At 46.0% G+C, this 57,671-nt stretch carries 52 protein-coding genes (2 of these 52 cut by a window edge); 26 read left to right on the top strand and 26 right to left on the bottom strand.

Features of this window, described 5'->3' with window-relative positions:
* On the bottom strand, nt 1-519 hold the 5' portion of the coding sequence (locus tag GO620_RS16840) for an ROK family protein (RefSeq protein WP_157525109.1). 432 nt of this gene lie to the left of the window's left edge; only the first 519 of its 951 coding nucleotides appear in the window; the start codon lies at nt 517-519; the stop codon falls past the left edge of the window.
* Between the two features lie 151 nt (nt 520-670).
* Nucleotides 671-883 (bottom strand): YtxH domain-containing protein, encoded by a 213-nt coding sequence (locus GO620_RS16835; RefSeq protein WP_157525107.1) that lies wholly within the window; start codon nt 881-883, stop codon nt 671-673.
* A gap of 61 nt (nt 884-944) precedes the next feature.
* On the opposite strand from GO620_RS16835, the gene GO620_RS16830 reads away from it, so the two are divergent.
* Nucleotides 945-2,642, top strand: coding sequence for an ArnT family glycosyltransferase (locus GO620_RS16830; RefSeq protein ID WP_198173558.1), 1,698 nt, complete (start codon nt 945-947; stop codon nt 2,640-2,642).
* Between the two features lie 47 nt (nt 2,643-2,689).
* On the opposite strand, the gene GO620_RS16825 is transcribed toward GO620_RS16830, so the two are convergent.
* The gene (locus tag GO620_RS16825) at nt 2,690-3,769 is read right to left on the bottom strand and encodes an NAD(P)-dependent alcohol dehydrogenase (RefSeq protein ID WP_157525103.1); all 1,080 of its coding nucleotides are present in this window, start codon (nt 3,767-3,769) and stop codon (nt 2,690-2,692) included.
* A 137-nt stretch (nt 3,770-3,906) separates the two neighbouring features.
* Nucleotides 3,907-4,491, bottom strand: coding sequence for a fasciclin domain-containing protein (locus GO620_RS16820; RefSeq protein ID WP_157525101.1), 585 nt, complete (start codon nt 4,489-4,491; stop codon nt 3,907-3,909).
* A gap of 251 nt (nt 4,492-4,742) precedes the next feature.
* On the opposite strand from GO620_RS16820, the gene GO620_RS16815 reads away from it, so the two are divergent.
* The 6 genes from GO620_RS16815 to GO620_RS16790 all read left to right on the top strand — a co-directional run bounded on the left by GO620_RS16815 (nt 4,743) and on the right by GO620_RS16790 (nt 11,683).
* Nucleotides 4,743-5,519: a DUF1223 domain-containing protein gene (locus GO620_RS16815; RefSeq protein WP_157525100.1), complete on the top strand. Its 777-nt coding sequence runs from the start codon at nt 4,743-4,745 to the stop codon at nt 5,517-5,519.
* Nucleotides 5,520-5,524: 5 nt separating this feature from the next.
* A complete protein-coding gene (locus GO620_RS16810) occupies nt 5,525-6,223 on the top strand; it encodes a cytochrome b/b6 domain-containing protein (RefSeq protein WP_244139435.1) in 699 nt (232 codons plus the stop codon).
* Entirely contained in the window at nt 6,223-7,008 is a 786-nt protein-coding gene (locus GO620_RS16805; RefSeq protein WP_157525099.1) for a molybdopterin-dependent oxidoreductase, read from the top strand. The genes GO620_RS16810 and GO620_RS16805 overlap by 1 nt, the downstream gene beginning before the upstream one ends.
* An 88-nt stretch (nt 7,009-7,096) precedes the next feature.
* Nucleotides 7,097-8,359 (top strand): BamA/TamA family outer membrane protein, encoded by a 1,263-nt coding sequence (locus GO620_RS16800; protein WP_198173557.1) that lies wholly within the window; start codon nt 7,097-7,099, stop codon nt 8,357-8,359.
* 81 nt (nt 8,360-8,440) lie between these two features.
* On the top strand, nt 8,441-8,995 hold the full coding sequence (locus GO620_RS16795; RefSeq protein WP_157525095.1) for a hypothetical protein: 555 nt from the start codon (nt 8,441-8,443) through the stop codon (nt 8,993-8,995).
* A gap of 138 nt (nt 8,996-9,133) precedes the next feature.
* A complete protein-coding gene (locus GO620_RS16790; protein ID WP_198173556.1) occupies nt 9,134-11,683 on the top strand; it encodes a TonB-dependent receptor domain-containing protein in 2,550 nt (849 codons plus the stop codon).
* A gap of 124 nt (nt 11,684-11,807) precedes the next feature.
* Here the strand turns inward: GO620_RS16790 and GO620_RS16785 are convergent, their stop codons facing one another.
* From GO620_RS16785 to GO620_RS16750, 8 genes are all read right to left on the bottom strand, one after another.
* The gene (locus tag GO620_RS16785) at nt 11,808-12,599 is read right to left on the bottom strand and encodes a succinate dehydrogenase/fumarate reductase iron-sulfur subunit (RefSeq protein WP_157525091.1); all 792 of its coding nucleotides are present in this window, start codon (nt 12,597-12,599) and stop codon (nt 11,808-11,810) included.
* Between the two features lie 72 nt (nt 12,600-12,671).
* Nucleotides 12,672-14,606, bottom strand: a complete 1,935-nt coding sequence (locus GO620_RS16780) for a fumarate reductase/succinate dehydrogenase flavoprotein subunit (RefSeq protein ID WP_157525089.1) — start codon at nt 14,604-14,606, stop codon at nt 12,672-12,674.
* A gap of 72 nt (nt 14,607-14,678) precedes the next feature.
* The gene (locus GO620_RS16775; protein WP_157525087.1) at nt 14,679-15,464 is read right to left on the bottom strand and encodes a succinate dehydrogenase cytochrome b subunit; all 786 of its coding nucleotides are present in this window, start codon (nt 15,462-15,464) and stop codon (nt 14,679-14,681) included.
* A 430-nt stretch (nt 15,465-15,894) separates the two neighbouring features.
* Nucleotides 15,895-16,248, bottom strand: a complete 354-nt coding sequence (locus tag GO620_RS16770; protein WP_157525085.1) for a VOC family protein — start codon at nt 16,246-16,248, stop codon at nt 15,895-15,897.
* Nucleotides 16,249-16,257: 9 nt separating this feature from the next.
* Nucleotides 16,258-16,710: a GNAT family N-acetyltransferase gene (locus tag GO620_RS16765; protein ID WP_157525083.1), complete on the bottom strand. Its 453-nt coding sequence runs from the start codon at nt 16,708-16,710 to the stop codon at nt 16,258-16,260.
* 134 nt (nt 16,711-16,844) lie between these two features.
* Nucleotides 16,845-18,743, bottom strand: a complete 1,899-nt coding sequence (locus GO620_RS16760) for a beta-N-acetylhexosaminidase (protein WP_157525081.1) — start codon at nt 18,741-18,743, stop codon at nt 16,845-16,847.
* Nucleotides 18,744-18,888: 145 nt separating this feature from the next.
* Nucleotides 18,889-21,255 carry a glycoside hydrolase family 3 C-terminal domain-containing protein gene (locus GO620_RS16755; protein ID WP_157525079.1) on the bottom strand — a complete coding sequence of 789 codons (2,367 nt, stop codon included), beginning with the start codon at nt 21,253-21,255 and terminating at the stop codon, nt 18,889-18,891.
* Nucleotides 21,256-21,389: 134 nt separating this feature from the next.
* Nucleotides 21,390-23,273 carry a gamma-glutamyltransferase family protein gene (locus GO620_RS16750; protein ID WP_157525077.1) on the bottom strand — a complete coding sequence of 628 codons (1,884 nt, stop codon included), beginning with the start codon at nt 23,271-23,273 and terminating at the stop codon, nt 21,390-21,392.
* A 103-nt stretch (nt 23,274-23,376) separates the two neighbouring features.
* Between GO620_RS16750 and GO620_RS16745 the strand changes: the two genes are divergently transcribed.
* The 3 genes from GO620_RS16745 to GO620_RS16735 all read left to right on the top strand — a co-directional run bounded on the left by GO620_RS16745 (nt 23,377) and on the right by GO620_RS16735 (nt 24,824).
* Complete coding sequence (locus GO620_RS16745) at nt 23,377-23,568, top strand: hypothetical protein (RefSeq protein WP_198173555.1); 192 nt, start codon at nt 23,377-23,379, stop codon at nt 23,566-23,568.
* 9 nt (nt 23,569-23,577) lie between these two features.
* Nucleotides 23,578-23,832, top strand: a complete 255-nt coding sequence (locus tag GO620_RS16740) for a GNAT family N-acetyltransferase (RefSeq protein ID WP_198173554.1) — start codon at nt 23,578-23,580, stop codon at nt 23,830-23,832.
* Nucleotides 23,833-23,945: 113 nt separating this feature from the next.
* Nucleotides 23,946-24,824, top strand: a complete 879-nt coding sequence (locus GO620_RS16735) for an aldo/keto reductase (protein WP_198173553.1) — start codon at nt 23,946-23,948, stop codon at nt 24,822-24,824.
* A gap of 126 nt (nt 24,825-24,950) precedes the next feature.
* Here GO620_RS16735 and GO620_RS16730 read toward each other — a convergent pair whose 3' ends face one another.
* Nucleotides 24,951-25,736: an alpha/beta hydrolase gene (locus tag GO620_RS16730; protein WP_244139434.1), complete on the bottom strand. Its 786-nt coding sequence runs from the start codon at nt 25,734-25,736 to the stop codon at nt 24,951-24,953.
* Between the two features lie 213 nt (nt 25,737-25,949).
* Here GO620_RS16730 and GO620_RS16725 point away from each other — a divergent pair, with 213 nt between their 5' ends.
* The 7 genes from GO620_RS16725 to GO620_RS16695 all read left to right on the top strand — a co-directional run bounded on the left by GO620_RS16725 (nt 25,950) and on the right by GO620_RS16695 (nt 35,005).
* Nucleotides 25,950-26,657 carry an esterase family protein gene (locus GO620_RS16725; RefSeq protein ID WP_157525071.1) on the top strand — a complete coding sequence of 236 codons (708 nt, stop codon included), beginning with the start codon at nt 25,950-25,952 and terminating at the stop codon, nt 26,655-26,657.
* A 185-nt stretch (nt 26,658-26,842) separates the two neighbouring features.
* A complete protein-coding gene (locus GO620_RS16720) occupies nt 26,843-27,928 on the top strand; it encodes an ATP-grasp domain-containing protein (RefSeq protein WP_244139433.1) in 1,086 nt (361 codons plus the stop codon).
* A 115-nt stretch (nt 27,929-28,043) separates the two neighbouring features.
* Nucleotides 28,044-29,144: a carboxylate-amine ligase gene (locus tag GO620_RS16715; RefSeq protein ID WP_157525069.1), complete on the top strand. Its 1,101-nt coding sequence runs from the start codon at nt 28,044-28,046 to the stop codon at nt 29,142-29,144.
* Nucleotides 29,145-29,147: 3 nt separating this feature from the next.
* Nucleotides 29,148-29,975, top strand: coding sequence for a type 1 glutamine amidotransferase (locus tag GO620_RS16710; protein ID WP_157525067.1), 828 nt, complete (start codon nt 29,148-29,150; stop codon nt 29,973-29,975).
* A gap of 10 nt (nt 29,976-29,985) precedes the next feature.
* Nucleotides 29,986-30,876: an ACP S-malonyltransferase gene (gene fabD / locus GO620_RS16705; RefSeq protein ID WP_200230395.1), complete on the top strand. Its 891-nt coding sequence runs from the start codon at nt 29,986-29,988 to the stop codon at nt 30,874-30,876.
* 69 nt (nt 30,877-30,945) lie between these two features.
* Entirely contained in the window at nt 30,946-34,695 is a 3,750-nt protein-coding gene (locus GO620_RS16700; RefSeq protein WP_157525065.1) for an ATP-binding protein, read from the top strand.
* Between the two features lie 58 nt (nt 34,696-34,753).
* Entirely contained in the window at nt 34,754-35,005 is a 252-nt protein-coding gene (locus GO620_RS16695; protein WP_157525063.1) for a hypothetical protein, read from the top strand.
* Nucleotides 35,006-35,054: 49 nt separating this feature from the next.
* Here GO620_RS16695 and GO620_RS16690 read toward each other — a convergent pair whose 3' ends face one another.
* Nucleotides 35,055-35,972: a coiled-coil domain-containing protein gene (locus tag GO620_RS16690; protein ID WP_157525061.1), complete on the bottom strand. Its 918-nt coding sequence runs from the start codon at nt 35,970-35,972 to the stop codon at nt 35,055-35,057.
* A 252-nt stretch (nt 35,973-36,224) separates the two neighbouring features.
* On the opposite strand from GO620_RS16690, the gene GO620_RS16685 reads away from it, so the two are divergent.
* Nucleotides 36,225-37,775 carry a glycoside hydrolase family 10 protein gene (locus GO620_RS16685; RefSeq protein ID WP_157525059.1) on the top strand — a complete coding sequence of 517 codons (1,551 nt, stop codon included), beginning with the start codon at nt 36,225-36,227 and terminating at the stop codon, nt 37,773-37,775.
* Nucleotides 37,776-38,002: 227 nt separating this feature from the next.
* Here GO620_RS16685 and GO620_RS16680 read toward each other — a convergent pair whose 3' ends face one another.
* Complete coding sequence (locus GO620_RS16680; RefSeq protein ID WP_157525057.1) at nt 38,003-39,277, bottom strand: phenylacetate--CoA ligase family protein; 1,275 nt, start codon at nt 39,275-39,277, stop codon at nt 38,003-38,005.
* A 123-nt stretch (nt 39,278-39,400) separates the two neighbouring features.
* Between GO620_RS16680 and GO620_RS16675 the strand changes: the two genes are divergently transcribed.
* From GO620_RS16675 to GO620_RS16655, 5 genes are all read left to right on the top strand, one after another.
* Nucleotides 39,401-40,327, top strand: coding sequence for an alpha/beta hydrolase (locus GO620_RS16675; protein WP_198173552.1), 927 nt, complete (start codon nt 39,401-39,403; stop codon nt 40,325-40,327).
* Nucleotides 40,328-40,384: 57 nt separating this feature from the next.
* Complete coding sequence (locus GO620_RS16670) at nt 40,385-40,642, top strand: hypothetical protein (RefSeq protein WP_157525053.1); 258 nt, start codon at nt 40,385-40,387, stop codon at nt 40,640-40,642.
* 342 nt (nt 40,643-40,984) lie between these two features.
* Nucleotides 40,985-41,200 (top strand): FeoA family protein, encoded by a 216-nt coding sequence (locus tag GO620_RS16665; RefSeq protein WP_157525051.1) that lies wholly within the window; start codon nt 40,985-40,987, stop codon nt 41,198-41,200.
* A 9-nt stretch (nt 41,201-41,209) separates the two neighbouring features.
* On the top strand, nt 41,210-43,324 hold the full coding sequence (gene feoB / locus GO620_RS16660; protein ID WP_157525049.1) for a ferrous iron transport protein B: 2,115 nt from the start codon (nt 41,210-41,212) through the stop codon (nt 43,322-43,324).
* A gap of 42 nt (nt 43,325-43,366) precedes the next feature.
* Nucleotides 43,367-43,978: a SprT-like domain-containing protein gene (locus GO620_RS16655; protein ID WP_244139432.1), complete on the top strand. Its 612-nt coding sequence runs from the start codon at nt 43,367-43,369 to the stop codon at nt 43,976-43,978.
* A gap of 120 nt (nt 43,979-44,098) precedes the next feature.
* Here GO620_RS16655 and GO620_RS16650 read toward each other — a convergent pair whose 3' ends face one another.
* Nucleotides 44,099-44,353, bottom strand: a complete 255-nt coding sequence (locus GO620_RS16650; RefSeq protein WP_157525047.1) for a hypothetical protein — start codon at nt 44,351-44,353, stop codon at nt 44,099-44,101.
* Between the two features lie 14 nt (nt 44,354-44,367).
* Nucleotides 44,368-46,344 carry an alpha-ketoacid dehydrogenase subunit alpha/beta gene (locus GO620_RS16645; protein WP_157525045.1) on the bottom strand — a complete coding sequence of 659 codons (1,977 nt, stop codon included), beginning with the start codon at nt 46,342-46,344 and terminating at the stop codon, nt 44,368-44,370.
* A gap of 59 nt (nt 46,345-46,403) precedes the next feature.
* On the opposite strand from GO620_RS16645, the gene GO620_RS16640 reads away from it, so the two are divergent.
* On the top strand, nt 46,404-47,249 hold the full coding sequence (locus tag GO620_RS16640; RefSeq protein ID WP_198173551.1) for a DUF4198 domain-containing protein: 846 nt from the start codon (nt 46,404-46,406) through the stop codon (nt 47,247-47,249).
* Here GO620_RS16640 and GO620_RS16635 read toward each other — a convergent pair.
* The 4 genes from GO620_RS16635 to GO620_RS16620 form a co-directional block, all read right to left on the bottom strand.
* On the bottom strand, nt 47,232-48,005 hold the full coding sequence (locus GO620_RS16635) for a Type 1 glutamine amidotransferase-like domain-containing protein (RefSeq protein ID WP_157525041.1): 774 nt from the start codon (nt 48,003-48,005) through the stop codon (nt 47,232-47,234). The two genes, GO620_RS16640 and GO620_RS16635, sit on opposite strands and share 18 nt — an antisense overlap.
* A gap of 85 nt (nt 48,006-48,090) precedes the next feature.
* Nucleotides 48,091-49,476, bottom strand: a complete 1,386-nt coding sequence (locus GO620_RS16630; protein ID WP_198173550.1) for a LutB/LldF family L-lactate oxidation iron-sulfur protein — start codon at nt 49,474-49,476, stop codon at nt 48,091-48,093.
* 203 nt (nt 49,477-49,679) lie between these two features.
* Nucleotides 49,680-50,777: a DNA polymerase IV gene (dinB, locus tag GO620_RS16625; RefSeq protein ID WP_157525038.1), complete on the bottom strand. Its 1,098-nt coding sequence runs from the start codon at nt 50,775-50,777 to the stop codon at nt 49,680-49,682.
* Entirely contained in the window at nt 50,777-51,487 is a 711-nt protein-coding gene (locus GO620_RS16620; RefSeq protein WP_157525035.1) for a DUF92 domain-containing protein, read from the bottom strand. Before GO620_RS16620 ends, dinB begins: the two co-directional genes overlap by 1 nt.
* 89 nt (nt 51,488-51,576) lie before the next feature.
* Between GO620_RS16620 and GO620_RS16615 the strand changes: the two genes are divergently transcribed.
* Nucleotides 51,577-52,266 (top strand): class I SAM-dependent methyltransferase, encoded by a 690-nt coding sequence (locus tag GO620_RS16615; protein WP_157525032.1) that lies wholly within the window; start codon nt 51,577-51,579, stop codon nt 52,264-52,266.
* A 489-nt stretch (nt 52,267-52,755) separates the two neighbouring features.
* Here GO620_RS16615 and GO620_RS16610 read toward each other — a convergent pair whose 3' ends face one another.
* The 5 genes from GO620_RS16610 to GO620_RS16590 form a co-directional block, all read right to left on the bottom strand.
* Nucleotides 52,756-52,968, bottom strand: a complete 213-nt coding sequence (locus tag GO620_RS16610; protein WP_157525029.1) for a VF530 family protein — start codon at nt 52,966-52,968, stop codon at nt 52,756-52,758.
* Complete coding sequence (locus tag GO620_RS16605; RefSeq protein ID WP_157525026.1) at nt 52,969-53,976, bottom strand: fatty acid desaturase; 1,008 nt, start codon at nt 53,974-53,976, stop codon at nt 52,969-52,971. It lies immediately after the preceding gene.
* A 106-nt stretch (nt 53,977-54,082) separates the two neighbouring features.
* Nucleotides 54,083-55,417, bottom strand: coding sequence for an alpha-L-fucosidase (locus GO620_RS16600; RefSeq protein ID WP_157525023.1), 1,335 nt, complete (start codon nt 55,415-55,417; stop codon nt 54,083-54,085).
* Between the two features lie 97 nt (nt 55,418-55,514).
* A complete protein-coding gene (locus GO620_RS16595) occupies nt 55,515-55,940 on the bottom strand; it encodes a hypothetical protein (RefSeq protein WP_157525020.1) in 426 nt (141 codons plus the stop codon).
* Nucleotides 55,927-57,249 carry a D-alanyl-D-alanine carboxypeptidase/D-alanyl-D-alanine-endopeptidase gene (locus GO620_RS16590; protein ID WP_157525017.1) on the bottom strand — a complete coding sequence of 441 codons (1,323 nt, stop codon included), beginning with the start codon at nt 57,247-57,249 and terminating at the stop codon, nt 55,927-55,929. The genes GO620_RS16595 and GO620_RS16590 overlap by 14 nt, the downstream gene beginning before the upstream one ends.
* 109 nt (nt 57,250-57,358) lie before the next feature.
* Here GO620_RS16590 and GO620_RS16585 point away from each other — a divergent pair, with 109 nt between their 5' ends.
* A protein-coding gene (locus GO620_RS16585; RefSeq protein WP_157525014.1) for an aspartyl protease family protein crosses the window boundary here: on the top strand, nt 57,359-57,671 show its beginning. It continues 875 nt past the right edge of the window; 313 of the gene's 1,188 nt are visible here — the first part of the coding sequence; its start codon is at nt 57,359-57,361; its stop codon lies off the right edge, out of view.

Raw genomic sequence — 57,671 nt, 5'->3', positions numbered from 1 at the left:
GCCATTATACCTCACTACCGTATGTCCCAGTTCTCCGGCATCGCCTTTGTTGCCATACAACAATTTCCCATTCACAAATATGCCGCTGCCCACACCCGTGCCAAGGGTGATCATGATAAAATCTTTCAGACCTTTTGCCGCGCCAAATTTATGCTCGCCCAGGGCGGCAGACTTAGCGTCATTGTTTAGTACGCATGGCAGGTTAAATTTCTCATTTACCATTTTGGCAAGCGGCACAATGCCTTTCCACAACAGGTTTGGCGCATGTTCTATGCTGCCGGTAAAGTGGTTGCCGTTCGGCGCGCCAATACCAATGCCCCTTATAGGTGCTTGGTCTTTATATTTTTCTATAATTGGCGAAATATGCCCGTAAAGCGCATCCACATAATCTGTAATGTGCGGATAGTTGGTTGTAGGGATGCGGCCTTCTTCTAATATTTTACCATCGGGAGTAACTATTCCAAATTTGGTGTTTGTACCGCCAATATCGATACCTACCGCAAGGCTTTTCTTATTCATTCGGCTGATAATTCTGGGAGTAAGATAGACAATTATCAAACAGCAAATATTCGCTCTTGTTCGTAACGATGCCGTTTCAGAAAACAAAAAAGCGACCTATCCGATTACTATCAACCGGAAAAGATCGCTCAGAATTCTGTCAGATATAAGATTATCCCTGATAATCTTCTCTTGCTTGCTGTGCCCTTTGATTTACCTGGCTAAGGGTATCGTCGGCATAGGCTTTAACCTTATCCATCCACTCAGGTGCTTTGTCCTGGATATCGTCTAAAATAGATTTACCGTCTGTGTCGCGTTTTTGAGTGATGTGGTTAATTCCCCACGCAACTGCTGCGCCTACTAAGGCATATTTTAATATTGACATGATCTTAAATTTTAATTGTTGATAGTAATACAATCGGTATGCCATTTTGTGAGAAGAAGCCTTGAATTTTTTGATTGTATATTTAGGCCAAAATCCATTTCGGTTGAATATCAGCAAGCGCTTATTCTGGGGGTTGGTTGTGCTATCTGTGGCGGTGAACGTGGCCGGCATTGGCCTGCCGTTCTTTACAGATGACCCCGGACTCTATGCATCTGTAGCCAAGCAGATGCTATACCACCACGACTTTCTAAACCTTTATACGTACGGCCGCGACTGGCTGGACAAGCCGCATTTCCCGTTTTGGATGGCGGCGTTATCATTCCAAATATTTGGCATATCTGCGTGGGCATACCGCTTGCCCGTGCTACTATTCTTCTTTGGCGGCATTGTGTACACCTATCTTTTCGCTAAAAAGTTTTATGGCGAAAACGTGGCGCGTACCGCGGTGCTCATCGCGATGCTTACTCAGCATGGCATTATGTCTAACACAGACGTCCGTGCCGAGCCATACTTGTTTGGCTTGCTCATCGGCGCGATATATCACATTTCTAATCTCAAAAACCGGTTTAGCGTAGTTGATCTGTTAGCTGCCGCGATGCTTTCAGCATGTGCCGTAATGACCAAAGGTATCTTCATCCTGATTGGCATCTACGGCGCACTATTAGGCGAATTGTTGTTCCGGGGTGAGTTTCTATCGGCGCTTAAACAATTCAAATACTGGGCATTGCTTATGCTTACCGCATTGTTCATGTTCCCCGAGGTCTGGGCCTTGTACAACCAGTTTGATCTGCACCCCGAGCGGACAGTTTTTGGCAAGCAAAACTTCTCGGGCATAAAATTCTTCTTTTGGGATAGCCAGTTCGGCAGGTTCTTCAACAGCGGACCGATAACGCGTAAATCGGGCAGTGTCTTCTTCTTTGTACATACCCTTTTGTGGGCTTTCGCGCCTTGGTGCCTGCTGCTTTATTATGCTCTGGCCAAACGTTTTCAACAGATAATTAAACGCCTGCCACTTAATGAATATTACACTTTATGCGGTAGCCTCATATTACTGTTATTATTTTCTGTTTCAGGCTTCCAGCTGCCTTTCTACACAAATATTTTATTCCCGCTATTCGCCATCCTCGCAGCTGCTTTGCTACACGAAAAGTTACCTGTAGCAGGAGAAAAATACATCCTGATCACGCAAAGTATCTATACTGCAGCATTGCCGGTGGCTACTGTACTGCTTAACTTCATCATAGCTCCCGGACTCTATTCTAAGATTATATTAACAGTAATAGTCGCTGTATATCTAATAGTTTATTTCTCTCGCCTACAACGCGAACCGGCAAATAAGATCACAGTAGCATTTGTAAGCAGTTGCCTGGCGGTGATTATCGCAAATTTCTATGTAACGGCGTTTTTGTATCCTCAGATAGTGAAATATAAAGGCGAGATAGCTGCGGCAAACTTCGTAAACCGGCATTCGGCAAAAACCGACAGCGTTTACGTGTTTGAAGATACCAACAACATATTCCAGTTTTATGTAAACCGCCCGGTGAAGATCGTCCCGCTGGATCAGTTTTCCGCTCATAGCGATAAACAAGCCATTTTCTACGTGAGGCAAGAAGTGCTTGACCGTTTGCGTGGCCAGCATGTCGAGTACACTTTATTGAAGAGCTTTGCCAATTACGATAATGAAAACGTTACCGGCAGATTCCTTAATCCTAAAACGCGGGCGTCATCGCTGGTGACTATTTATTTGATATCCCATTAAACAAAAAATCCCGCTATTGCGCGGGATTCCGTTTGTTAAGCCATCATTTATTTTTTCAGCGAAGCGTTATCGATCACATAGCGGAAACGCACGTCTTCGTCTTTCATCTTATCATAAGCGTCGTTGATCTCTTCAATGCTGATCATCTCAACCTGTGGATGGATATTATGCTCTGCACAGAAATCAAGCACCTCTTGCGTCTCTGCAACCCCGCCGATAAGTGAACCACCTATGCTGCGACCCTGGCTGGCAACATCCATATTGTTAAGCGGTTTTTTGTAAGGCGCTAACAAACCAACGGTTACCAGCGAACCACGGCGTTTCAAAAGTGATACATACGGCGTAATATCAAACGGATCGGGGATGGTAACCAGTATGAAGTTAAAGTAACGGTCGTACTTAGCCATGGCTTCCTTGTCTTCAGAGATCAGTACCGCGCCGGCGCCCAATTGCAAAGCAGATTCGCGTTTCTCTTCTTTGGTCGTGATAGCCGTAACCTCTGCTCCCATGGCTTTGGCTATCATTACTGCCATGTGCCCAAGCCCGCCAATGCCCACCACGCCAACTTTATCTCCCGCTTTTATCCCGGCATGTTTTAAAGGTGAGTAAGTAGTTACCCCGGCACACAGGATCGGTGCGGCCTTGCTGATGTCAAGGGTTTTTGGGATGCTTAAGACAAAATCTTCCTTAACCACAATATTGTTAGAGTATCCGCCGAAGGTGTTGTAACCTGAACCATCCGGAATAAAATATCCGTTATAAGTCATGGTTGGCCCGTGCGGATGCAGGCAAAATTGCTCTTCGCCTTCTTGGCAGGCTTCACAGCTTTTGCAGCTGTCTACCATACAGCCAACGCCTACGGTATCGCCAACCTTAAATTTGGTCACATTCGCACCGGCGAAAGTGACCTTACCAATTATTTCGTGGCCCGGTACGCACGGATAGATCGTGTTGTTCCAATCGTTCTCTACCTGGTGTACGTCTGAGTGGCATACGCCACAATACAAAATATCTATCAGTACCTCATCGGCTTGCGGCCCGGGGCGTTCAAAGTCCATCGGTTCTAATGTCTTACCTCCTAATAGCGACCCAGACGCGCCGTATCCATGTGTTTTAATGCTTTCCATTTGGTGTTAGTTAGTGTGGTAATTTAACCTTGACTACAAGCTATTGTTTAGGATATAGGGAAATACAACTATTAAGAGTTAACAAAAAAGCCCGGCTGAAATAATCAGCCGGGCTCCCGGATTTATAAATTAAATTTTTACTGTTTCGGCAGTAACACGCCATTGATGCCATTCACAACACCATTTGTACCAATGATGTCGTAAACCGTTACTTCAGCAGATACGCCTGCTGCATTAGTTAACTGCAATGTTTGCGTTGGGCTTACAGATAAGGTAAGCGTTTGACCGTCTATGGTTGTAAGTGTTGCTTTACCCTTGCCTGTGGTTAAAGCTTTGATAATATCTGCCTTGGTGTAGCGGCCTGTTACCACATGACCTTTAAGCACTGTGGCCAGTTTTGCGGGATCTTTCATCAATGCATCTAACGCGCCTGCGGGCAGTTTAGAAAATGCAGCGTTGTTCGGCGCGAATATGGTGAATGGCCCCGCAGCACCTAGTGCGGTTGTCAAGTCAGCAGCTTTTACTGCCGCGGCTGCGGTTGAGTAATCTGTATTGGCTGTTAGTATTGCAGCTACGTCCAGGGTCGGTGCCGGCGCTGTGCTGGTTGTGGCAGTAGTTGTTGTTGTGGTTGTCTTTTTTGTAGTGTCTTGTGTCTGTGCACTAACTTTACCTGCGAATAAACCTGCCATTGCAATGGCGGCAACGAAAAATGATCTTCTCATAATAAGATGTTATAAAATTAAATCGGCGGCAATTTGTGGTCACCGCCTGTTGGTTAATAAATAATAAAACCTCTTATAAATAAACTTTGCAATCATCAATTTGTTGCCTGGCAACGATGAAGATGGCTATAAACTCCTGACTTTCAATAACTAAAATAGAAATTTGTGCTCACTTTAAAATGCATAAGGCCGGATTAACATGCCGATAGGCGATTTATTTAGTACCTTAGATTTATATTGAAACCTGCGAAATGACACGGACTAAATTAACAACGGTTATAGCTTTGGTTATTGTAGTGATAACTGCTACTGCGTTCACTACTAATGGAATTTTTAAGAAGAATCACGCGCGTCAGGGATTTGCTGTAGTAGAGTTATTTACTTCTGAAGGGTGCTCCAGCTGCCCGCCGGCAGATGCACTGATTGCCCGTATACAAAATGAGATGGCAGGTAAACCTGTTTACATTTTAGCTTATCATGTTGATTACTGGAACCGACTGGGCTGGCGCGACGTATTTAGCGACGCGGCTTGTACAGCAAAACAAAAACAGTATGTAAATTGGATAAAGGGTTCAAGTGTTTATACGCCGCAGATAGTGGTTAACGGCCGTAAAGAATTCATCGGGTCTGAAGAAGGCACTTTACGTAACAGCATTAAAGCTGCTGAACAAAGCGAGGCAAACTCCACTCTTTCCTTAAATGATTTGACCTTAACCGGTAACCATATTAATTTTAACTACAAGACAAGCGGCAATGAAAGCAACACATCTTTAGTGGTAGCTGTAGTGCAAAAGTCTGCAACTACAAAGGTAGAAGCCGGCGAAAACAGCGGCCGCACATTGGCTCATGTGCAAATTGTACGTCAACTGCAAACGCTAACCTTAAAGAAGCCCTCAGGCAATGGCAACATTGAACTATCAAAAGGGTTGAATACTAAAAACCTGGAAGTGATCGCTTTTCTACAGAACCAAACTAACGGGCAAATAAGCGCGGCCTGCAAGACCAGCCTTCAAAATATTTCGTTATAAGACCGATGAAGGCCATCAAAGAAAAACATTCGGTAATAATGCGGTGGACACACTGGATTAACTTCCCTATTCTAACGGTGATGATCTGGAGCGGGCTGCTTATTTACTGGGCCAGCGACACCTATAAGATCACGTTGTTTGGGCACACGTTCTACAGGTTTTTTCCGCAAGGCTTCTACAAGTTTTTCAACATTCCGCACCGGTTGTCAGAAGGTATGGCATTCCATTTTCTGTTTATGTGGTTTTTTGCCGTAAACGGTTTGTTATACGTAATCTATACAATAGTGTCGGGCAGTTGGCGCGAACTGGTGCCACAGAAAAAATCGTTCAAAGAAGCATGGCAGGTATTGCTGCATGATCTGCACATCCGTAAAATGGCGCCGCCTCAAAATAAATACAACGCAGCCCAGCGCATCGCCTATACCGCAATCATTATTATGGGCTTTGGTTCTTTAATAACAGGTCTGGCTATTTATAAACCCGTACAGTTTGGCTGGCTAACCTGGCTTTGCGGTAGCTATCATACTGCACGCATCATACACTTTGTGCTTACCATTGGATACGTCATATTTTTTGTGATACATGTAATACAGGTTGCCCTGGCCGGGTGGAACAATTTTCGCTCTGTTATTTCGGGTTTTGAAATAATTGACAAGCCCGAGAAAACAAGCGCGAAACCTATGTCTAACGCCGATAGCAAATAATGCCTAACGATAAAAATAAACCGGCTGAAGAACAACCGCTTGATAAAACTATCAAGCGCCGCAACTTTATATCGTTCGCTACTTTTTTTATAGGTGCCGGAGCTGCTTTCGAAGGATGGAAATGGCTTTATCATTCGCCTATCGAGAAACCTGCAATTACAGCGGGTGCACACAAGCCTTTGCGCAAGGCGCTTAACAAAACAGAACTCTTCTTCCGCAACTTTTTCAGCAACCGCCACCTGGTGCGCACTTATCCGGCAGCACTTGCAGCAAACCCGCCAAGGGTAAACAGTTTGATAGGCATCGAGGATCAGAAATATGACGTTGCCTCATGGCAGCTACAGGTAATTACGGACAAAGGATCAAAGCAAAATATTACGCTCGACCAGATCAAAGCCTTACCAAAGACAGACATCGTGTTCGATTTTAAATGTGTAGAAGGCTGGGACCAGATACAACATTGGGGTGGTGTTAAGGTGATAGACTTTATTGAACATTTCGGCCTTGCCCAACAAACCAAAAAAGATTACATGGGCCTGGAGACACCCGATGGGAAATATTACGTCGGTTTGGATATGCCCAGTGCTTTGCACCCGCAAACCATCCTTGCCTATGAAATGAACGGCAAGCCCATAACCATGGAGCACGGGGCACCATTAAGGCTGATCATCCCGGTAAAATATGGCATTAAAAACTTAAAACGCATTGGCACCATGTCGTTCAGCAATGAGCGCCCGCGCGATTACTGGGCAGAAGCAGGGTACGACTATTATTCGGGATTGTAAGCAATATTAATTATTACACATTGCTTATAAATAAGTTGGCTATTTGTACTAAAATTGCATCCTGATACCCCTGCCTAAAGCTGCTGTTTTGACCAGATTTTTCGTAAAGATCCTACACTGTACTGTATTATTCGGCGTGTTGCAGGTTGCCGCTTATGCGCAAACCGTAGAAAAGAACATCTCCATTCCGCAAGTAATTACCGGTAAAAAAGGCGTTGCGGATACCACTAAAGATTCAAATAAACCGACCGACCAAAAAGACCTGCCGGAAGTATTATTCGGGCTTTTCGGTCATAAGGCATCTAACAAATCAGATTCCGTTACTACCAAGCCCGAGTTTTCTGTTGTACCGGCAGTGGGATACACCCTGGTAACTAAACTCGCCTTTGTTTTAGCAGGTAACGTAGCCTGGCGCACGGGGCCGCAGTCGCGCATATCAACTTTAGTTACCAGTGTTTCTTACACATTAAACAAACAGTTTATCATTCCTATCGAAAGCAGTATCTGGACGAAGAACAACAAATATAATTTTATAGGCGATTACCGTTTTTACCGTTATCCGCAAAGTACATTCGGGTTAGGCAGCTCGTCAAATATTGACGATGAAAATCCTATGGATTTTACATTTTTCCGTTTCTACGAAACCGCTTTGCGCCATATAACAGGTAACTTGTATGGTGGTATTGGGTATGCCCTCGATTCGTACACCAATATAAGCGAAGAGGGTACGCTTGATGGCAAACCATCAGCATATAACCTTTATGGCACTAATAGGAAAAATTTAGCTTCCGGCCTTACGGCGAACTTCGTTTATGACTCGCGCGATAACTCCATCAATCCTGCTAAAGGGTTTTACGGCAGCTTGTTGTTTCGCACAAACCAAACTTTCCTCGGCTCTTCACAAAACTGGCAGTCGCTGACATTAGACGTTCGCAAATACATCAACTTCCCGCAAGGGTCGCATAACACTTTGGCCTTATGGTCATACAATTGGTTGGTAGTTGGCGGGCGCCCATCATACCTTAACTTACCGAGTACGGGCTGGGACCAGAACTCTGCTACTGGCCGCGGATACATTCAGGGACGTTTTAGGGGTGCTCAAATGGTTTACCTTGAGTCGGAGTATCGTTTCCCCATCACAAAAAACGGTTTACTCGGAGGGGTGATCTTTGCTAACGCGCAGAGTTTATCTGCACAGCCGGGTACACGTTTACAAGCGGTACAACCTGCAATTGGTCCCGGATTGCGTGTCAAATTGAATAAGACATCGCGCACCAATATTGCTATCGATTATGGCTTTGGCAGGCAGGGCTCAAACGGCTTGTTTATAGACGTAGGCGAAATATTCTAATTGTATAGTTATCCGTATTTAACTTTCTTTAACAAGGCTGGTAACGTTTTTTAACATTTGCTTGCGATAATTTAGCTGCAAATGAAACTAAGGCCATCTTTCTTTTTCATATTGCTGATCTCGGTAGGTTTGGAAGCCATAAGCCAAACTTCTGTACAGCACAAATTGCCGCCGGATTGGACAGTAGAAAAATTCAACCTGCCGCCATCCTTCGCGCCCGGGTTTCCGTACACGGGAACGGAAGAAGCCTTTTTCTCGCCTGACTGGGCGAACAATAAATCGCGCTTGTATTGGACATATTGTTTTAAATGGTCGCTCACCGGATACCCATCGCTCGACAAATCCGGTTTAGAGAACGCCTTGAAAATATACTACACAAACCTGCTGATATCGAACCTCAGATTGGCTAACATAGACCCGGCTTATTCCATCCCGGTTACGGTAAAATTGATCGATCTAAAATCAAATGATATTGCTTATCAGGGAACAGTTACCATGCTCGACTATATGACACAGAAACCCATTGTTCTACATATCCGCGTTATCAAAAAAGAACCAAAGACGATTTTTGTCGAGGCTTCTCCACTACCTGTCGCTGATAAAGTTTGGGCAACAATGGACGCTATTTATAATTAGACAAGCTAACTGTCAGCCTAAAAGTCATGCTTATTTAATATTCTGGTAATAGAATTTTTACCATTAACGCAGTATATAATATCAACAAAGTTACAGGCTTACGGGTTGATGGGTGTTAAAAAGAATGATTTTTGCACCATGAATTTCAAGCGTTTATATTTTCTTTTACTTGCTACCCCTATTTTATTTCTAGCAACTCTGGCACATGCGCAAACAGGCGGCTCTGTTTCGGGCAAATTGGTTGACGGCGCCAACGGCCAGCCATTAGAATTCGCCACCGTATCACTGATCAACAAGGCCGATAACAAACCATTCCGCAGTACACAAACCGCGTTAGGCGGTGGCTTTAATATCACAGGCGTGCCAAACGGCACTTATATTTTCAGGGCTTCATTTGTAGGCTATATATCTTTCAGTAACGATAATGTACTAATCAGCGGCGCGGCAATAAACCTGGGCGCGGTTAAGTTGACTACAGCTAAAGGTGTACTTAAAGAGGTTCAGGTAACGGCGCAACGCAGCCAGATACAGCTAAGCACAGATAAAAAAGTTTTTAGCGTTGACCAAAGTTTAGTAAGCCAGGGGGGTTCTGCTACCGACTTATTAAGCAATGTACCATCAGTACAAGTGGATGTTGACGGTAACATAAACCTTCGCGGATCAAGCGATGTGCGCATACTTATTAACGGCAAGCCCTCAGCGTTAACAGGAGCCAACCTCGCTGATATTTTGCAGTCCATCCCAGCCAGTTCTATCGAGAATATCGAAGTGATCACTAACCCATCATCAAAATACGACGCGGAAGGTCAATCGGGTATCATCAACATTGTGTTAAAACGTAATGCGCAGGTTGGGTTCAACGGCTCCGCCTCAGTTACTGCCGGCACTCAACACACCTACAATACCTCTCTTAACCTGGCTTATCAGACAAAGGCCGTGAACCTTTACACCAACTATAGCTTCCGCAAGGGTACGCGGATCGGTAACGGCACCAGCCACACCATCACAAATGGCAGCACCGGTACTATTACACAAGATCAGGTTGCCGATCAGAGTTTTAATATCAACTCGAATAACATTCGCAGCGGTGTAGATTTTTACCTGGATAAGAAGACTACGCTTAGCCTTACCAATAACATTAACATCCGTACTAACGACAGGCTGCAAAACGGATTTACCAACCTGGCGGGGCCTACGATCTTAGAAACCATCACCCGAAATAATACCAGTAACGGCAGCGGCCATAATCTGGACTTTAATCTGGACTTTAGCCACAAGTACAAAAAGCCCCAGCAAGAGTTAACTGCCAACATCGGATATTCAACCTCCAAGAACGACAATACCGATTACCTGAATACCCTATATAATTACCAGTTTTCGGGGCAGTTGCCTACCGGGTATAATTCTTTACAGAACAACTTCAATCTGGGTAACCAGCATAACTTAAACCTGCAAGCCGATTACGTGCTGCCGTTAAAAAACAGCCGTTTGGAAATGGGCTACCGCAGCACATTTAACAAAACTGATAATAACTACACGGTAGATACGCTAAACCAAGTTGCGGGCCGCTTTGTACGTGCGGATACGCTGGGCAACTTGTTTACTTATAATGAGCAGGTTCATGCGTTGTATACCAATTACCAGCATAGTTTTGGCAATTTTAGCTTACAAGCAGGTTTACGTGCAGAGGACGCGCATATTACTACGCAGACTACTGTGTTGAATAATGTAGAAAATCACAACCAAGATTATTTTAGGATATATCCAAGCGTATTTCTGACCCAAAAACTGACAGAGAACCAAACGTTGCAATTAAGCTACAGCCGCAGGGTAAGCCGCCCGCGCGACAGGCAGATCTCGCCCTTTTTGGATCGCAGCGACCGTCAGAACTATCAGCAGGGTAACCCCAACCTGAGGCCCGAAGATACACATGCTTTTGAGTTAAGCTATATCAACTACTTTAAAGCGTTAACACTTACATCATCGCTTTACTACCGAAAAACCCTGGATGATATTCAGCGGATACAAACCTTATACGGCAATAGCAGCACCATTACACTTACAACTTTCGATAACGTAACCAGTGCATCTAATGGCGGTTACGAGTTGATCGCTAAGCTGACACCATCTAAAATAATTGATCTTACGGGCAATGTTAACGTTTACTACCGCAGCATAAATGGCAATGCCTTACAAGGCATCCGTTCATCATCAGGTACCTCTTTTAATGGTAACTTGACTGCAAACGTTAAGCCGTTACCAAAATTAGGTTTTCAGATCCGCGGCGATTATCAAGGCAGACAAGTAACCGCACAAGGCACGCAGAACGCGTTGTATGGTGTTGACGGTGGTCTGAAATACGATATTACCAAAACGCTTAACTTTAGCGCCAACGCCCGCGATATTTTCAATACCCGCAAATTCAGCAATACAGTTACCAGCGGTGACGGCCGACTCTTCCAAACCTCAGACCGCCGGTTTGCAACACGCATTGTACTCTTCACGCTATCTTATCGCTTTGGCCAGACAGTTGGCGGCAACAAGCAGCAACGCAAAAAGCAAGATCAGCAAAGAGATGATCAGCAAGATCAAAACCCCGACGACATGAACCCGAATAACGGAGGCAATAATGGCGGCGGAGGCAGTAACCCAACCGCTCCTCCACTTAATACATCTGGAAAAATATAAATAAAAAAGGCCCAACATAAGTTGGGCCTTTTTTATTGCAGTAGCGTTGACTGCCGAAATTTTACGTATAAAAAAAGCAGCTTTTTGTTTTCAAAAAGCCGCTTCCGTTTATTTAAATATTTACTTACTCGCCGTGTTGCACTTCATGCACCTCTTCCTGGCGGAATAGCTTAGCACTGAAGTAGTCATTATTCATCGTAGCGATGTTGGTCAGCGTAATTTCCTTAGGGCACTCTGCTTCGCAGGCGCCGGTGTTGGTACAGTTACCAAAACCTTCTTCGTCCATTTGTGCAACCATGGTTTGCGCACGGCGGTAACGCTCTGGCTGGCCTTGCGGCAACAAACCTAACTGCGTGATCTTTGCAGATACAAACAGCATTGCCGACGCATTTTTACATGCCGCTACACAAGCTCCGCAACCAATACACGTAGCTGAGTTGAAAGCTTCATCGGCAATTACCTTAGGTATAGCTATCTCGTTAGCATCGGGTACACCGCCCGTATTTACAGAAATGTAACCGCCCGCTTGCTGTATACGGTCGAACGCCGAACGGTCAACAGCCAGATCCTTCAAAACCGGGAACGGTGCAGCGCGCCAAGGCTCGATAGTTATTGTCTGCCCATCCTCAAAACTGCGCATGTGCAGCTGGCAAGTGGTAATGGCACGTTTAGGGCCATGCGGGCGACCGTTGATATATAATGAACACATACCGCAAATACCTTCGCGGCAATCGTGGTCAAAGTGTATCGGCTCTTGACCGGCTACAGTAAGGCTTTCGTTCACCACGTCTAGCATTTCCAGAAACGACATGTCCGGCGAGATAGCTTCGGCCTTGTAAGTTTCAAACTTACCAGGGGTTTGTGCATTTTTTTGACGCCATACTTTAAGCGTCAGTTTCATATTTGCGTTATCCATTGTTTTAGATTTGAGATGTGAGATATGAGACGCGAGATACCTACTCACAATTCATCACTCACCATTCACTCCTTACTTATAACTTCTCTGCGTAAGCTTAACATTTTCAAATACCAGTTCTTCTTTATTCAAACGTTCCGGCTGATTTTCGCCCATGAACTCCCATGCAGCAACAAAGGCAAAGTTTTCATCGTCGCGTAATGCTTCACCTTCCGGTGTTTGAGATTCTAAACGGAAGTGTCCGCCGCATGATTCGGCGCGCATTAAAGCGTCGTCAACCATTAACTCCCCCAACTCAATAAAGTCGGCAACACGGCCCGCACGTTCCAGGGCAGCGTTTATCTCTTCATTCTCGCCGGTAACAATAGCGTTTTTCCAGAAGTCCGCTTTAAGTTCAGCTATCATGCCTTTGGCTTTTGTTAAGCCTTCGGCAGTACGGGCCATACCACAATACTCCCACATAATGTGGCCAAGTTCGCGGTGGTATTCAACAACTGTTTTGTTGCCCTTAAGCGCCAGCAGTTTATTAATATGAGCTATGGTATCCTCTTTGGTTTTTGCAAAAGCAGGGTGACTTGCGTCGATAGGCTTCGGACCTATGGTAGCCAGGTAATCTCCAAGGGTATAAGGGATGACAAAATAACCGTCGCTTAAGCCCTGCATCAAGGCAGAAGCACCTAAGCGGTTAGCACCGTGGTCAGAGAAATTAGCTTCACCTAAACAGTACAAGCCCGGGATGGTGGTCTGCAAGTTATAGTCAACCCATAGGCCGCCCATTGTATAATGCACCGCAGGGTAAATACGCATTGGTTGCTTATACGGGTTCTCGTCGGTGATCTGTATGTACATGTCAAACAGGTTACCATATTTAGCCCTTACGGTTTCTTCGCCCAAACGCTTTATCGCGTCGGCGAAATCAAGGAAAACCGCAAAGCCGGACGCACCAACACCACGGTGCTCATCAGCCATCTCTTTGGCGTTACGGGAAGCCACGTCGCGCGGAACGAGGTTACCGAATGCAGGGTATTTACGTTCCAGGAAGTAATCCCTATCTTCTTCTTTTATATCGCTTGCCTTAAGCTGGCCTTTGCGCAGTTTCTCTGCAGTCTCAACAGTCTTTGGTGCCCACACGCGGCCGTCATTACGTAACGACTCAGACATCAGCGTTAATTTACTTTGATGTGTGCCGGTAACCGGGATACAAGTTGGGTGGATTTGCGTATAACAAGGGTTTGCAAAGTAAGCACCACGTTTATGCGCCCGCCATGCCGCAGTTACGTTGGAGCCGATAGCGTTTGTAGACAGGTAGAAAACGTTGCCGTAGCCACCTGTGCAAAGCAATACCGCATGACCGGTATGTGTATCTATCTCGCCCGTTTTTAAATTCCGGGTAATAATGCCTTGCGCCTTACCATCAACCACAACAACGTCCAGCATTTCTGTACGGGTGTACATCTTTACTTTACCCTCGTGGATCTGGCGGTTTAGCGCCGAATAGGCGCCCAATAATAACTGTTGACCAGTTTGGCCGCGTGCGTAAAACGTACGTGATACCTGCGCGCCACCAAATGAACGGTTATCTAACATACCGCCGTATTCGCGGGCAAAAGGCACGCCTTGTGCAACGCATTGATCTATTATGTGTACAGAGTTTTCTGCCAGGCGGTAAACGTTGCCTTCGCGAGCACGGTAATCACCACCTTTAATAGTATCATAGAATAGACGGTAAACGCTGTCACCATCATTACGATAGTTCTTAGCAGCGTTTATACCACCCTGAGCCGCGATGGAGTGCGCACGGCGGGGGCTATCCTGAAAACAAAACGCTTTTACATTGTAACCCAATTCGGCCAGCGATGCCGCCGCCGACGCGCCTGCCAAACCTGTACCGACTACAATAATGTCGTACTTACGTTTGTTAGCGGGGTTAACCAGCTTTAAGTTAAATTTATGCTTGCTCCATTTATCGGCTAATGGGCCTTCGGGAACTTTTGCATCTAAAGTCATATTTTCTATACGTTTTAGAGGCCTCACCCCAACCCTCTCCAAAGGAGAGGGAGTTATGGACCTGATAACTTCTTACTTCTTTAAACTCATGATGTAATACACAACCGGCATGGCTGCAAAGCCAAGCGGAACAATTACACCAAAAAACCAGGTACCAATAAAGTACACAATGCCATTGTACTTGCGGTGTACCCAACCCAGCGTTTTAAACGCGCTTTGAAAACCATGCAGCATATGGAACGCCAGTGCAAGCATCGCTATCACATAGATGACCACGTACCATAATTGGCTAAAGCTCTCTGCCACTTTGGTATGCAAATCTTTAACACGGATGATCTCGTTGTTTTGATCATATGATACTGAATGCTCGAAGTCCGGCTTCTCAGGCGTGTAATTAGATACTGTACGTTCGCCCGTGCCCAGGTTGGTGCGGTACTCTTTAAATGTCACACTGTGGGTAAATTTGTATTTATACCAGAAATCGCCCATGTGGATCACGATGAACAAAAACAGTATTGAACCCAGCAGTCCCATGTTCTGTGACGACCATGATGTTGGCGATTTTGTAGTCACTGCGTAGCCAACCGGTCTTGCCTGCCTGTTTTTAATGGTCAGGATCAAGGCATACACTGCATGAACAATAATGCTGGCATACAGCAAATAAGCGATGACCTCGATTGGCGGAAAGTGCGTTAAGAAGTTGGCGTAAATATTAAACGCATAGCCGTTATCATCCTGGAAAAGCTGCAGGTTACCGGCAAGGTGCACAATTAAGAACGTACACAAAAACAACCCCGTTAAAGCCATGATGAGCTTCTTGCCCAGCGACGAGTTTAAGGTATGTTTAGATTGACTCATTTATTTGACAGATTTATTAACAAAATTATTTAATATAAACCAAAAGAAATAAAGTCGGCATGCGATATACCCCTTGTTTATTCTATTTAGAAACGTTCTAAGACAATTTGGTGACAAAGGTCGGATTAGGCCTAAATGTACTCGGATCATTTGGAGGGGATTAATAAAGACCTTTAAGGAGAAGCGATTGATTTCTCGAAAAGCAAGGTCAATGCAACTATTATTGTTGGCCCCGCTATCCGCTAAATGCCTGCGGCATATCGCTGCTATCGGGTTTATATAGTTAAGGTTGTGGCAACACATATTGTCATTGCGAAGAATCCCGATCGTTATCGTGACGCCGCGGAAATCGCCAAGTTGGGTTCTAACTTGCCAAAAGAGATTGCCCCACGCCTGCGGCGGTTCGCAATGCCGTTTGGTAGTGTGAGACCTACTGCTCTACAAAATGCCAGCAAACACCCGCGATATCAATAAGATTTAACTCGCGGCCATAAGGCTGCTGCATGATCTTGCTTACGCGCACGCTATATTTATCTGCCAATTGCTTATTGACAACATCCTGCTGGAACTCTTCTATGTTCGACACCTTTACACTCAGCATAAAGTTCTGAGCAAAGTCTTTTACATCATATTGCTGCAAAATGAAACGGCATTCATCGCGCTGAAAGCCTGCATAACCATCCACTTCCCAATTAATGTGAAACCCCAAATCCAAAAACAATTGTTTCGAGCCTTCAAAGTTGCTGCCCGATGGCACAAATGGCTCAAGTGATAGAAATTTCATAATCAGAAATTATAGCGATTTTGCGTAACAGACGCTGCTCGGCGCGCCAATGTACTGCCCATAGTTTTCTGTTTCCAGGTAGCCCATGCTATTGTAAAGCGCCATTGCCGGAATTTGCTGGTCGCCGGTTTCAAGGATAATTTGATGATACCCAAGTTCCGTTGCCCAAACTTCTAAAGCGCCTAATACCTGTTTAGAAAAACCTTTGCCACGGGCGCCAGGCTCTACATACATCCGTTTCACTTCGGCAACGCCGGGTTCATATTCTTTGAACGCACCGCAGGCTACAGGCACATTATCATCGTAAATAACAATACAGTTGTTTAGCTTATCAACTTTATTGTATTGCCCGTAGAAATCCATTTGCTCGCCATACATGTCAACCAGCTCGGCATCAAGTTTGGCAACAAGGGATAGAAAATCGGCGTTGGTGGAGTTAGTGCGCTTAAGCGTGGTGGTCATGTTAGAAAAAAGAAAATGTCATTGCTAGGGACAAAGCAATCTCTAGCTATTTACTTACAAGCTTGCCTATGAGATTGCCGCGACCCGACATTCGCCGGGTCTCGCAATGACAAATTATACAATTTAGTGCAAACCTACTTCTTGCCTGCCCTTTTGTTCAGATCAGTAACAGGTATTGTCAATAATCTGCCGATTGGTTTACCGCCTCTGTAAGTAATTACCCTTAATTCAAAAGCTTCTTTAGGGACAACCAACTGACTGGTATATTTTGGGTAATGGTTATCGGGGAAGCTATTATCCCAGGTATAATAAATATCCAGGTCTTTCAACTCGGTGCTCATAAATACCTGTACATTACCATCTGCGCCAACGCTGGCAGTAATGGCCGGGTCATATACCGCAGGCGAATACTTCACATCGGCCGCGTCGAAACGTTTAAACTGGTTCTCTACCCTGCCGGCAAAGTTGTCCCAGTTCTTTTTAGATTTCGGGCTCCAGAAATCTTCAGCGATTGCCAAACCGCGCGGCCAGGTCATATATTCTGCATGGCGCATATTGTATACCTGTTCTGTCCACAAGTTAGCCTGTCCGCCTTTGATCAGGCTAGCGTCAACACCATCCGGCACCGGTTCGTAAGAATAACTTTTTGACAAACGCAAGGTTGCATAAACGCGCGGCTCGATCGATACATCGCCCTGCATATAATCTATGTAGGCGTAAGTTGTAGGGCTCATTACCACTTCGTGGCCCATCTTGGCGGCTTTGATACCGCCTTCAATTCCGCGCCAGCTCATTACAGCGGCGTTAGGTGCCAGTCCGCCTTCCAATATTTCGTCCCAGCCTAAAAAGCGTTTGCCTTTAGATTCAACTATCTTTTCTAAGCGTTTTTCGAAGTAGCTTTGTACCTCTTCATAATCTTTCAGGTTTTCTCGTTTCATCAGTGCAGTCACCGAATCGCTTTTAGCCCAAAAGTTTTTAGGGCATTCGTCGCCGCCAACATGGATATACGGGAATGGAAATAGCTGAGCAACCTCTGTCATCACCTTATCTAAAAACTCATAGGTTTTTTCGCTGGCGGGGTTTAAGGTATTATCAACCAATGCAACCGGCGGCTGACCGTGGCTCCAGTCCATGATCTCTTCGCCAGAGCGTACATGATATTTATCCGCGCCAGGCGTGGCAGAAAGTTCGGGATAAGAAGTAACAGCCGCTAAACTGTGACCCGGAACATCAACTTCCGGAAGGATATCTACATAACGATCTTTGGCATATTTAACCAACTCGCGAATGTCATCCTGGGTGTAGAAACCGCCGTAAGTGCGTGGCTCGTCTGCAGGCGGCGCCGGGAATGAACCAAAATAACCTACCCTTTTTGCGTTGTAGGCACCAATAGTGGTTAACTTAGGCAGGCTCTTAATTTCTATACGCCAGCCTTCATCATCTGTAAGGTGCATGTGCAGCAGGTTGAATTTAAAGCGCACCATATTATCTATGTATTGCTTAACATCTGCTTTAGTAAAGAAGTGGCGCGAAACGTCGAACATCAAACCACGCCACGCAAAGCGCGGATAGTCTGTAACCTTAACGCATGGCACTGTCCACGCTCTGGCAACCTGTGTTTGACTTTCAATTTCTTTAGGAAATAACTGCAATAGCGACTGCACACCATAGAACAAGCCTGCAGGCTCATTTGCAGTGATCACTATATTTTTTGGTGATACCGTAAGCATATAACCTTCTTTACCGATAACTGCGTTATTGCTTTTGTTAAGCACCAATTGTATAGTTGCAGTGCCTCCGCTTTTTGTGGTGATCACCGAATGTGTAGCCGCTTGCAGTTTATTCTTAAGGTAGTTTGCCGTGATACCTGCACTTGCGGGAGCAGCTATCGACACAGATTTTGGTAAAGTAAACGTACCCGCGGTTTCTTTAACCTCGACAGGTTCCGGAATAATGGATACCTTTTTTACTGGCTGCGCAAACGCCGTAACGCCCAGGCATACCGATAGTAAAAGAGCAGAAAGTTTTTTCATAATGTGAGAGAGAAGTAATTGGTTTTCTGATGGCTTGCAAATTAAACTTATACCGATGATTATGCAAGCGCTTTTGCAGATTAACCCTCCCAAACTAAAAAGCCCCTTCCGTATTCGGAAGGGGCTTAAAATTAATATCAGCTAATTATTGTGCTCTTACTATTTCATTGATGGGTCCTGATGGGGCAAGGGCTTTATGCACATGCTCAACCGTTATTGGTTTTGCCAGGTTAAAGCTGCCGTCTTTTTTAATATCTGTTGATGACGCGCCTATTTTAATTTTATAATCGCCGGCTTCTGCCATCCATGATTCTGACGAGGTATCGAACGAAGCCAGGTCTGCCGCGCTGATAATGAATGTCAGTAATTGTGCTTCGCCCGGTTTTAGCAAGCGGGTTTTCGCAAAGCCTTTTAACTCGCTTTCTGGCTTCTGCATCATTTTAGACGGCGCACTAATGTATAACTGTACAACCTCCTTACCGGCAACTTTGCCTTTGTTGGTCACTAAAACCGTAGCGGTAAGGCGGCCGTTAAACTTATTTGAGCTAAGCGCGAATTTGCTATAGCCAAAGTCGGTGTATGACATACCATAGCCAAATTCAAAAGCAGGTTTTACATTAAACGTGTTGAAGTAACGGTAACCTACAAAAATGCCATCGTCATAAGTAACCTCGCTAGGCTGTGCGCCCAACATTGGATTAGCAGGCGCTGTTGTACCCGGCAGTGGCTTGCCCGGAAAATCTTTAGCATTTGGCACATCCATATATTTTACCGGGAAGGTTACCGCCAGTTTACCTGATGGGTTTACCTTGCCGCGCAAAACATTGGCGATAGCGTTACCACCTTCGAGGCCCGGCTGCCACGCCAATAAGATACCATCAACCTTATCTCTCCAGCTCGCGGTTTCTATCACACCACCAATGTTCAAGACCACAACTACTTTCTTACCCGCAGCATGGAATGCGTTGCTCACATTATCGATCATGTCCAGTTCAACCCGGCTCAGGTTAAAGTCATCAGGCTTACGGTCTGCACCTTCGCCTGCTATACGGCCAATGCTGATCACAGCTACGTCGCTTGCAGCCGAACGGCTCTTCAATATCTCGGGCGTTAACGGCATCTCTGCAATTGGCGGCGGCGCCATAAACATCGACAGCATAGTAGGTTTCGGCATTTTAGATTTTGCATCTGCCAGGTACGCGCCATAGCTGTCGCTCAATAACGGATCTACGCTGTAGCCCGAATTTTGCAAGCCCTTATTAAGCGAGATTACATAAGCTTTGTTCACCATACCACTGCCGCTTCCGCCGGTGATCAGGTTATAGCCATTATTACCGAATAAGGCCACATTGGTGCCGCTTAACGGCAGCACGTTGTATTTATTCTTCAGCAATACCATACCTTCAGCAGCTGCGGTGCGGCTTACCATGGCGTCGGCAGCCAGGTTCGGCTTATCAGAATATTTATAGTTTTTAAATGTCGGTGTTTGCAGTATCACGGTCAGGATGTGGGTCACATCTGCATCCAACTGCGCTTTACTGATAGCGCCGGATTTCACTGCTGCCAGTATCGCGTTTGTCTGGGTAAGGGTACCAGGCATCATCAGGTCATTACCCGCGTTTACCTGTGCAACCGCGTCTTTACCGCCAAACCAGTCTGTCATCACGAAGCCTTTAAAGCCCCACTCGTTACGCAGAATGGTTGTTAACAGGTCGCGGTTTTGCGAAGTATAAGTGCCGTTAACCAAGTTGTATGAAGACATCACCGTCCAAGGCTGAGCCTTCTTAACGGCGATCTCGAAACCCTTCAAATAAATTTCGCGCATGGCGCGCTCACTTACAAAAGTGTTAAGCGCGGTACGGTTGTATTCGGCATTGTTGGCTACAAAGTGTTTGATAGAGGTACCCACACCGTTTGACTGTATACCTTTTACTATCGCCGCGGCCATGTTGCCGCTGATGATAGGGTCTTCAGAAAAATACTCGAAGTTACGGCCGCCAAGCGGGTTACGCTGAATGTTCATCCCAGGGCCCAGCAATACATCTACCCCGTACTCTTTAACCTCGTGACCGAAGGCCATACCTACGCGGCGCACCAGCGCGGTATCCCACGAAGATGCCAGCAGTGTACCAACAGGGAACGCGGTAGCGTAATATGTTTTAGTACTGTCTTTATGGCGGATTGGATTAATACGCACGCCGGCAGGGCCATCGGCAACGGTAATGGTTGGGATGCCTAAACGCGGAATGGCATGCAGGCGCCCGGCTGCACCGGCAACCTTCTCTGGTATTTTATCTTCGGGTGCAACGGGTGGCAGCATACCGGCAGGGATGCCTTCGATGTTGAAGCCCATACCTACCAGCAATTTTACTTTTTCTTCAATGGTCATGGCGGCAACAACATCTTTAACCGGGCTTTTGCCCAGCATTGGCGTTTTTGCCGCACCTTTTTTCTGCGCACTTGCCGCTACGGGCAGTAGCAATGCCAGAAACACAAGTTTCGAAAATTTCATAAAGTCTAAAAATTGGTTTTAATTGGTTCTTTGTGTTAAACCGACACAATGTAGACTTTATATTATTTATTCAAAAATTATTTTGAAATATATTGACGGATAAGTAGTTAGATCAATCCAAAATTTAACAGTAGCTACCAACCAATCCCATAATCCTCGCCGTGATTACTGCTGCCGCCCCAAAGTGTACCGTGTTTGGTGTCGAAGTATACCGCGTTGATAGGCCCGCTGGTGCGTTCTGTAAAGCTTAGGGTGTAGCCCAATTTCTTTAACTCTTCGCGTACGTTTTGTGGCGTGTTGCTGTTCAATAATATCTGACCGGGTTTGGGCTCACGGTCGGAAATTTTGCTTCCGCCGAGCGACAGCCACAACTGGTTAGTGTTAAAGTTAGGCGCCTCAGTTGCGCGCTGCACGTTCATGCCAAATTCGGCTACATTTAAAAAGAACTGAATCAAGTTTTGATCCTGCGTATCCCCACCCTGAACGGCGGCGCTCAAAAATGGCTTGCCATCCTTTAAGAACATTGACGGCGACAACGTTACCCGCGGGCGCTTGCCGGGAGCAACTACATTAAATGGATTTAATGCAGCATCCAGCACAAAGCTTTGCATTCGTTGACTCATGCCGATACCTGTATTGCCTGCAATGCATGCCGGCAGCCAGCCGCCGCTTGGCGTTACTGACACTACCCAGCCGTCTTTGTCAGCTGCTTCTATAGAGGTAGTACCCCGCCAAAGCCTGTCCTGGTAGTCTGCGTCTTTAGGCGAGTTCATGCCGAGGTCGTGCTTTGGCGCGAAGTTTCTTTTAGTGGTATCCATCTCAAAGCCACGTTCTTTAAGCAGCCTGATGTATGGATTGATTCTTCCTTCGAAGGTGTAAGGGTTACCAGGGCCGATCTTTGCATCGTTCTTGTCATATTGTATTAACGCCGCGCGTTGTTTTGCATACTCCTTACTTAACAGGCCTTTCATTGGCTGGCCTGTGTTGGCGTAGGGGTCGCCGTAATAAAAGTCGCGGTCGGCAAAGCTTAGGTTCATGGCCTGATACAGGGTATGGATATACTTCGAACTGTTGTAGCCCATCCCCTTCAAATCGAAATTCTCCAAAATATTTAGCGCTTGCAGCATCACAGGGCCTTGCGTCCACTGCTGCAGTTTATAAACCTCAATGCCTTTATAGTTAATGCTCAATGGCTGTTCTTCTATCGGCTTCCACTTAGCCAGGTCCTGCATGGTAATTAATCCGCCTTGTTCCTTAGAACCGCGAACAAACTCTTCGGCGATGTCACCTTTATAAAAGCGATCATAAGCTGCCATCAACGCTTCTTTACGGCTTTTGCCCTTTTTAAGTGCCGCGGTCTCGGCATCAACCATTTTGGTTAAGGTATTTAGCAAGTCTTTCTGCACAAATATTTCGCCCGGTTCGGGTGTCTCCCGTTTTTCCCCCGGATGGGTAAAGAACACTTTTTTACTGTATGGCCATGTAGCCAGCATATCGTGGTCGCGGGCCATGGTGTTTGCACTCTGCGCCTCTATCGCGTAGCCTGCCGCCATGTGCATAGCAGGTGCCAGCACCTGCTTTAAACTCATGCTGCCGTAATTCATCAGCATGTAAATTAATCCGCCGGGTGTGCCCGGCGTGGTTGCCGCAAGCGGGCCGTATTCGGGAGGGAAGTTGTATCCCTTGCTTTTAAAAAATTCTACCGTCGCGCCGGTAGGCGCTACACCCATTGCATTTATGGCGATCACTTTCCCGGTTTTTGGGTTGTAGATGAGTGCCTGCGTTTCGCCGCCCCAGCTAAGGGTATCCCACATGGTGCAGGTCGCGGCCAGCATGGCACAAGCGGCGTCAACAGCGTTACCACCCTGCTGAAATATCATTGCCCCTGCCGTTGCTGCCATTGGTTTGCCGGTAATAGCCATCCAGCTGCTGCCATAGATCATTGGCTTTTGGGTTTGCTGCGCAAATAGCTGCACACATAAGAAATTTGCTAAAAGTAGGGCTGATAAACGCTTCATGCTGACTAAGATAGATAAATAGTTTAACCACTCCTAACCTACTCTGAAAGATAAACGGCGTATACACTTGACGGAAAATAAGAAGTTTTAATAGTTTTGATTTATGCAAATTCAAGTCCGCCCGATCGAGAAAAGAGACTATGACCAATGGCTGCCCCTTTGGGAAGGCTATAACACTTTTTACCATCGCGTTGACGCTAACGCACTCGACGCAAAAGTTACAGAAACAACCTGGGCGCGCTTCTTTGATGCTTACGAACCAGTGCACGCGCTGGTGGCCGAGCATGATGGCTAACTCTTGGGCATGACGCACTATCTGTTCCACCGCAGCACCAGTGCCATAAATCCCAACTGCTATTTGCAGGACCTGTTCACACTGCCCGAAGTCCGCGGAAAAGGCGTCGGCCGCGCGCTAATTAATGCGGTTTATGAAATCGCGAAAAAAGCAGGCTGCCCACGGGTGTATTGGACTACGCAGGAAACCAACCACACCGCAATGCAGCTTTATAATAAAGTGGCAACGAAATCAGACTTTGTGATCTATCGAAAGATGTTTTAAGGCCTCATCCCAACCCTTCTCCTTTGGAGAAGGACTTTAGTCAAATTTGATTTTAGCGCGCAAACAAAGCCAAATCGGTAACGTTAGCAATGCACAATTTAATTACTATAATAATGTCAAATCCGAAAACTATCCAGATCGGTGCTAACACCGCTAATCCCTATACATTAAACCGCTTAGGATACGGCACCATGCGCCTTACCGGCGAAGGCTTTTACGGCGAACCAAAAAACCGGGATGAAGCATTGCGCGTGCTTAAACGTGCTATAGATGCAGGAATAAATTACATAGACACTGCAGACTTTTACGGTCCGGGTGTTACCAACCGTTTGATCGCTGAAGCTTTGCATCCATACAAAAACGACCTGGTGATAGGCACAAAAGTTGGCGCCATCCGCGGCAGCGACAAAAGCTGGAACCCATATAGCAAACCCGACGAGCTGCGCAAAAGCATCGATAACAACTTAAAAGAACTAAAGCAAGACCAGATCACTTTGGTCCATTACCGCTTTATGCCCGCGCATGAAGCGCATTTTGATGAGTCGGTTGGGGCTATGTTCGATATGCAGAAAGAAGGCAAGATCATACATGTTGGCCTTAGCAACGTAAGCCGTACACAATTAGAAAAAGGCATGGGCATGGGCAACATCGCCAGCGTACAAAACCTGTATGGCTACCACCAGCGCACTACGCTTGCCGGGCATATGGGCGGCGCCGGCGGCGAAGAAATTTTAGACATACTGGAGCAGAACGGTATTCCGCTGATTCCATACTTCTCGCTGCACACTTCTTTGAATAAGGGCGAGGATAAGATCGAAGAAATGGCTAAAAAGTACAACGTAAGCCCGGCACAGATGAATATTGCCTGGTTGTTGCATAAGTCGCCGGTAATGCTGCCAATACCGGGTACAACTTCTGTAGCTCATCTCGAAGAAAACATTAAAGCTGCTGACATTGAGATCAGCGATGAGGATATGGCGTATTTGGGTTAACCTCTCCCCCAACCCCTCTCCAAAGGAGAGGGGCTTGAGCTCCCCCGGGGTTTTTAAAAACTTGGCGAACAGGATAGCGGTGGCTTTGCATTCAAGGCTGCCATTTTTATATAGCTGTAAATGGCATTATCCCCCAAACGCCCAGCACAGAAACTTTGGTAATGCTGCAGCCCAGGTTGCCATATCGTGCCGGCCGCCAACAACCTCAAGGTAGGTCATATCGCGTGGCCGTACATAGCCTTTATTTTCCAGTTCAAATATCAGGTCGATAGTATCGTCAATTGAATCGATAATTCCGTTTCGGTTGCGGTCGGCGGTTTCATCTTGGGTGCCGGCTTGTAAAAAAAATCTCAGCGCGGGTTTGTCTTTGCCTTGGCGGACCACCTTGTGCATTATACGATGGTCATTGGTATAACCTTCGCCCAAACCCTTTGATCGCCACCAAAGAGAGCCAGAAAACACCCCGACAATATCAAAAACATCGGCGTTGTTCCAGGCAATATCCAGAGCGGACAGCGCTCCTAAAGAAAATCCGCAAACGGCGGTATGCTTAAACTGCAGCACCACTGTTGCCAATTTTAACTGCGGCATCAGCTCGTCAATTACAAAACGGGTATAATCTGCCGCACGGCTGCCGCGGCCCTTAAAATCGGGGATGCCTGCAACACCATACTCCTGCACGCGGTCTTTACCGGCGCAAATGGCGGCCACGGCAACGGGCTGTATGCGCCCGCTGTTTTGCACGTGTTCTAATATCGATCTCAGATCAAGGGTATCTGTCTCCTGCCCGTCGTTCAGCAGTAGCAGGTTTACAAGCGGGGTATCAGCATCTTCGGGCAAAAAAAGTTTTACCTGCACCTTGCGTTTCAGGTATTCAGAATCTATGATCAGGCTGGTTTCGGTGACGGTCATTTCGGCCCCTTGTAATACGTACATCTATAACACTAAAAAATAAACAGGCTGCAAAAATAGATTAATATGCCGCAACCTGCGGTGTTTTTTATCAACCACAAAATGTGGATTGTGATTTTAAATCTTATAAATTGCTTATGTGTAGCGGTTTATGTTTGTTTAATAAAACAATACCACCTAACTTACCATTACTAATAAATAAACGCTGCTGCTTTGAGAGAAGACTTTAGACGATGGTATTCGCATAACTTAAATACCGATATAGAAATGCTGGTTTTTGGCGACAGGGGCTACCCTGTGCTGCTGTTTCCAACTACTATGGGCCGCTATTACCAGAACAAAGATATGGGCCTCATTGATGCTGTGCGCTGGTTTATTGACGAAGGTTTGGTGAAGATCTATTGCCCCGATACCATGGACGGCCTTACCTGGTATGATAAAGCCGTGCACCCATCAGAGCGCGCACGCCGTTATGCCTGGTATGATAAAATGCTGAACGAAGAGCTGGTTCCCGGCATTATGCACGAGTGCGGAGTGGGCAAGATAGCTACGGCAGGATGCAGTTTTGGCGGATACCATGCCGCAAATTTTGCGTTTAAACACCCGGAAAAAGTGGGTAATATGTTTAGCATGAGCGGCGCGTTTGATATCCGTTCTTTTGTTGGCGATTTTTACAATGACGATGTTTTTTATAACAACCCGATAGACTTTTTGCCCGGCAGCGACAAGCACGAACTATGGCAGATGAATATTATATTGGGAACGTCTGACTGGGACATTTGCAAAGACGCCAATTTTAACCTGTCGAACGTTTTACAGCATAAAAACATAAATCACTGGTTGGATGTAAGGCCCGATGCCCCGCACGACTGGCCGATCTGGAAAGAAATGTTCCCGCATTATTTGTCTACTTTAAGGTGAACGGAGGAACGGTAAACGGCGAAACAGTAAACGGTAAACGGCGAAATGGTAAACGGCAAACGGTAAACGGCGAAGGATAGAAAACTCAACAACCATCGTGATATAATATAAAGAATAATGATCTCCGACATCATTCCTCCCTTCGGGGAGGTTAGGAGGGGTCCGGAAAAACTGATAACTGAAATATGAAAAAGATAGGAATTTTATTCGGGCAGGAAAACACATTTCCTCAGGCGTTTGTAGACAGGATCAACCAAAAAGGCGAGAAAGACATTCAAGCCGAATTTGTAAAGATCGAAAAGATCATTCAAGGCGAACAGCTTGACTACGCAGTAATTGTCGACCGGATTTCGCAGGATGTGCCTTTTTATCGTGCGTCGCTAAAAAACGCGGCCATTAGCGGAACCGCTGTGATCAATAACCCGTTTTGGTGGAGCGCCGATGAAAAATTCTTTAACAACGCGTTAGCGGTAAAGCTGGGCATCCCGGTACCTAAAACAGTATTGCTGCCATCGCGCGACCACCCGGCCGGAACAACTGACCGCTCTTTCCGCAACCTGGCTTACCCGCTCGATTGGGATGGCATTTTCAATTACGTTGGCTTCCCGGCATATATGAAACCTTTTGACGGTGGCGGCTGGCGCGATGTGTATAAGATCAGCAGCGCGGAAGACTTATGGGCCAAGTTTGAAGGCACCAAAGAACTGGTAATGCTATTGCAGGAAGAGATCATTTTTGACGACTATTTCCGCTGCTATTGCATTGGTGGCAAGCATGTGCGCATTATGCAATACGAGCCGCGTAACCCACACCATTTGCGTTACGAGCACGGCAAAGCACCTGCAGCCAAGAAATTGTTAGACACGGTTAAAGATTATGTGCTTAAACTGAACCAGTATTTAGGTTATGATTTTAATACAGTTGAGTTTGCCGTACGCGATGGCGTGCCTATCGCGATAGATTTTTGTAACCCTGCCCCTGATGCCGACGTGAACAGCGTAGGTCAGGAGAACTTTGAATGGGTTGTAGAAACAGCGGCGAGCTACGCCATTGAGCGGGCTAAAAAGCAAAAGTTTGGTGTTGATAATCTTACATGGGGCGAGTACCTAAAAAGTTCGGTAAATAAAACGCCGCTTTTAGGCAAGCCTGCTCCCGTTAAAGCGGCCGACGTAAGCGAAGGTAAAATTGCAAAGAAGCCCGGCCCCGGCCCTGATGGCGAGATAGAAGGTTCCGCAAAGCCGAAAAAGGCAGCAGCGCCAAAAAAGAAATAAATCCGGAGCGTTATGCCGTCCCGTTTAACACCGGGATAGCTCGGCATCCCAAAAGCCAATCACGAGAGATCCTGAAACAAGTTCAGGATGACGTACTTTAGAAGAAGAGGCAGTTATGAACGAATTCACAGTAGGTGTAGAAGAAGAGTTTATGGTGGTAGACCCGGTTAGCCGGGAACTGATATCGCATGAACAAAAAATTGTAGATGGTGCCCAAAAGATCCACCATGACCAGGTAAAGGCAGAAATGCACCAGGCGGTGGTTGAAGTTGGTACGCATATTTGCCGTAATACAGAAGAAGCGCGTAAAGAAGTAACCAAACTGCGGTTAACAGTGGCGCAATTGGCCGGCGACCTTGGCCTGCGTATTGGCGCGGCGGGAACGCACCCATTCTCTCACTGGCAGCACCAATTGATCACAGAGCACCCGCGCTATAATGAGATCGTAGACGAATTGCAGGAAGCTGCCCGCTCTAACCTCATCTTTGGCTTGCATGTGCATGTGGGTATCCAATCGCGCGAAATGGCAATACACATCGCCAATCAGGTGCGCTATTTTTTACCGCATGTGTTTGCACTGTCTACCAATTCGCCGTTTTGGGAAGCGCGTAACACGGGTTATAAATCATTCCGCACCAAAGTGTTTGATAAGTTTCCGCGTACCGGTATACCAGATTATTTTAGCAGTATAGAAGAGTACGATAATTACATCAAGCTGCTGGTTAAAACCAATTGTATTGATAACGCTAAAAAGATTTGGTGGGACATCCGCGTTCACCCGTTCTACGAAACTATAGAGTTCAGGATCTGCGACTGCCCCATGCTGGTTGACGAAACCATCGCATTTACAGCAATCTTCCAGGCGTTGTGTGCCAAGTTATACAAGCTAAGACAGCAAAACATGAAATTTATTACCTATAGCCGCGCGTTGATCAATGAAAACAAGTGGCGCGCTGCACGCTATGGTATAGATGGCAAAATGATAGATTTTGGCAAGCAAGCCGAGGTTAATACACGTGCCTTGATACTGGAATTACTGGAGTTTGTTGATGATGTGGTAGACGAGTTGGGCTGTCGCCAGGATTTGAACTATATTCTAAAAATTCTGGAAACCGGCACCGGCGCAGACAGGCAGTTGGCCGTCTATAATCAGAATAATAGTTTTATAGACGTGGTAGATTACATAACTTCGCAAACTTTAAAAGGTGTTGATTAGAAGATGAGTGATAAGCCGCAAATTAAAGTAGCTATTTTAGACCTCTACAACGGTGTTGCCAACCAGGGCATGCGTGGGTTTAATGAGATACTTAACCGATACAAAACCAAAAACAATACAAATATTACATGGCAGGTGTTCAACACCCGTCAGGATAATCAATTGCCCGACCTATCATTTGATCTGTACATTTCGAGCGGCGGTCCCGGCAACCCGCTAAGTGAAAACGAGGAGTGGGACAAAAATTATTTCAAGCTAATAGATGCCCTCGAGGAGTACAACGCCGGAGAGAATGGGTCTAAAAAGCACATGCTTTTTATATGCCACTCGTTCCAGTTGATGTGTCGCAGATATAATTTAGGTGAGATTTCTTTACGCCGCTCACCGTCTTTCGGCATATTACCCGTACACTTTGTAGATGGCGGCGCTACCGACCCGGTATTTGAAGGTCTGGCAGATCCGTTTTACGCGGTGGATTCGCGCAGCTGGCAAGTTGTCCACCCCAATGAAGCACAGTTTGAAAAGATTGGCGCAAAAGTATTAGCTATAGAAAAAGAAAGGCCGTACGTTGATCTCCCCCGCGCATTGATGGCCATACGCTTTAACGAATACTTTGTCGGTACGCAATTTCACCCCGAGGCCGACCCTGTGGGTATGATGGCTTACCTTGTAACCGAAGTAAAGAAAAAAGAGGTAATTGACGAGCATGGCGAAGCCAAATACAACGAGATGATCGCCCGCCTTGAAGACCCCGATAAGATATTACATACTCAAAATACACTGATACCAAACTTCCTTGACCAAGCCATATTAAGCCTGCAGGAAGCATAACCAATAACCCGTGAAAGCATACATCTTCCCCGGCCAGGGTGCCCAGTTTGTGGGCATGGGCAAAGACCTTTACGACCAGTCTGAACAGGCACGCCAGCTTTTTGAGCAGGCCAATGAAATTTTAGGTTTCCGCATTACAGATATCATGTTTAGCGGCACAGATGACGAGCTGAAGCAAACAGATGTTACGCAGCCTGCAATATTCCTGCACTCGGTGATATTAGCTAAGGTTTTGGGTGATGATTATAAGCCCGAGATGGTGGCCGGCCACTCACTCGGCGAGTTTTCTGCCTTAGTATCTGCCGGGGCATTATCTTTTGAGGACGGTCTGAAACTGGTTGCGGCCCGTGCCAACGCTATGCAAAAAGCGTGTGCCATACAGCCTTCAACTATGGCAGCGGTACTTGGTCTCGAAGATTTTAAAGTTGAAGATATTTGCCACCGCGTGAGCGATATTGTTGTACCGGCTAATTACAATTGCCCGGGTCAGTTGGTTATATCGGGCACTATATCCGGTGTTGATAAGGCCTGCGAATTACTGTTAGAAGCAGGTGCCAAACGCGCGCTGAAACTAAACGTTGGCGGCGCATTCCACTCACCATTAATGGAATCTGCACGGGTTGAATTAGAGGCTGCAATCGTTGCCACAAACATTGTAGCCCCTGTTTGCCCGGTTTATCAGAACATAGATGCCAAACCATACACAGATCCGCAGCAAATAAAACATAACCTCATAGCGCAGCTAACCGGCGCTGTAAGATGGACGCAAACCGTTAAACATATGCTCGAAGACGGAGCTACTTCGTTTACAGAAGTTGGCCCGGGAGCGGTGCTGCAAGGCCTTGTCAAAAAGGTCGACAGGGCAGTACCAACTAGCAGCGCATCCATAACAACAGCATAAAATAAAAGCCGCCTTGAGCGGCTTTTTGTTTTTTATAGTAAATTTACAGCAATACTACCCCCCATTTCGTTGACAGCCGCGGCCAAAATAAGGTTAATGCTGGCCATTGTGTCTGCCAGTCTTTTAATAACAGCAATTGTTGTACAAAAAGCCTACACACCTAAAAGCAACCTCACGCAAACAGCACAATCGGTAGAAAAGGCATTAAACGCCAAAGAAGCCATTGTTGACGACATATTAATCAGCAAAGAGAAGTACGAAAAGTTAAAAACGCTCAATAGCAACGAAAACGATGCTATTGAAACTATTGACAACCTCACTACAAAAGAGCGCATTTGGGTAAATACGCAGCTTAATGGCAAACTGGTATTCTGGAGTGGCGTCAAAATTTTGCCATCAACTGCTTTTCCGGTAAAGGAAGGGCGCTCTTTCATTAAACGGCCAAACGGTTATTTTGAGGCCATTAGAAAAACAGAGGGCAACTTCAGCGTTACTTTTTTCATCCCTGTAAAGTCGGGTTATCAGATACACAACCGTTATCTAGGCTCTAAATTTGACCAGAGCCTTGGCTATGAAAGCAACCTGGAATTGGCCGACTTTACAGATAAGGCCGTTTACAATGTCCACAGCATAGACCATAAATACCTGTTCTCTGTAAAACTTATTCCGCAGCAGGTTAACCAATCTTTTTACCTGTTCATTTCTATTTTATGGCTGGTAAATTTTGTGGTGTTATGCACGCTTGCAAATTTATTTTGCCGGTACGTTGCAGGTAAGTATAATATTGCAGTGTCGATAACGCTGCTTGCAGCGTTTATTGTGGTGTTGCGCTTCATTAACCTGTATTTTAACCTGCCGGGCTATGTAATGCAGTTCAGCATATTTAACCGCTCTGATTATTTTGGCGGGCTTTTGTTTCCTTCGCTTGGCGATTTCTGTATCAACTTGCTATTATTCTGCTGGCTTTGCGGCCATATTTACAGCTATCGTTACCGGCTAACGCAAAACCTGCGCAGCAAATCTATCCTAATCGTAGCGTTGTGCGCTGTTTTGTTTTTTGGGCTAGCTGCTATTTACACGCAACTGTTTCAAGACCTGGTGCTGCAGTCAAATATCAATTTTGATGTAAACAACGTACTCAATCTTTCCGCGTTTGGGTTTACCGGTTTGCTAATGGTATGCATTGGCTTCCTCACATTTTATTTCTTGGGTGAAGTCGGGTTGGTGATTTGCATGCGGGTTGATAAACCTGTATTGCAAAAGATAATCATATTGGTTTTAGCCGTCACAGCTTTCACTGTTGCTGCAAGCCTGCACGGAAGGCTTACTTTGCTGTATGTGCTAGCGGGGCTTATAATCGCCATGCGCGCGCGATCAGTCTGGCATTACGGCGGTGGCTTTAATTCGGCATCATTTATCAGCCTTATTGTTCTTGGTGCGTTCATCGCTTCGGGGCAATTAAGCGATTTCCAAACACAGCGGGAGCACAATTACCGCAAGATATTAGCTAAAAAACTGCAGGCAGGCGATGATGCCAATGCCGATTACATCTTCAAAAAAATAGAGCACGAAATTATTGCTGACCCTTACCTCATCAAATATTTCAGCGATAGCAGCCGCAACACAGATTACCTGCGGATGCACTTTAAAAAGAATTACTTTGACGGGTATCTCTCAAAGTATGACATAAAGATCTATGAGTTTGACAAGCAGGGCAAAGCCATTAACGGCGACAAGAGCTACGTGCTCGACAATTTTAAAGACCTTGTGCTATACAGCTCATTTAAAGTATCGTCATTCTTTTACCGCGAAAACGATTCATTTGGCTTTCAAAGTTATTTTGCATTGTTGCCCATCACTCGTAATGGCGAAAACCTGGGCACCTTTGTGGTTGCCCTTCGCTCAAAGCCGCTGCAATTTGCCAACGCCTTCCCCGAGTTGCTCGTTGACGGTCAGCTGAATTTAAAGAATGATTACAGCGGTTACTCTTATGCCTACTACAGTGACGACCGTTTGGTTAGCCAAAGCGGTAATTACATCTATAGCCTGGTGAATAAAGAGTTTAACGGCAAACCGCATCAGTTTTTATTTAAGAACTCGGCCCTCTCAAAAAGCGATCTGTTTAATCCGCTTACGTATTACAATCACCTGGTGTACAAACCAAGCGCGCGGAAACTCATTGTGATTAGCAAGCAGGAACTACCAATTGTATATGGCATCACGTCGCTTACGTTCTTTTTTCTGCTCTTATTGCTCTTTAACGGGCTGGTGATCTTAAGCCGGTGGCTTTGGGTGCATATCAAACTGGTTCATTTGGTTGGCAGCGATATTGTGTGGCAGCCATCTGTAAACCTGGGCCACATATTGTATAGAACACGGATCCAGTTTTCTATGATCGTAGCTGTTGTGATGACCCTTTTGCTTGTGGGCATTATTACCTACCTGTCTTTAACGGCGCAGTATAAAGAACAGCAAGACCACAACATTAGCGAGCGCATAGGCCATATATCGTCGGCTTTTGAAACGCATATCGATAACGAGGCCGACCCTTTAAGACAAGAGACCCAGGTTAGCTTCAATACTTTTGCCGACTCGTACGCTACAGATCTAACCCTCTTTAACCGGGACGGAAACTTGCTTTTTACTACACAGCCCAAACTGTATAGTGCCGGCCTCATTATGCCCACTATGAACGGGCGCGCGTTCATTTTCCTGAACAAGCTGCAGAAATCGGAATTCATTAACCAGGAACAGATAGGCGAATTGAAATACAAAGCCGGTTATGCCCCTATCCGTAATAATAAGAATGAAACTATCGCTTACCTGCAATTGCCATTCTTTTCTAATGAAGCCGACTATAAGCAACGCGTAGGCGCCTTGCTAAACGCGATGATCAACATTTACGCGCTGATGTTTATTGCCATTGGCATACTGGCCATCTTAATTGCGCGCCAGATAACCGCTCCGCTAAGTTTCATTCAACAAAAATTGACTAAGATCATTTATGGCCGCAAGAACGAACCGATTGTTTGGCGCCGCGACGATGAAATAGGTGCGCTGGTGCAGGAATATAACAGCATGATATCCGCGCTTGAGGCCAGCGCAAATAAACTGGCGCAGTCTGAAAGGGAAAGCGCGTGGCGTGAAATGGCCAAGCAGGTGGCACATGAAATTAAAAATCCGCTTACGCCATTAAAACTTGGACTGCAACTGTTGGATAAATCGTGGCGGGATAAAGACCCTAAATTTGATACCAAGTTCGAGCGTTTTAGCAAATCATTTGTAGAGCAGATAGAAAGCCTGTCGAACATCGCGTCTGAGTTCTCTGCATTTGCAAAGATGCCCGATACCCGTCTGGAACGTTTAGACCTGATCGAGCTGCTCAACCAGGCGGTTATCATATTTAAACACATGGACAACCTGGTTATCAATTACAAGATAAGCCACCCCGGTTTCTTTGTAATGGCCGACCGCGACCAGTTACTGCGCTGTTTCAACAACCTGCTTAAAAACGCCATTGAAGCAATGCCGCCAGACCATGCTGGTGTGATAGATATTAACTATGAAGTAATTGCCGGCAACATTATCATCACCATAAAAGACAACGGTAATGGTATCCCCGAAAATGTGCGCGTAAAAATATTCGAACCTAATTTCACCACTAAAAGCTCGGGTACAGGCTTGGGTCTTGCCTTTGTGAAAAACTCGATAGAGAATGCCGGTGGCCGCGTTTGGTTTGATACCACCATTGGCGTGGGTACTGCATTCTACCTGCAATTGCCGGAAGCCCCGGTAGATAACGCGTCACCGGTTTCCTGAGATGCAGCCTTATCTCATCAAATCTAAAAAGGCGTTTAGATTCTCCTGCATATTTTTTATGGCATTAGTTTTCATTGGTGCCATTTATAGCACACTGCAAAGTGTGGCTTTCATCGCTTCGCTTATAATTTGTATACCTTTCTTCAGCCTGATAATTTCAACCATTTATGGCTTTTACTGTGTTTACAAGGGCTTTACCAATAAAGAGATCGACAGTAAATTTCGTATGTACTACGCCATAGGACATTTGATATTCCTCCTGATCATCATCTGGCTTATAATTGACATTTCAAGAATGGTTACCGCATAAAAAAAGCCCGCTTGCGTCAGCAAGCAGGCTTTTAAGTATATTTTATTGACTATCGCAAAGTGAATGTAGTCTTACCCATGGTAAACCCGTCTGAATAAAGTACCACTGTATATTCGCCTTTTACAAAAGGCTGCGGGTTAACCCAATCTACCACATAAGGCGTATCGTCATTTTTAAAGTCGATAGATGTCTTGTAGGTGTACTGCAAGTCCTGCCCGTCAGCGTTAAAGGTAGCCGCGTCAGGCGCAGCCACCAGGTTTCCTGCAGGGTCTATCACCCTCACATAAATATCATGCATGCCAACTGCGGCTATACTATTGTTGGCTACGCTGAAGTTTATCTTGAATTTCTTGGCGTTTTTAGCTTTGTCATTTACAGACTCTTTACCATTATCCTTTACCTTGTAAGGCACCAGCAATAAGCTTGAAGTCTTAAGCGCTGAGCCTACCTGCACTTTTGTTGCCAGGTCTTTATTTTGTGCTTCAAGGTTAGTGGCCTTGGTATTTACTGTTGCCAGGTTAGTCTTCAACGTATCACGCTCTGTGGTCAACGTAGCATTTTGCTTTTTAAGCTCCTCAAGATCGGCAGTGTATTTGGTTACAAAATAACGTAATTGTTTTATATCTTCCTGGGCCTTAGACAATTCAGCAGCAGTTAGTTTGCCTTTTTTAAGCTCGACACGCAGCATGTTGATCTTGCTTTGCAATGAATCTGTGCGGCTGGCCATGGCGGCGCTCATTTTGGTTTTACTGGTGTTTACCTGTTGTATCTGTGCCTCCAAGCTATCCAGTTCGGCCTGTAAGCGGGTCTTTTCGTCGTTCTGGTAAACTATTTTTTCATCACTTCCTCGCTTTTGGGTATACAGGTAAACGTCTGTACCTAAAAGGGCAATAACCACAACGATAAGGAAATATATGATATTAGAATTCTTTCTGGAGTTTGAGTCTTGATTAGTGTTATTTTCCATAGGTAAGTTCTTAGTTATCGGTTAGTAGGTGCATTGCAAACCGTGTGTGATCTGCGGTCACCTGCGATTATACAAAATTTATTTAACCGCGCCTGCAAACCCATCAGGATGTTACACAGGCATTCATTAAGCGTTTATTTTATAAATCTATGCACTATAAAACAAAAACACAAAATTGGGTTTATTATTGCCATACATAAAAAAATAGCGCGCCGAAGAATTCAATATCTTTGCGGCTCATTTTCTACCGATATGTGCAAAGGCAAATTTTTTATTCTTTCCTTACTGCTGCTCTTCAGTTTCACCACTTTATACGCGCAAAATAATTTACTCACCCAGCCCGAGCTGCATCCAAAAAGAGAGTTTCGCGGCGTGTGGATAGCTACCGTGGTTAACATAGACTGGCCCAGCGCTGTAGGCATGCCGGTACAAAAACAAAAAGACCAGCTAGTTAAAATCCTGGATTTTCATCAGCAAAGTAACATGAATGCTATAATGTTCCAGGTGAGGCCCGCGGCTGATGCTTTTTATGCAAAAGGACGCGAGCCATGGTCGCGCTGGCTCACCGGCAGGCAAGGTAAAGACCCCGGCTATGACCCATTGGATTTTGCCATAACAGAATCGCACAAACGTGGTATGGAATTGCATGCCTGGGTTAATCCTTACAGGGCAACGTTTGACAACAATTATGTTAATATCGCCCCAAACCATATCACTAAAACACACCCCGAGTGGTTCTTTATTTACGGTGGGCAAAAGCTGTTTAACCCAGGGCTGCCCGAAGTGCGCGAATACATTGTGCAGGTAGTGCTGGACATTGTAAAAAATTATGATGTAGATGGCATTCACATGGATGATTACTTCTACCCATACCTAATAGCTGGTCAGAAACTGCAGGACGCGGAGGCCTTTGCACAATATGGCGGCGATTTTTCTGACATACGCGACTGGCGCCGTAACAGTGTTGACCTGCTGATTAAAATGGTTGGCGACAGTATACACAAATATAAGCCGAACATTAAGTGGGGCGTGAGCCCGCGTGGTATATGGCGTAACAAAAATGAAGACCCCGAAGGTTCTGATACCCACGGCGGCGCTGCTTACTCTGAAAATTATGCCGATACCCGCAAGTGGATGAAAGAAGGGTGGGTTGATTATATGAACCCGCAGATCTACTGGCAGATTGGTAACCGCAGTGCCGCGTTTGATGTGTTAACCGAGTGGTGGAGCAACAATACCTTTGGCCGGCATTTATACATTGGCCAGGCGCCTTACCGCATTGCAGAAGGACGGTCATACGCGTTTCACAACCCTAATGAACTGCCTAACCAGGTTAAGATAACAAGGTTAAACCCGCGCGTGCAGGGAAGCGTTTATTTCAGTTCAAATTCTTTAACAAGCAATCTGGGCGGCTTTGCCGATTCGCTTCGGCAGAATTATTACCGCTACCCTGCCCTTCCGCCGGCCATGATGTGGCGCGATTCGATCGCTCCAAATGCCCCGCTTGGATTAGTAGGTGTCAACAGCCCGAAAGGAGTTGTGCTTACCTGGCAGGAACCAGCCGAAGCGAAAGATAAAGAACCAACATTTGGCTACGTAATTTACCGTTTCGACGCTGCTGAAAAGATCACCACCGGCAATGCAGCCAACATCCTCTACATAAAATATAACACCGAGCGGGTACTGTTAGACAATACCGCCCAGCGCGGAAAAAAGTACATCTATATAGTTACGGCGCTCGATAAGATGAAAAATGAAAGCGAGCATTCTGAACCTTACACCGTGATTGTGCCGGCGTTGTAGCATTGTTAAATAGCAGAGGTGCCATTTTTCCGGCATTGTCACAGCCTGTGACAAAGTGAAACACTTTTTCATTAAAAATCTGCAAATGTGTGACACTGACACGTTTATGCCTTATTGATATTCAACCTGTTACAACGCTGACAAACTCGCGTCAGATACTAATAAGTCAGGATTTAGGGAAATAGTGTAACATGTTACACCCGTCCGTCAGCTGACGGATCAAAAACTTACCTACGGTCAATAAATTTCACTGCTTTGCGGGTAGTTTCAGGGAACTGCATGCGCTGGATATCTTCTGCCGTAACGTATTTAATCTGCGGACTAACCCTCAATCTCGCTTGCAGATAGGCGCGTATCTGATGGTCGGTTTCCTGGTGGGTATCAGATGGCAAAATGTATAGTAATACCTCATCAAGGCCAACTTCGTTGGGATAAACCTCTACCACAAAATCTAATATCTCTTCACGCTCGTTCAGTATGTCAAATAATGCAGGCGGGTAAAGCGTGGTGCCTTTAAACTTGATCATTTGTTTCTTGCGTCCCAATATCGGCGATAGCCGCCAGCTGCTGCGCCCGCAGCTACAAGGTTCATCAAAATACATGGCGATGTCGCCAGTTTTATAACGCAGCAACGGCATACCTTCTACACCCAGCGTGGTGATCGTCAACTCACCGGGCTCATTAGGCCCAAGTACGTTTTCATCCTCATCCAGTATCTCAGCGATCATCAGTTCAGGTTGGTAATGGCCGCCATGTTGTGCACTGCATTCTGTAAAAGCGGTTTGCATCTCGGTAGAGGCATAGGTAGAATACAGATCGATGTCCCAGTTATCTGTGATCTTTTTACCTAGTATGTTTAGTGAAAAATCTGTGTTGCGAATGTTTTCACCAATACATATAGCCTTCTTCACAGACGAAGCATTGATATCTATGCCGTTATCCTGCGCAAATTTTATGAGCTTTAAGATAAACGAAGGTACCGCGACTATAGCTGTAGGCTGCAGCCGTTTTATAGTTTCCCATTGCAACGATGGCACACCCGGCCCCAGACGGATAATGCCCGCCCCCAACTTGCGCAAACCTAAATAATAAGCCATGCCGGCCATAAACTGCCTGTCCAGTGTGAGCATTAACTGGTAGGTATCAGTACTGCTTCCTTCTGCGCTTACAAAAGAATTGTACTCGTTTATCGCAAGCCGGTCAAGGTCTTTATTCGTAAGCGCAATAGTTACCGGCCCTCCAAGTGTACCGGACGTGGAGGTATATTCAATAACACTTTCGGGCGGTACGCAAAAGAAATCGGCATTGCGCTGCTGCAGGTCTTCTTTGGTAGTTGTAGGCATTTGCTGCAGATCTGCAACCGACCTAATGCTACTGATGTCTACGTTATTCTTCGCAAAAAGTTCTTGATAGAAAGGGGAATTGGCCTGCAGGTAAGCCAGCAGTTTGGTTAGCTTTTGCGATTGTATTTGCTCCGGGGTTTGCCCCTGTGAATGTGTCATAAATAATTAGCAACGGCGCAGGGCCATCATGCCCAAAGTTAGAAAAAATGCCTATGCCGCATGATGCGCTGCAAATCAAACTTTTACAATTTCAATTTGTACCTATTGTTTGCCATCATACATATGCACATTAAAGCGCTTCTCCCATTAATCTTAATACTAGCTTGCGCCACTTCGCAGGCACAACAGCTTAGGTACAAAGACTTTGTCTTTACAAATGTTAAAGTAGATTTCGACCGTAGTTATGACAACGCAGGGAAAGATAAAAAGTCGCACCGCTTTGACCTTTACACCCCCAGCGGCGACAATGAAACAAAACGCCCATTAATTATCTGGATGCACGGCGGCGGTTTTATATTCGGTTCTAAAGGCGCGCCGGGTACTACGCTCTGGAGCGAAACCTTTGCCAAACGGGGATATGTTTGCGCGGATATTAACTACAATCTGGGCAGCGTATTTACCCTGGCCAGTTCGTCGGCATTTAAACGCAGCTCTTATGATGCTGTGCAGGATTGCCGCATGGCTGTGGCCTATTTCAGAGCCCATGCAAGTGAATATGGGATCGACCCGGACAAGATCATCCTTGCAGGTAACTCCGCCGGCGGTATCATGGCTTTGCTTACCGCTTACACCACAAATTACGAACTGGCAACAAGAGCAGGCTTAAAGGCAGATACCAAAGGGGTAGATTTTTCTAAAGAAAAAACCCGCGTAGCCGGCATCATTAATTTTTGGGGCGGATTGATGGATGTGAAATGGTTAAAGAACGCGCGCGTGCCAATAGTTAGCTGTTATGGCAGCAGGGATAGTTTGGTGCACCCCGGTTACCACGATGGCTTTTATGGCTCGATAGCCATACATAAAGAAGCAGACGTGCTGCACATTCCAAACAACATAAAGGTATTTGAAGGTTATTCGCACGAACTACAGAAACACTTTAATCCGGTATTTAAAAGCGACGATGAAACCAAAGAACGCTGGCTGCAAGCCGGGCAGTTTAGCGCAGATTTTATGTATAGAGAGGTGATACATAAAGTATTAAATGAGTGAATACTAAAACCTAACCGGTAAATTGATGTTTGCATCCTGTAACTAAAACCCAATACTATGAAGATCGCAAAAGTATTATTAGCCGCAGCACTGCTTGCAACCAGTGTTGACTTGGCTGAAGCTGCCCCGGCTACCGAGGCTGCTGCAAGCACCGCGACAACCTTACAGTTGCCGCCGCCACCACCGCCGCCCGGATTACCAAGAATTCACATCGGTCGGCGCCGTCATTATGTGCGCCACCGCAGATACGTGCGCAGAAGCAGTGGTATCCGCGTACACCTGCCACCACCGCCGCCGGCTCCGCCGCGACCATAACATCAAAAAAGCAACACCGGCGGTGTTGCTTTTTTAAATTCAAGAATTTTTCCTTCGCGATTAAATTATCTCTCGGCAATGTTTTTTGGATTTCAACGTTAATTTTATCGCAATGAAAAAGTTTAAGTTATTTACGGCAGCACTAGTGGTTACCGCATTCTTATCGTCTTGCGGTATATTTCACAAAAGCTGCAATTGCCCGCATTTTAGTAGCGTTGGCAAAGCTACTTCTAATCAGCAAATCGCGTAATCTAAAGGTTTACCTTCGGCAGACATTTTTCAATTTCCTTATTTGGATTTAATTTAAATTACCGATACATTTGTCTCATTATAGACGCACAAATGAAGCTTTCGCAATTAGGTATAGGTAAGAAAGGTGTAGTTAAAGAATTTACCGATCTTGAAATGTCTGTTAAATTAATGGAAATGGGCTGCCTGCCCGGCGAAGAGATCCAGGTTCAGCGAATTGCCCCCCTTGGCGACCCTATTGCCATTACCGTTGCCGGTTACCAGCTTAGCTTGCGCAAACGCGAAGCGTCTACTATCGTCCTACTGTAATTTGATACGTTGAGAGCTGATATAAGAGTTGCACTTGTAGGGAACCCTAATACCGGTAAATCAACAGTCTTTAACGCCCTAACCGGCCTCAATCAAAAAATAGGAAATTTTCCGGGAGTAACTGTCGATAAAAAAACAGGCTATTGTGATCTACCAAATGGCAGCACAGCAGAAATAGTCGACCTGCCAGGTACATATAGTCTCTATCCCAAAAGCCGGGATGAATCTATCGTATTTTCTGTACTTGCCGATCTCCATAACACGCACCGGCCGGATCTGGTTATTGTTGTCTTAGACGCTTCTAACTTGAAACGTAACTTGCTGCTGTTTACTCAAGTTGCCGATCTGAAGATACCCGTCATAGTCGCGCTAAACATGATGGACCTGGCCAAAAAGAATAATATATCCATCGATATCGATCTTTTTGCCCGCAAATTAGGTGTGCAGGTTGTCCCCATCTCTGCCCGAAAGTTAGAAGGGATCGATAATCTAAAGTCTGCTGTTTCATTCGCCGGTTCGCTGGCCCTGCAAGAGAATACTATTGATGTCGCCGCCATTGCCCCACAACTGGTATCAGGGATCAAGAAAGTTGTCAATACAGATAATCCATACCTGGCCTTGCAATTAGCCCATCAGCATGAAACGCTGGCTTTCTTGTCTGAAGAAGAAAACGAGCAGATAGAACAGCTCGAACGCGACAATGACTTCCATTCGCAAAAAGCGCAAGCGGCAGAAACCATCGCCAGGTACAATTACATTAACGACCTGCTTTATGATACGGTTACCCAACCGCCTGCCGCCGAAGCGGAGACCGCAAGTAACCGCATAGACAAGATATTGACCCACCGCGTGTTTGGGTTTGTAATATTCTTCCTCATACTCATGTTCATGTTCCAGGCTATTTTTAGCTGGTCGGCATGGCCAATGACCCAGATAGAAAACTTGTTTATCTGGCTGCAGTCAGTTATTCACAATGGCTTGCCCGATGGTCCGCTGACTAATCTTTTAGCTGATGGTATCGTAGCCGGCTTAAGCGGTGTGATGGTCTTCATTCCGCAGATCGCTATCCTGTTTGCCTTCATTTCGATACTGGAAGATACCGGATACATGTCGCGGGTTACGTTTATGATGGATAAGCTGATGCGCAAAGTTGGCCTCAATGGCAAGTCAGTTGTGCCGCTTATTGGCGGGTTTGCCTGCGCGGTGCCGTCTATTATGAGTACCCGCACCATCGAAAATTGGAAAGACCGCATCATAACCATTATGGTTACGCCATTGGTTACCTGTTCTGCCCGGCTGCCTATTTACACTTTACTGATCGCGCTTGTTGTGCCTAACAGAAACGTGTGGTGGATATTCAACATGCAGGGGCTGGCCCTTACAGGCATGTATGTCCTCAGTTTGGTGTCGGCCATTGTAGTGGCATTTGTAATGAAGCTGATCATCAAAGGCCGCGAACGCGGGTACTTTATTATGGAATTACCTGTGTACCGGATGCCGCGATGGAGCAACGTCGTGCATGATATGTATAACCGCTCAAAGACGTTCGTTCTGGAGGCCGGGAAGGTCATTATTGCCGTCGCGATCATTCTTTGGGTGTTAGCTTCGTACGGCCCGGGTAACAGATTTAAAAATATAGAGCAGAAATATCATCAGCCGCAATACACCAAACACATTGCACCCGCCGAGCTGAATAAGATCATTGCCTCAGAAAAGCTGGAGAACTCTTATGCCGGCGTATTAGGGCACGTAATGGAACCTGCCACACGGCCCTTAGGGTTCGACTGGAAAATAGACATCGCATTGATAACTTCATTCGCTGCACGCGAGGTTTTTGTGGGAACGATGGCCACCATCTACAGCGTAGACGGTGATGCAGACAACATCCAATCGGTACAGCAAAAAATGTCTTCTGCTAAAAACCCCGAGACAGGTAAACCGGTGTTTACTTTTGCCGTAGCTATATCATTAATGATGTTTTATGCGTTCGCGATGCAATGCGCCAGCACCGTAGCTGTGGTGTATCGCGAAACTAAAGACTGGCGCTGGCCCGCAGCACAATTTGCCTATATGACAGTGCTGGCTTATACGATAAGCCTGATAACCTATCAGTTGCTGAGATAAGAAAGATCTCTGCTATTCGCTATATTTGCTTAGAGGTATTTTTTGGATAAAGTAAAAGTTTTAGAGCGCTATATGCCACCTGCAGCCGCCCCGCTGATAGGCCGCTGGATAGACTATTTTAAATGCGAGTTTAAAATCTCGCGTAACCGCGGTACTAAATTTGGCGATTACCGCCCCCCGCACGATGGCAAAGGCCACCGAATCTCTGTTAATTATGATCTTAATATCTATGCGTTCCTGGTGACAACCGTGCACGAGTTTGCGCACCTCCATACCTGGAATGAGCACAAGCACAAAGCCAAACCGCACGGCACAGAATGGAAACAGAATTTCAAGAAAATGATGCAGCCTTTTTTTGATCAGCAGGTTTTCCCGGCAGACATTCAGCAAGCAATTACGAAGTATTTAAATAACCCGGCCGCTTCCAGTTGCTCTGACCTGAATTTGTACAGGTCGCTTCGCAAGTACGACTTGCCTAAAGAGTCAATGCTTACCGTAGAAAAGTTGCCTGCAAACGCCGTATTCAAATTAAAAGACGGTCGCGTTTTCCGCAAGGTCGAGCAGTTGCGCAAACGCTACAAGTGTATTGAAGTTGCGACTAAACGGGTATACCTATTTAGCCCCGTTGCAGAGGTAGAGGTTTTAGAAGCATAGATTAGTATTCGGGTTGTCACCCTGAGCCTGTCGAAGGGTGAGGGAGAGGTCAAGATGGAGATTGCCGTGTCGCTTCGCTACTCGCAATGACGTGGTGGGTTGAGTTTCCACCGCCCAGTTTTATATCTTATTGATCAGTCTGATTTTCTCCTCCAATAAACGGTAATCTTCGGTAAGGATTTTACGTACAATAAACTTCGCGCCGTTTGGATATTCCTTTACAAAAAGGTCACCATCCATAGTTTCAGGGAAAGCCTCATCGCGGTAAAAGATAGGCACCCCCGCTTTAAGCATTTCCTGAGCGCCCCAACCTGCCCCCTCATCAATAATCCTTTGAGTAGGGTCTTGCTCATATATTTCCTCGAGCGTTAGCATACACCAATATACAGTTAATAACTCAATAACTTAATTATCGTTTCCTCCAGTCGCGAGTTGGCAAGAAACTGTTTTTCCAGTCCTCCATCCATAGGCACTGGCGTATCAAGGCTCGCACAGCGCATAATTGGCGCATCCAGGTAACCGAAACATTCTTCGCTTAGCGCAGCGGCTATTTCGCCGCCAAAGCCATTGGTTAATGTATCTTCATGTAATATTAATGCCCTGCCGGTTTTCTTAACACTGGCAATGCAGGTTGCTTTGTCCCACGGTTGCAAGGTCCGTAAGTCGATAATATCAATGGTCATATCGCTGTTTTGCTGGGCATAATCGCAGGCCCAATGCACACCAAGTCCATAAGTAATGATGGTGAAGTCCGTCCCTTCATTAACCAGTTTGGCTTTCCCTATTTCTACTTTATACTCACCTTCGGGCACATCGCCTGTCAGGCTCCTGTATAAATACTTGTGCTCGAAATACATTACCGGGTTTGGGTCTTGTATGGCAGACATCAGCAAACCCTTTGCGTCTGCAGCGCTGGATGGATAAACCACTTTTAGCCCGGGGGTTTTGGTAAACCAGGCTTCGTTACTTTGCGAATGGAATGGCCCTGCGCCGGTACCGGCTCCCGTCGGCATGCGGATCACTACATCGGCCTGCTGCCCCCAGCGGTAATGCGTTTTAGCCACATTGTTTATCACCTGGTTAAAACCGGTGCTTACAAAATCTGCAAACTGCATTTCTATCACAGATTTAAATCCATTTATAGCCAGACCAAGCCCTGCGCCAATAACGGCCGATTCGCACAAAGGCGTGTTACGCACACGCTCGGTGCCGAACGTTGCGGCAAACCCCTCCGTTAATTTAAATACGCCGCCATAACCCGCAATGTCCTGTCCCATCAGAATCAGATTTGGAAACTTGTGCATAGACAGGCGCATGGCATCGCTGACAGCGTCCATAAAACGCATTTTTTTCATGCCTCGCCCGCTAAATGAACTTCTGTAAATATGCGGTTTGTAGACGTCTTCCAATTCTTTAGCGGTATCTGCTACTAAAGCCTCTTCCTGCATGGCCTTCTCAACTTCACTATCTACCAGCGGCTGCATTTCGTTGCGGGTAAATAACGGCCACTGGGCTTGCAACACCTTTTCTTTGATCAGGAAGTTTTCATAACAGGTTATGGGATCCTTTTCCTTCCACTCTGCCATCAACTCCTCGGGTACGTACTTGGTGCCAGATGCTTCTTCATGCCCACGCATCCTGAAGGTCATACACTCTACCAGAAAAGGCCTTGGGTTTTCGCGTATGTCATCTGCTATGTCTTTAATGGTATGATAAACCTCTAAAAGGTTGTTGCCGTCAATACGTCGCGATTCCATGCCGTAACCTTTAGCACGGTCAGTTAGTTTCTCGCAATTGTATTGCTCGTTCGTAGTAGTAGATAAGGCATATCCATTGTTTTCGATCAGAAATATGACAGGCAGTTTCCATACAGATGCCAGGTTGAGCGCTTCATGGAAATCGCCCTGACTGGTAGCCCCTTCGCCCGTAAAAACTAACGTGGCCTTTTTACGCCCTGCCAATACATCAGCTAAGGCGATACCAGTAGCCACAGCCATTTGCGGGCCAAGGTGAGATATCATGCCGATGATCTTATACTTTTGCGACCCGAAGTGGAATGACCTGTCGCGGCCTTTAGTAAACCCCGATGGCTTGCCTTGCCATTGCGCCATCAATCTAAATAATGGGATGTCCCTTGCGGTGAAAACACCCAGGTTTCGGTGCATGGGCAGGATATATTCATCATTGCGCATAGCAAGGGTGCTTCCTACAGCTATGGCTTCCTGGCCAATGCCAGAAAACCATTTGCCGATGCGGCCCTGGCGCAGCAGCACCAGCATTTTTTCTTCGATGAGGCGCGGCCATACCAATGCCCTGTAAAAACTGAGCAGTTGATCGTGAGAAAGGTTTTGCCGGTCGAAAATCATCAACAGCGAAGCTAATCAAAATTTAAATCTTTGTATGTTTGGAGAGTTTAATGAATATAATGAAACGCTTACTTTTCGCTGTCCTATACACTCTTTGTTTCGCCGCGCCGGCGCTTGCACAATCAGACTATTTTCTGCTCCCGGAAAATTTTTATCCTAAAAAAGCGGACACTCTTAAACTTCATTTTTTATCGGGCAGCAAGTTCAGCAACGCGCGCGAGCAGAAATATGTTGCCAAGGGCGGCTTCAAATTTTCTATGCGCGATGCTGGTAAAACTGTAGACCTTGCTCCGTTTCTTAAAGAGAATGTTATCCCGGTTATCACTTATAAATATCCTGGTAGCGGGATAGTTGTGGTTGAAGCCACCCAAAGCAATACTGACGAGTTTGCCCACCGCGAGTTTTCGCGTTACCTGAGTAACAATGGTTTTGACGAGATAAATGGCGCACTGAAGCAGTTTCAGCAAAGTTTTAATATGCGCAGCTATGTTTCCCTTAAGACGATCATTCCGGTTGATAAGAAAACAGGAAATGAATACGAAAAGCCGTTAAAAGAAGACTTTGAGATAATTCTGAAACAGAACCCTTACAAAATGAACTACGGCGACGACGTTACCGGAATAGTTCTTTTTAAGGGCAAACCTATTAAAGGTGTAAAGGTCGACCTGCTGATCAAAGGCGAAAAAACAGAATTTCCGCAGGTGCTGTCATCAACAGACGGCGGCGAGATCTACTTTAAATTGAGCCGCGAAGGAACTTATTTACTTCACGCTGTTTACTTAGTACCGGGCAAAGATCAGAACATAGATTACGAGAAATGGCAAACAGCGGTAACGTTCTCCTTCAATAGCGCGGACACTATGCCGGTTTCTTATAAGTCTTTCGGCTTAGGAGACTACCACTAAGCGTTTCGACTTGGAACGCTCTTCGTTGAATATTTTCCAGTCCCCGTCTCCTACCACCTCAAGCTTTCCCGTGTCAACGGAGATCGCGCTGTGTTCGCTCAACGCGTAAACCTTAGCCGGAATCTTAGCTGCCCAAAGTTCGGCGTTTTCTCCGCAGGCGTCCGTATGATCGGGGTTATTATAATGCGGAATAATGGCAAAATCAGTAAGACCGACGCCTTTGGCAATGATCACGTTTGCCGTTGCGGCGCCTTTTTTGGTTTGAAATGTTACTTCTTCTGAACTTACCGGCGTACCTGCTCCCGCCCTTTTGTCCCAATACGTTTCGCCAATAGTGCTGCACACCGCCACGCTGCCGGCGCTTACACCTACATACACCAGGTCTTTATTTAAAGATTTTAACACCGCCGCCAAACCGGAACGCTCAAACCAGTAGGCCAGATAAAGCGGATCACCGCCCCATACTAATAAAGCGTCTGCCTGCTCTACCGATTGTACCCAGACGTCCTTGTCAATGCTTTCCAACGCGGTTGGCTCCAGCAAACCCATAGATTTCCAACCAAGCCCTACCAAGGCCGGTCGTTTTTCGCCTTCGATCGGCCACCAGGCATAGTTTGCCCCTCCGACGAATGGGTAAACCCCCGTTGGGATAAACAAGGCACTGCTTTCTTTGATAGGTTTACCTAATAGCCGGATGAGTTCATCTTTGATCGCGGGCGTAGTAACGCCCGATGAGGTCAACAACAACTTGATCATAAAGCAAATGTAGCGTAGCCAGATTATTCGCCGCAGGGTGATAAAGACAAATTACCTAGGCGTTTGCGTCAATGGCGCAGGTAAATTAATCGTCGCCTTTGCTGCGTTCGCGCCACTGCTGGTTAAAAGACTTATCAGCCAGTTTAGGCAACTCGCGATACTTACCAAAGGCTTTAGCGAAAAGTTTGTTGAACAGAAAATTCTTTACCCCGGTTTTGTAAACGTCCACCCAGCTGCGCTTAAGCATTGCACGGGTAAAGAGGTTCCATCCCCATTTCTCAGGCTTGCTTACCAAATCTTCTTTTACGGCGTCGCGGCGGTTAAGCAGCAGCATTTTGTGGATGTCTATCTTCACAGGGCAAACTTCTGTACATGCACCGCATAAACTTGAGGCGTAGCTCAAGTGCTTAAAATCTTCCATACCGCGCTCATGCGGCGTAATGACAGAGCCTATAGGCCCGCTGTAAGTAGTATTGTAGGTATGTCCGCCAATATTTTTATAAACAGGGCACGCGTTTAAACAAGCCCCGCAGCGGATACAGTACAACCCCTGCCGCTGGTCTTTTTGAGCCAGCAGGTCTGTGCGGCCGTTATCAAGCAGAATCACATACATTTCTTCGGGGCCATCTGTCTCGTCAGGTTGGCGCGGGCCGTTCAAAATGGTGTTGTAGACGGTCAGGTTCTGCCCTGTGCCGTGTGTAGCCAGTAATGGCCAGAAGTTATTGAGGTCCGCAATGCCGGGAATCATTTTCTCGATCCCTGCAATGGCGATATGTATCTTAGGGAATGACACTGTTAAACGGGCATTTCCTTCGTTCTCTGTAAGCGCGATGCTGCCGGTATCGGCAATCAAAAAGTTAGCGCCGGTAATGCCTACATCTGCCTGCACGTATTTTTCGCGCAGCAGCTCACGCGCTTTCATGGTTAGCATGTCCGGCGTTGCATCTGCCGCGGTGCCAAACCGCTCGTGGAACAGCTGCGCCACGTTCTCCTTAGACAAGTGCATGGCGGGCGTTACAATATGGTAGGGCTTTTGTCCCAGCAACTGCACAATGTATTCGCCAAGGTCTGTTTCTAAAGATTGTATCTGGTGATGTTCCAGGTATTCGTTTAGGTCAAGTTCCTCGGTGGTCATCGACTTCGACTTCACCACGGTTTTTGCCCCTGCCCGCTGAATGATGTTCAATATCTCACGGTTGGCTTCTTCGGCATCATTGGCCCAGATCACCTTTCCGCCCCGGCGCTGAAAGTTCGACTCGAACTCGATGAGGTATTTTTCTAAATTCTCCATTACGCGCCATTTTGTAACATGAGCACGTTTTTTGGCGTAATCGAGATTCGCGATCTTAGCCAAGCCTTTTACAACAGTAGCATCGTACTTGCCGATGTTATAAGCCAGTATGCGCCGGTGTTCGGCATCAAACGCCTTAACTTCCGACTCTTCAATAAACTGTTTGGCAATGGCAGACATCAGCGGCTAAATTAAAATATTTGGAGGTAAGTAAAGACCATCGACACTTTATATTCCCTTTAGCAATCTAGCACCACTAACCACGTAAGATTGTATCAGGGTTAACGAGGTGGTGTTGTCACCACTACGGCTGAGATTATCCATGTCCTTCGAGATGCCGGATCAATCCTGATCACTATCGAGATGGCATGACTTTACTAATCCTAAAACAACTTCAATTGCGCCTCATTGTCTGGTTTGGCGTTTGGCAGCGGGTCGAAGTTTGAGACGGTAACACCTAGCAGCCTTATCCTTTTATCAATGATATTATTCTCCAGCAACTCGAGCGAAGCTTTTCTGATGATGTCTGCATCGTCAATAGGTTCGGTAAAGGAACGGTTACGTGTTATCTGCTTAAAATCGCTGTATTTCACCTTTAGCGTAACCGTGCGGCCTTTCAGCTGATATTGCCTTAACCTGCTGACCACTTTTTCTACAAGTTTATCTATCTCGGGCGACATTTCCTCCATCGATGACAAGTCCCGCTCAAAAGTATCTTCCGCACCAATAGATTTAGTTTCACGGTCAGGCTGCACAGGGCGGTTATCTATCCCACGAACGATATTGTAGTAAAAGGTACCAACCTTGCCAAAATGCCTGGTCATCTCTTCCATTGTAAGCTGCTTTAGGTCGGCGCCTGTATGCAGGTTCAAGGCTTTCATTCGCTGCGCCGTTACTTTGCCTACACCGTGAAATTTTTCGACAGGCAGCTTTTCCATAAAGCCTTCAACAGATGACGGCCCGATAAATTTCAGTCCGTCAGGCTTATTAATGTCTGATGCAATTTTCGCCACAAACTTGTTCACCGACACGCCTGCCGAAGCTGTAAGGTTCAACTCTTCTTTGATGGATCTTTTTATCGCGGCAGCAATATCCATCGCCGAGCCGATATTTAGCTTATCCTGCGTAACGTCGAGATAGGCCTCATCAAGCGACAACGGCTCGATCAGATCTGTGTATCTTGAAAAAATTTCGCGGATGGCACGTGATACTTCTTTATAAACCGCGAACCTGGGCTTTACGAATATCGCATGCGGGCATAATTTCCTGGCCTGCATGGCAGACATGGCCGAGTGTACACCAAACTTACGCACCTCGTAACTAGCGGCAGCTACCACGCCCCGCCCATCCGGCGACCCACCGACCACCAAAGGCTTTCCGCGCAACTCCGGGTTGTCGCGCTGCTCTACTGAAGCGTAAAAAGCATCCATGTCGATATGGATGATCTTTCTCAATGGCAATATGTTCTCTATTTCGGCCATCAGAAAATAACACAGAGCAACCAGGCTGTTGCCGCCCCGGTAAGTGTATTCAGAAAATTAACCGCATTATTGCCGATCAAGCCGCGACGTTCTAAGGTTGCACCAAGTATGGAATCTATCAACGTGCCGATCGTCCCGGCGAGAAAGACAAATGTCGCAGACATCAAATCGTCGGTTCCGGAAAAATAAATTATCGCGATAACCGCTGCGCCTAGTATCCCTGACAGTGTACCCTCCAGACTGACAACACCATCCAATCCGCGCGTGTCTTTTTCAAAGGTGATGATATTGTAAAAACGCTTTCCATATATGTTCCCCAATTCAGATGACAGCGTATCTGCCGTGGCAGCGGCCAGGCTGCCGCAAATAAGCAATGTTACAGGAAAATGCAGCCCAGGTATGACTAATGATGCGGCTGATAGTATCGCTGCCACCCCGCCATTCGCCAGCACCTGCCACATAGTGCGTTGACCTTTATTTTCTTCGGCCAAACCAAGCATCTGCTTGCGCTTAAGCCCGATCGTCGATGCACCCGAGCCAAGTACAAAGAAGACAGCTAATGAGAAGACACCCGTTACACCGCCTGCAGCGTAAATAAGTGCGGCCACAATAAGCCCGGCTGCGGCCCCGGCAATGGTTAATTTTTTAAGCAGAGCGGCTACGGTGGCGGCAGCAAATAACAGTAAATAAATGATGTACGGGCTGGTCATGTTCAAATATATAAATTGCCGACCTCTCCCCAACCTTCTCCATAGGAGAGGGCGACAAACCTATAGTCAAAGACTTAACTTTGTAAACCATGAAAGACATCTTAGGACGGGCAATTGCGGCACACGCAGTAAGTAACACTGCTGATAAACTTTGGATCCACAACCAATATGGCCCTAAAGAAGAGATGCCGATTGATACGTATTTCCGCGAAGAAGATGATATGCCCGACCTGGAATGGCTGGCGCTTGAGCAATGTACCGGCAAAATTTTAGACATAGGGGCAGGCGCGGGAAGCCACGCTTTGTTTTTGCAGCATGAAGGTAAAGACGTTACCGCTATTGATATATCGCCGCTGGCCGTCGAGGTGATGAAACAACGCGGTGTTGGAAAAGCATTCATCGCGGATATCTTTACTTACAACCAAGGCCGATTCGATACCTTATTATTGCTCATGAACGGCATCGGCCTTGCAGGTACGATGGATGGATTGAAACGTTTGCTCAATCATTTGAAAACATTGCTAGCACCGGGCGGCAGTATCCTGTTCGACTCGTCTGATGTTTCCTATCTATATGAAGATGGTGAATTGCCTGCCGACAAATATTATGGTGAAATAGCTTATCAATATGAATACGCCGGCCAAAAAGGCGAATGGTTTAGTTGGCTGTACATCGATGAAAAAACTTTAGAGGACGTTACTGTCGAACTTGGTTTTGTCATGGAAGTGTTGATGGATGATGAGTACGGGCAGTATTTGGCAAGGTTGAGGGCCGGTTGATGGGTTTGGGTTAGACGCTCATTCGCCGCGAAGGCTCGACACTTTTGTCTTAGCCACAAAAGTGTCCAAAAAGGCCAAGTCAGCGCAAGGCTTCTTTTGCCGCACAGGCTTTTGCCCTGCAAAGTATTTTGCAGGCCCTCATCACACATGCCCTCAGTAGCGCAAAATATTTATCACCGAAGCTGCGCGCTGACGTTTGGACCTTGCAGATAAAAATAGTGGTGGCCGCGGCAGAAAAGGCGGGCCGGCGTTGCGGTATCCCGATATCTATCGGGAGTCGTTTTAGCTTTTTTCGGGCCATGACCTAAAAGCGTTAAGAAACGACAGAGCGGGCTGAAGCGTTTTTTTGCCTTGATTTTTTGGTTACTTTTTCATCTAAGGAAAAAGTGACAAATTCTTATTCATTAATGTAAGCGTTGACTACACTGTCGTTAATGAAGTGAGTGCGAGGTCTGCTACTCATCTCGCAATAAGAAATTGTATCCGCTATCAAGAAATAATCGTTTCCAAATACAACTCCTCTACCTTCTTCCTTGCCCACTCGTTTTTACGCAGAAAGGCAAGGCTCGATTTAATGCTCGGGTCTTTGATAAAGCAGTTGATACGGATACGGTAACCCATTTCGGCCCAACCTAATTTTAAAACCAGTTCATTTAAAATGGTTTCGAGAGTTTTGCCGTGCAGCGGGTTGTTGGGTTGCATTTAGCTAGCCACGCGGGTCATCTCAAGATCTGGTTTCGATACGTCTGTCAGCGCTACTTTACCACGTTCTTTGCGCAGTATGCGGTTAAACAGGGATATCTCACGATCGAACAAGAAACGCAGGAACAGCATTGTCCACGATTTATGGTAGTGCAATGTGTCGTAATAAACCGGTGCCGCTTTTTTGATCTGTGGTAATTTATTCCACGGAATAGACGGAAAGTCATGATGCTCATTGTGGAAACCTACGTTAAAAGCCACTTTGTTCAGGCCTCCGTAATAACTGTAAGTTTCCTGCTCTTCTGTATGGGTAAGGTAATGTTCTTGTATCCAGCGGGCGCCAAGGGGATGTAAACCTACAGAGAACGAAAAGCTTAACAATAAGAAAGCGATGGAATGCCAGCCCATGAAATAGGCAATTGCCGTAACAAATACTGCCTGAACGATATAATTAGCCAGCGTCCATTTATCAAACGCTTTAATTTCTTTCAAACGTGATAGGCGGGTGGCCTGAAATACCGGGAAAAAAAGCAGCCAAAGGGCTTTACCCACAAAAGAGTTATTAATCAGCTTCGCTTCCCAGGCGTTTGGTAAATCGGCATCCAATTCATGCACACCCTGAAATGAATGGTGCTTAATATGGTAGTACTCAAAGGAAATAGAACTTGGGAAAATCTGCGGGATATTAGCCAGCATACCTGCCCAGCGGTTAGCCGAACGGCTTTTAAATATCAGGTGGTGCGCACATTCATGTATCAGCACAAAAAGAGCATGATCTGCAAAGGCGCCGATAAAATAGGCAGCACCAAAAACCCACCACCACGATTGGTCGCGCAGTACCCAGGCCAGTAAGATCATTCCGGCTACAATTCCGATAATCGGTAAAATGGTATATGGATTTTTGCCGATCAGTTCCCTAATGTGCGGGTACTCTTTCAGCATTTTTTTAGTGCGGATACGGTGTGGCTCAGATTCGGCTGAGTAAATAAAATCAGTCTTCTTAGTCATAATCAGGGTTTCAATAGTGTTGCAAAATAGCATTTTAATGCCGGTTTCTTTTACTTTAAAGTAAAAAAACTTTATTGCCGGTAGGAACGCGGGGCCAAAAGATGTATTATTTGGTTTCTAAAACTATCACATTATCGGGGTCGGCAGCGGTGGGTTGGTTCACAGGCAAAACCAGCTCATTTTTATTGAGCATGTATTTTACAGGCACTTTGTTCTTCAACAGGTAAGCTCCTTTTATGCTGAAGGGGATGTTGCTTAGTGTAACAGAGTTACCCTCGGGCTTTAGTACATGAACGTACACGAATTTACCTTTTCTGGTAATGGCGCCCCACTTTTGCGGGCGTAAATAACCGCCGGTTGTATTATAAATACTCTCGCCATAGATGCCTGTCCAATTGCCCATCCACCTAATGCGGTCAATAAACTCCAGCTGTATCTCGCCATTGGGCATAGGGCCAATATTAAGGAGCAAATTGCCACCGTTACCCGCCGAGCGTACAAGCAGGTTTACCAGTTGCGCAGGCGTTTTGTAGGTTGTATCTGTCAAATTAAAACCCCAGCTGCCGTTCATGGTGGCGCAGGTCTCTAAAGGAAGATTTGATATCTTCTGGAAGCTTAACCCGTTGTTGTTTTCGCCGGGCACATCCTGCTCAAACATCTGGAAATCTTCGCCGGGCAGCGGTGTCATGTGATGGTTGTTGCCTACCAGGCATTGCGGCTGCAGTTTGTGTATCAGGTCGTAGATCTCGCGGGTATGCCAGTCTACATTTACATCATTGTCTTTGCGTGTTTTACTTTCTTCGGGCATCTGGTCCCACAGGCCGTCAAACCAAATACCGCCTATCTCGCCATATTTTGTCAGCAACTCGGTCAGCTGATTTTTCATAAAAGCGATGTAGTGATTCCAGTCGCCATGAACAGTGCGACCGCTTGCCTTGCCTGTGCGGCCTGTCCAGTATTGATAATCGTCGCGGCGCCAGTCAAGCAGCGAGTAATATAAAAACAGCTTTATGCCTTGCTTATGGCAGGCCTCGCCCATTTCCTTTACAATATCACGCTTAAATGGCGTATGCATGATGTTGAAGTCGGAATACTGGGTGTCCCACATGCTGAAACCATCGTGATGACGGGTAATGAGCGTGATGTATTTCATGCCGCCCTTTTTGGCCAGTGCTACCCATTCGTCTGCATTGAAATCTATCGGATTAAAGAATTTTTCCAGCCGAGTATAGTTTGTTACTGTTATCTTACGGTCGTTCATTACCCACTCGCCCGAGCCGGGAATGCTAAACGGCCCCCAATGGATAAACATACCATATTTGGCGTTGCTGAACCATTCGCGCGCCTTGAGGTTAGCTTCCGTTGGGACATAAATTTCCTGGGCTGATGCAGTGCCGATCTTTAAAAATAGAACGAAGAGAATGAGTAATCGCAGCTTCATATAAGCTAAAATTAAACAATTTCCTTTGTGAAGGGGCGTCGAAATATGAAGATGATCCGGACGATAAACCTTCGCCCCCCGCTCAAGAGCGGAAACGCTATTGGTCTATGTCAACCTGATCTGGCCCGCTGAGTTTGCTTACGTGGCAGGCGCATTTGCCGCCGCCTATTTTATAGTTTGCAGTAACCACCCGGCCGTCATTTCGGGTTACCTGTAGCTGCAGGTTTTGGACACTTTCAGGAAAGTCCTTGCGGTTGCTGTCATCGGCAATAATGAGGGTTGCAGGGCTGTCGCGAACAACATCTTTCGTGCGCACCTGTTTACCCGCTGCCAGGTTAATTACCTTATAACTTTTGAAAGATATAGTGCTGCTTTTGGTGGCGATAAGGCGTATGGGTACCATGATAAATTCGTCGGTGCACATAATACTGCCGCATTTGGTTTTCGTTTCTTCCTGCGATACACAAGAGGAGATACTTATTGCAGAAATGATTATGAACAGCAGCGCTTTAAAATTTTTCATGGATCAGTGTCATTATGCGTACCATCTCGTCCCTTACTGCATGGGTTGCGTCCGTATAGTTATTGTTCATAAAGCTAAACGCAAGCCGGTGGCCTTTTCTTGTAACTAAATACCCGCTTTGGTTATAATTGTTTGACAGCGAACCGGTTTTGGCAAATACAAACGGCTCACCATTATCGGTATTATACGCCGTGCGCAACGTGCCCGATACTCCGCCATTGGGCAGCATGCCAAATAGCTTTTTCTCGTCGTTTACCTTCGCAGAAATTTTCTGTAGTAGGGCGATAATACTCCTCGGTGTAAACAAATTTTGGCGCGACAGACCGGAACCATCCCGCCACTGAGGCTTATCGGGGAGGTCGTTCAGCAACGAATCAATTGCATACTGCCTCACAGAATCTGTGTTAAGATAACCGTATTTTACAGATGAGCACACCAGCAGCAATTGCTCCGCAACAAAGTTATCGCTGGTTTGCAGCATCAGTTTATAAACGCTGTCGGCTTTTATATTATAGATGATCTTTGCATTGGCGGGCAATGTCATGTGGCTTAGGTAAACAGGCTTCTTTAATGTGTCGGCCAGCAGTTTTACTGTCAGCTCATCGCTTGTTTTAAAAGGCACCCATTGGTGGTATTTTGAAGATGGCTTAGCCCCAAGAAAGTAAAAACGGTTGCTTACTAAGTCGCGTTTTATACTGAAGGTTGACTGCTTACTTGCAGTATCGCGAAGTAACAACGACCTAAAAAATGCCGGCGTTACTGATAGGTTCCGGGAACTATCAGCGGAAAAATAAACGGTGTTGCCATACAACGGAAGGTTATTGATCTCTGCCTGGTAGTAATCGTTATAATCATCCCAGGCCCATCCGGCGCCGAAGATTTCTTTTTGATAGTTGCCCGTGCAAAAGAGGAGTTGCTTATTTTGCTGTTTTAAAAAGCTGAAAGCATTGTTGCCTTTTAAGTCCGCATGCAAAAATGACGGGTCGCCGGTGCCGCTAAATAACAGGGAATCCCCTTCTATACTGTACTTAATGCCGGGTATAGAATCGCCCAGCATATTAAGACAGGTATAAAAAGTAAACAGCTTGGTGTTAGAGGCCGGGGTGAAATACTTATTGGAATTGAGCTCGAAAATACTGCGCCCTTTATCTAAATCATACAGCATAAACCCGGTAAAATGATCATTGACAATGGCTAAATGCTTAAACATACGCCTGATCTTTCTCTTAGGTATACGTCCGGCTTGTGCAACAAAGCTGTTTGTTAACAACGTGGCTGCTAATATCATAATGGATAACCTGCGTAACATTTAGTTGTAAATAGCCTAAATCTTTTGGTACTTTTAAAAACCAATTATACAATATAAATTGTTGCTAAGCCCATTACATAAGGTCTGCATAAAGCTTTGTTTTTTTTTATTGATAAACTTTACGTTTACCACGGGGCTTAAAGCGCAGTTTTTTGAACTCCCTAAAAACAAGAAGTCTATTACCGTGCCATTTAAAATGGTGCGTAACATGGTGATCATTAAAACTATGATCAATGGTAAAGGCCCTTACAATTTTGTAATGGATACCGGTGTTGGCCTTATCGTAATAACCGACCCGGCGATTGGCGATTCTGTCGGCCTAAGTAAACGCCATGTTAAGGTATCAGGTTTGGGTAACTCTACTGAATATAGTGCTACAGTAACCTCCGGATTGAATTTTAATATAAACGGCATTGTCGGAG

The organism is Mucilaginibacter ginkgonis, from assembly GCF_009754905.2.
In the GTDB taxonomy this organism is placed as follows: Bacteria; Bacteroidota; Bacteroidia; order Sphingobacteriales; family Sphingobacteriaceae; genus Mucilaginibacter; species Mucilaginibacter ginkgonis.
This window is presented reverse-complemented; position numbering and strand designations above follow the sequence as displayed.

Bases quoted from the DNA above. Each gene is read 5' to 3' on its own strand.
- GO620_RS16835 (WP_157525107.1), bottom strand. From the start codon at position 883: ATGTCAATATTAAAATATGCCTTAGTAGGCGCAGCAGTTGCGTGGGGA.
- GO620_RS16825 (WP_157525103.1), bottom strand. From the start codon at position 3,769: ATGGAAAGCATTAAAACACATGGATACGGCGCGTCTGGGTCGCTATTA.
- GO620_RS16820 (WP_157525101.1), bottom strand. From the start codon at position 4,491: ATGAGAAGATCATTTTTCGTTGCCGCCATTGCAATGGCAGGTTTATTC.
- GO620_RS16815 (WP_157525100.1), top strand. From the start codon at position 4,743: ATGACACGGACTAAATTAACAACGGTTATAGCTTTGGTTATTGTAGTG.
- GO620_RS16810 (WP_244139435.1), top strand. From the start codon at position 5,525: ATGAAGGCCATCAAAGAAAAACATTCGGTAATAATGCGGTGGACACAC.
- GO620_RS16805 (WP_157525099.1), top strand. From the start codon at position 6,223: ATGCCTAACGATAAAAATAAACCGGCTGAAGAACAACCGCTTGATAAA.
- GO620_RS16795 (WP_157525095.1), top strand. From the start codon at position 8,441: ATGAAACTAAGGCCATCTTTCTTTTTCATATTGCTGATCTCGGTAGGT.
- GO620_RS16790 (WP_198173556.1), top strand. From the start codon at position 9,134: ATGAATTTCAAGCGTTTATATTTTCTTTTACTTGCTACCCCTATTTTA.
- GO620_RS16785 (WP_157525091.1), bottom strand. From the start codon at position 12,599: ATGGATAACGCAAATATGAAACTGACGCTTAAAGTATGGCGTCAAAAA.
- GO620_RS16780 (WP_157525089.1), bottom strand. From the start codon at position 14,606: ATGACTTTAGATGCAAAAGTTCCCGAAGGCCCATTAGCCGATAAATGG.
- GO620_RS16775 (WP_157525087.1), bottom strand. From the start codon at position 15,464: ATGAGTCAATCTAAACATACCTTAAACTCGTCGCTGGGCAAGAAGCTC.
- GO620_RS16770 (WP_157525085.1), bottom strand. From the start codon at position 16,248: ATGAAATTTCTATCACTTGAGCCATTTGTGCCATCGGGCAGCAACTTT.
- GO620_RS16765 (WP_157525083.1), bottom strand. From the start codon at position 16,710: ATGACCACCACGCTTAAGCGCACTAACTCCACCAACGCCGATTTTCTA.
- GO620_RS16760 (WP_157525081.1), bottom strand. From the start codon at position 18,743: ATGAAAAAACTTTCTGCTCTTTTACTATCGGTATGCCTGGGCGTTACG.
- GO620_RS16755 (WP_157525079.1), bottom strand. From the start codon at position 21,255: ATGAAATTTTCGAAACTTGTGTTTCTGGCATTGCTACTGCCCGTAGCG.
- GO620_RS16750 (WP_157525077.1), bottom strand. From the start codon at position 23,273: ATGAAGCGTTTATCAGCCCTACTTTTAGCAAATTTCTTATGTGTGCAG.
- GO620_RS16745 (WP_198173555.1), top strand. From the start codon at position 23,377: ATGCAAATTCAAGTCCGCCCGATCGAGAAAAGAGACTATGACCAATGG.
- GO620_RS16740 (WP_198173554.1), top strand. From the start codon at position 23,578: ATGACGCACTATCTGTTCCACCGCAGCACCAGTGCCATAAATCCCAAC.
- GO620_RS16735 (WP_198173553.1), top strand. From the start codon at position 23,946: ATGTCAAATCCGAAAACTATCCAGATCGGTGCTAACACCGCTAATCCC.
- GO620_RS16730 (WP_244139434.1), bottom strand. From the start codon at position 25,736: ATGACCGTCACCGAAACCAGCCTGATCATAGATTCTGAATACCTGAAA.
- GO620_RS16720 (WP_244139433.1), top strand. From the start codon at position 26,843: ATGAAAAAGATAGGAATTTTATTCGGGCAGGAAAACACATTTCCTCAG.
- GO620_RS16715 (WP_157525069.1), top strand. From the start codon at position 28,044: ATGAACGAATTCACAGTAGGTGTAGAAGAAGAGTTTATGGTGGTAGAC.
- GO620_RS16710 (WP_157525067.1), top strand. From the start codon at position 29,148: ATGAGTGATAAGCCGCAAATTAAAGTAGCTATTTTAGACCTCTACAAC.
- GO620_RS16695 (WP_157525063.1), top strand. From the start codon at position 34,754: ATGGCATTAGTTTTCATTGGTGCCATTTATAGCACACTGCAAAGTGTG.
- GO620_RS16690 (WP_157525061.1), bottom strand. From the start codon at position 35,972: ATGGAAAATAACACTAATCAAGACTCAAACTCCAGAAAGAATTCTAAT.
- GO620_RS16685 (WP_157525059.1), top strand. From the start codon at position 36,225: ATGTGCAAAGGCAAATTTTTTATTCTTTCCTTACTGCTGCTCTTCAGT.
- GO620_RS16680 (WP_157525057.1), bottom strand. From the start codon at position 39,277: ATGACACATTCACAGGGGCAAACCCCGGAGCAAATACAATCGCAAAAG.
- GO620_RS16675 (WP_198173552.1), top strand. From the start codon at position 39,401: ATGCACATTAAAGCGCTTCTCCCATTAATCTTAATACTAGCTTGCGCC.
- GO620_RS16670 (WP_157525053.1), top strand. From the start codon at position 40,385: ATGAAGATCGCAAAAGTATTATTAGCCGCAGCACTGCTTGCAACCAGT.
- GO620_RS16665 (WP_157525051.1), top strand. From the start codon at position 40,985: ATGAAGCTTTCGCAATTAGGTATAGGTAAGAAAGGTGTAGTTAAAGAA.
- GO620_RS16650 (WP_157525047.1), bottom strand. From the start codon at position 44,353: ATGCTAACGCTCGAGGAAATATATGAGCAAGACCCTACTCAAAGGATT.
- GO620_RS16645 (WP_157525045.1), bottom strand. From the start codon at position 46,344: ATGATTTTCGACCGGCAAAACCTTTCTCACGATCAACTGCTCAGTTTT.
- GO620_RS16640 (WP_198173551.1), top strand. From the start codon at position 46,404: ATGAAACGCTTACTTTTCGCTGTCCTATACACTCTTTGTTTCGCCGCG.
- GO620_RS16635 (WP_157525041.1), bottom strand. From the start codon at position 48,005: ATGATCAAGTTGTTGTTGACCTCATCGGGCGTTACTACGCCCGCGATC.
- GO620_RS16630 (WP_198173550.1), bottom strand. From the start codon at position 49,476: ATGTCTGCCATTGCCAAACAGTTTATTGAAGAGTCGGAAGTTAAGGCG.
- dinB (WP_157525038.1), bottom strand. From the start codon at position 50,777: ATGGCCGAAATAGAGAACATATTGCCATTGAGAAAGATCATCCATATC.
- GO620_RS16620 (WP_157525035.1), bottom strand. From the start codon at position 51,487: ATGACCAGCCCGTACATCATTTATTTACTGTTATTTGCTGCCGCCACC.
- GO620_RS16615 (WP_157525032.1), top strand. From the start codon at position 51,577: ATGAAAGACATCTTAGGACGGGCAATTGCGGCACACGCAGTAAGTAAC.
- GO620_RS16610 (WP_157525029.1), bottom strand. From the start codon at position 52,968: ATGCAACCCAACAACCCGCTGCACGGCAAAACTCTCGAAACCATTTTA.
- GO620_RS16605 (WP_157525026.1), bottom strand. From the start codon at position 53,976: ATGACTAAGAAGACTGATTTTATTTACTCAGCCGAATCTGAGCCACAC.
- GO620_RS16600 (WP_157525023.1), bottom strand. From the start codon at position 55,417: ATGAAGCTGCGATTACTCATTCTCTTCGTTCTATTTTTAAAGATCGGC.
- GO620_RS16595 (WP_157525020.1), bottom strand. From the start codon at position 55,940: ATGAAAAATTTTAAAGCGCTGCTGTTCATAATCATTTCTGCAATAAGT.
- GO620_RS16590 (WP_157525017.1), bottom strand. From the start codon at position 57,249: ATGTTACGCAGGTTATCCATTATGATATTAGCAGCCACGTTGTTAACA.